This window comes from Chromobacterium sp. LK1, assembly GCF_001043555.1.
Taxonomy (GTDB): Bacteria; Pseudomonadota; Gammaproteobacteria; order Burkholderiales; family Chromobacteriaceae; genus Chromobacterium; species Chromobacterium aquaticum.
Window position 1 is genome coordinate 1 of sequence record NZ_LDUI01000034.1, and the last position, 57523, is coordinate 57523.

Below are 57523 nucleotides of genomic sequence, written 5' to 3' on the forward strand. Positions count from 1 at the left end.
GGCCGCTTGGCTGAAATGCCGGGATCGCTCCCGGCAAATCTTACCCTCTAGGCTCAGAAGATCAAGCGTTGCAACAGCTTATCGTCGTGCTGTTCCAGCATCTTGTCGAAATCGTCCACCATGATCACGTCGCGCTTGAGCTTGCGCGCGCGGCTGACGGCGTCGAATTCGGCCTGGCTCAACACGCCGCCCTGCAAGGCTTCCGCCAGACGCTCGCGCGCGGTCACGGTCTTGAATTGGCCGTCGCGCGCCAGTTTGCGCAACTTCTGCTCCAGCGGCTCGGTCGCCAACACCGCTTCCAACGCGTGCGCCAGCACGCCCACCGCATCGGTTTCTTCCTTGGGCAGATACATGCCGCGGGTCAGCCGCTCGCGGGTGGCGCCGGGCTCCATCATCGCGCGGGCGATCTTGGTGCCTACACGGTCGGACGCCGGCTTCAGCGTCAGGCCCCACGGGAAGATCAGCTTGCGCAGCACTGCCGCCAGCATGCGGCTGGGCAGGTTGGCCAGGAAGCCGTCCATCGCCTGCTGCACATCGTACAAGGCGTTTTCCACCGACCATTGCAGCAGCGCCAGGTCTTCCTTGGGCGCGCCGTCGCGCTCGAAGCGCTTCAGGCAAGCCGAGGCGATATAGAGGCCGGACAGCATGTCGCCCAGACGCGCGGACAGCTTCTCGCGGAATTTGAGGCTGCCGCCCAGGCTGAACATCGCCATATCGGACAGCAAGGCGAAGGCGCTGGAGAAACGGGTCAGCCGGCGATAGTAGACACCCACCTCGCCGCCGCGCGGCGCGCCGACGAAACGAGCACCGCTCAGGCCCAGCCACAGCGAACGCACCACATTGCTGATCACGAAGTTGATGTGGCCGGTGATGGCGGCGTCGAATTCCTTGCCGTCATTGGCCATCGCCGCCTTCATCTCGCGCAGCACGAAGGGATGGCAGCGGATCGCGCCCTGACCGTAGATGATCATCGAACGGGTCAGGATGTTGGCGCCTTCCACGGTGATGCCGATCGGAATCGCCTGATAGGCGCGCGCCAGATAGTTGCGCGGACCCAGCACCACCGCCTTGCCGCCATGGATGTCCATCGCGTCGTTGATGGCTTTGCGCATGCGCTCGGTATTGTGGTACTTGAGGATGGCGGACAGCACCGACGGTTTTTCACCATTGTCGAGACCGGTCAGCGCCAGGTCTTGCGACGCTTCCATCTGATAGGTGTAGCCGCCGATGCGCGCCATCGCCTCGTCCACGCCCTCGAACTTGCCGATGGGCAGGCCAAACTGATCGCGGATGCGCGCATAGGCGCCGGTGACGAAGGAGCTCATCTTGCCGGAAGCCACCGACATCGCCGGCAGGGAGATGCAACGGCCCACCGACAGGCATTCGACCAACATGCGCCAGCCCTGGCCGGCGAATTCGCGGCCGCCGATGATCCAGTCCAGCGGAATGAACACGTCCTTGCCCCAGGTCGGGCCGTTCATGAAGGCGGCGCCGCCCGGGAAATGGCGACGGCCGATGGCCACGCCTTCGTGCTCGGTGGGCACCAGCGCGCAGGTGATGCCCAGGTCCTCTTTATCCCCCAGCAGATGCTCGGGGTCGTACATCTTGAACGCCAGGCCCAGGATGGTGGCCACCGGGGCCAGCGTGATCCAGCGCTTTTCCCAGCTGACGCGCAGGCCGAGCACGTCGTCGAAACGCTCGCCGGTGCGCGGATGGGTGTAGGAACCGCGGCAGACGATGCCGTAGTCGGGAATGCTGCCGGCGTCCGAGCCCGCGTAGGGGCTGGTCAGCGCGAAGCACGGGATCTCCTGACCCTTGGCCAGGCGCGGCAGATAATAATCCTTCTGCGCCTCGGTGCCGTAGTGCTGCAGCAATTCGCCCGGGCCCAGGGAGTTGGGCACCATCACCGATACCGCGGCGGTGCCGCCGCGGGTGGCGATCTTGGTCACCACCTTGGCGTGAGCATAGTTGGAGAATTCCAGGCCGCCGTACTGCTTCTTGACGATCATGCCCAGGAAGCCGTTGTCCTTGATGAACTGCCACACTTCCGGCGGCAGATCCTTCAGCTCGTGGGTGATCTTCCAATCGTCAATCATCGCGCACAGCTGCTCGGTGGGGCCGTCGATGAAGGCCTGCTCCTCCGGCGTCAGCTTGGGATCGGGAAAGGACAGCAGGCGGTTCCAGTCCGGTTTGCCGGAGAACAGGTCGCGATCCCACCATACCGTGCCGGCGTTGATGGCCTCCTGCTCGGTCTGGGACATCGCCGGCGTGATTTTCTTGAACACGCCGAATACCGGGCCGGTGAACACGGCGCGGCGCAGCGGCGGAAGATTGAGAACAGCGGCGATCACCGCAAAAACAACCCAAGCAGCCGGCGGCAGCGGGCAATGGAAGACGAACTGGAGCGCGGCTAGCCAGGCGGCCAGCCCCACGGTCCAGGCCAGAACAGGCGCGCGGAAATACGCCAGCGCGCCCAGCAGCACGACCAGAACAACGGCAGATATCATTTTGTTTTACCCTCGTGTTGACCCTTCCGTTCCGGCGGCAACAGCAAGGGACGCGGCGATGATTGCCCCGCCCTGCCCTGCGCTCCGGAATCAGCCTTCCATGGGCGCGACCAAGCCAGCCATCACAAAGGGCACGAGGTATTTGACTATCATGTCCGGATCGCGCGCGCTGACGATCTGACTGCGCGTGAAAATCTTCAGCACATCATTGCCGGCGAAGGCGTTGAACATGACGCTGAATGCAAGATGCATTCTCCAGGCCAGTTGCTCCGTGTCCAGCATAGGCAAGGCGCGCTGAAACGCGCGGCTATACCGCTGGACGAACACGCTGTACTGCTGGGAGATGGTTTCGCGCAACAGGCGGTGGTTTTCCACCAGTGTGCGCGACAACAGGCGCACGAACATCGCCCCGCCGCGCGACGGGTCCTTGGACAGTGACAGACAGGGCCGTATGAACGACAGCACCAGGCCTTCCACTGCTAGTTTCTCCTCCGAGGCCTCCGCCTCCAGCTTGTCCAGTTCCGCCAGGCAGTCCGCAATCAGCGGTGCCAGCCTGCGCATGAACACGGACTCGAACAACGCGTCCTTGGAGCCGAAGTGATAATTCACCGCGGCCAGGTTTACCTCGGCTTGCTGGGTGATCATGCGCAGCGAGGTCGCTTCGAAACCGTGCTCCACAAACAAGCGTTCTGCAACGTCAAGAATGCGGGTGGAGGTATCGGGGCGGCTTGCTTCCATGTTCTCCAGTGCCTTTTTTGTATTTGCTGGTTTTATGGTCTTGCTCATTTCAGCTTTCGAACAAGCGTTTCAAACTTACGTTTTAATTTGACGAATGTCAAGACATGTCTCGACGGCGCTCGGGCCAAACTCTCAGGGCGGCAACAAAAGCGGCAGTCCGTATTTTAGACTGCCGTTTGAATGAAACACATGTTGAAAGCTTTTAGTCAAGGCCGCGCGCCAAATCCCGCTTCAGATCCTCGACATGCTCCAGGCCCACCGCCACCCGCAACAGGCCTTCGACGATGCCAGCCTTGGACCTGGCTTCCGGCGTGATGCGGGCGTGGGTGGTGGACGCGGGATGCGTAATGGTGGACTTGACGTCGCCCAGGTTGGCGGTGCGCGAAATCAGCTGCACCCGATCCACCACGCGCCAAGCCTCGGCCCTGCCCCCCTTGACCACGAAGGACACCACCGCGCCGCCGCCGCTTTGCTGGCGCAGCGCCAGCTCATGCTGCGGATGACTGGCCAGCCCCGGGTAGAACACCCGCTCCACCGCCGGCTGCGCCTCCAACCAGCGCGCCAACTCCAGCGCGTTGGCGCTGTGCTTTTCCATCCGCAGATGCAGGGTTTCCATGCCGGAGAGCAGGGTCCAGGCATTGAACGGCGCCAGCGTCGGCCCGGCGGTGCGCACATGCAAATAGATCTGTTCGATCAGCGCGTCGCTGCCCACCACCGCGCCGCCCATCACCCGGCCGTGGCCGTCCAGGTATTTGGTGGCCGAATGCATCACCAGATCGGCGCCCAGGCGCAGCGGCCGCTGCAAGGCCGGGGAACAGAAGCTGTTGTCCACCACCAGCAAGGCGCCGTGTTGATGGGCAATGTCGGCAATGGCGGCGATGTCCGCGATTTCGGTCAGCGGATTGGACGGTGTCTCCAGGAACAACAGCCGGGTACTCGGCCGCAACGCATCGCGCCAGGCTTGCAGATCGGTGGCGTCGACAAAGGTGGTTTCCACCCCGAACTTGGCCAACAGGCCGGCGAATAGATTGGTGGTGGAACCGAACAGGCTTTGCGAGGACAGGATGTGATCGCCGGCCTTGAGCAAGCTCATCATGATGGCTTGTATCGCCGCCATGCCGGTGGCGGTGGCGATCGCGCGCTCGCCGTCCTCCATCAGCGCCAGCCGCTGCTGAAAGGCGGCAACGGTGGGATTGGTGAAACGGGAATAGGTGTAACCGTCAAGTTCGCCCAGGAACATGGCGGCGGCCTGTTCCGCCGAATCATAAGTGAAGCTGGAAGTCAGATGCAGGCTTTGGCTGTGTTCGCGATATTCGCTGATTTCACGGCCGCCGCGGATTGCCTGGGTTTCCGGGTGCCAACAGGCTTGTTCGGTATTGTCGGATGCCATTGATGTTTCTCTGCGGGTGCTTCGAAGAACCTGTTCACGATCTGCTGCGCGTCGGCGATACGGCGTTGAAGCCGTCCTCGAAATGCTCATGTACCATGTGTACACTCCGCTTTCTCAGCCGCATGGCCTTGTCTCGCCTTAGCTCGCGAGATCGTGAACAGGCGCTAAGGATAAGGCCAACGGCCATATTGCCTGAAAATTCGCGGTTTGCTAAATGCCTGCCGGGTATAAAGCCGCCAGCGCGGCGGCATTAGCGCGGATCCGTCTACTCGATCAGCAGCATATGGGCGCGCACCCAGTTGCGCTCCGCCGCCTCGAAATGCCACCACTCGGTGGCGATGCCGTAAAAGCCGGCCTCCAGCATGCAGCCCCGCAGCAGCAGGCGATTGTCCAGCTGCGCCGCGCTCAGCCGCCCGGTCCGCGTCAGCTCCGGCTCGCGCTGCGGCTGGGCCAGTTCGGTGAAGTCGTCGAACCCGGTGCCCATGTCCAGCTCGCGCCCCTCCGCGTCCTCCACGCTCAGGTCCACCGCCATGCCGAAGCTGTGAATCGAGCCGCGCGCCGGATCGGCCACATAAATGCGCTGCGGCGTGTCCTTGACAATATCCCACAGCACCCGCTGCACCCGCCCCGGGCGTAGCGCGTCGAATACCCGCAGCCGGTACCCCGGCCGCTGCAGGCTCAGCGCCCGCGCCGCCTGGGACAGTTGCTCGGCGGCGCGACGGTGCAGCAAGGCCGGCGCCGCGTCGCCGTACAGATTGCGCCCAACGAAATTGTTGGCGCAGGCATAGCGCAAATCCAGCCGCACGCCGTCGATATCGGCTATCGACAGATACTCCGGATGCGCCGCCAACTCCTCCATGCGGATTACCGCGCTCATCATCACTCTCCTCCGCCTTCTCTCGCCGCCATGGCCTGGGCCAGTTGTTCAGCGCTGCCCAGCGCCAGCGTAAAACCCAGTGCGCCGTGACCCAGGTTCAGCCAAAGATTGGCCGGACCGCCGCGTGCACGGCCAATCAAGGGCAGGCCGTCCGGCGTTGCCGGCCGCAGCCCCGCCCACTCCTCCGCCTGTTCCAGTCTCCCCGCTTGCGGCCAATCGCGCGCCAACTGCCGCCGCAAGCCAGCCAAGCGCACCGGGTCCGGACGCTCCTCGTAGCCAACCAAGTCCGCGATGGCAGCCACCCGCAAGCGTCCGCCTATCGGCGCGTACAGTGTCTTGCGCTCGAAATCGGTGACGCTGAGACGGGGCAGCGCCGCGCCCGCCGGCATGTCCAAGCTATAGCCCTTCAATGGATACAGCGGCAGCCGCAGACCCAGTTTGCGCGCCAGCCCCGCGCCGCCGATACCGGCGGCCAACACCAGATGCCGGCAAGACAACGCCTCGCCGGGCAATAAAACCCGGCTTATCCGCCCCTGGGCCAGTTCGAAGCCGCAGACCTCCTGGCCAAAGCGAAACTCTACATCCAAGCCCTCCTCGCGTATCCGCCGCTGCATGGCCTGGCAAAACAGGCGGCAATCCGCCACTTCCTCATCCGGTGTATGCACGCCGCCGGCCAGCGCGCCGTCGAAGCCGGCCAAGGCGGGCTCCAGCGCCAGGCAGGCGTGCGCATCCAGCAACCGCTGGCGCGCGCCCAAGGCGCGCAGACGCTCCACGCCACTGCGCGCGCGCTCCAACGCCGCGGCGCTGCGAAACAACACCAGCTTGCCATTGCGCCGCCAGGCGAAGCCATCCAGCCCATCGGCGCGCAGCGCGTCCAGCGCCAGGTGACTTGCTTGCGCCAAGCGCCATAGGCTAGCGGTGCCGGCGCGGTTGGCGCGGTCGCTGCAAGCCAGCAGGAAGCGCCACAGCCACAGCCATTGCGCCGGATCGCAACGCAGGCGCAAACGCATCGGCGCGTCCCGACCCCATAGCCAGGCCAAGGCCTTGGCCGGCACCCCGGCGTCGGCCAGCGGCGCGACATAGCTATAGCTCAGTTGACCGCCGTTGGCGTGGCTGGCCCCGGCCGCCACCTGATCATGGCGCTCCAGCAAGGTCACTGGCCAGCCGGCGCGCGCCAGCCGCCACGCGCCGCACAAGCCGATCACACCGCCGCCTATGATCAGCACTCTATCCCCGTTCATGCCCCATCCTCTCGCGCCGCCACCGGTCGTCGCGTCTCGCGCAAACCGGCCAGGCGGCCTAGCCCATGGACCGGCAAGCGCAACTGACGGACAATTCACTCGCCGCGAACAAGAACTCAGGATAGCGTAAATGACAAGTTCAAGCCTCCCCCTCTCCCTGTTGTTGGCCTTAGCCTTGCCCGCCGCCGCGCAGGCGGCCAAGCCACTGGTGTTCTGCGCCGAGGCGGCGCCGGAAGGCTTCGACCCGGCTATGTGGGATACCGCGTCCACTTACAATATCGCCAAGCCCATCTTCCAGGGCCTGACCGAATTCAAGCGCGGCGGCGTGGCGTTGCGGCCGGGGCTGGCGGAAAGCTGGAGCGTTTCCGCCGACGGATTGGAGTACACCTTCAAGCTGCGCCGCGGCGTCAAATTCCATAGCACCGATTACTTCAAGCCCAGCCGCGACTTCTCCGCCGATGACGTGGTCTTCACCGTAGAGCGCTGGATCCGCCCCGACGCGCCGTTCAACCAGGCCTTCAAGACGCCGCTGACCGGGCCGGACGGCTATGGCCTGAGCAAATTGATCGTCTCGGTGCAAAAACTGGACGCGCATGGCGTCAAGATCCGGCTCAAGGAGCGCAACGCCACCTTCCTGACCTTCTTCGCGATGGGTTTCGCCGGCATGCAATCGGCGGAATACGCCCAGCAACTGCTCAACTCTGGCAAGCCGCAGCAGATCAATCTGCTGCCCATCGGCACCGGCCCCTACCGCTTCAAGAGCTACGCCAAGGACTCGACCGTGCGCTACGAAGCCAACCCTCAGTACTGGGGCGCGTCGCAGAAAACCCGCAGCCTGATTTTCGCCATCGTCACCGATCCGCAAGTGCGCATCCAGAAATTGAAAGCCAATGAGTGCCAAGTGGCCGCGGCGGTGCGCGAGGCCGATCTGGACAGCTTGAGCGCCGACAAGAACATCCGGATCGCCTCCACCGGCGCCAGCAATATCTCTTACCTGGCCTACAACCTGAAACGGCCGCAATTCGCCAAGCGCGAAGTGAGGGTGGCGCTGGACATCGCCATCAACCGCGACGCGCTGTTCAAGGCGCTATTCCCCAAGGGCGGCGCCACCCAGGCGGTCAACCCCTATCCGCCGTCCACCTGGAGCTGGAACCCCAAGACCCGCAACGAATACAACCCGACCAAGGCCAAGGCGCTGCTGGCCCAGGCCGGCTACCCCCAAGGCTTCACCGTCAATCTGTGGGCGCTGCCGGTGCAGCGCCCGACCAATCCCAACGGCAAGCTGATGGCGCAGATGATCCAGCAGGATTGGGCCAGGATAGGCGTCAAGGCGAATATCCAGAGCTATGAATGGGGCGAATACCTGAAACGCGCCGCCGCCGGCGAACACGATGTTTATATGTCCGGTCTGACCAGCAATTCCGGCGATCCCGACGATTTCCTGTGGAACACGCTGTCCTGCAGCGTCAGCAAGGGCGGCCAGCGTTTCTGCAATCCGGAATTCGACAAGCTGCTGCAGCTTGGCCGCCAAACCAGCGAACAGAGCCGGCGCGCGCAGTATTATCTGCAGGCGCAGGAAATCTTCAAGCGCGAACGACCATGGATCACCATGGCGCATTCGCGCATCTACATCCCGCTGCGCAATAATGTGCAAGGTTTCGTGATGAATCCCAACGGCTCTTTCGACTTCGAGAACGTATGGCTGAAATAGACCCTAGCTGGCCACAATGCTTCGCCAGCCACCGCTATCAGGCGCCGCGCCCCGGCCCGCGCCTGATCGTCACCGGCGCAGTGCACGGCAATGAGCACTGCGGCACGCTGGCAATCCGCCGCGTGATGGCAGAGCTGGAACAAGGCGCGCTGGCCTTGCGCTCCGGCCGACTGACCCTGGTCCCGGTGAGCAACCCGCTGGCTTTCCGGCTGAAGCAGCGCGGCGGCGAGCGCAATCTGAACCGCAAGCTCGCGCCCCGCGCCAAGCCTGCCGATTTCGAGGACCATGTCGCCAACTGGCTATGCCCCTTGCTGTCCGAGCATGAGGTGCTGCTGGATCTACACTCTTTCCAGTCCCAGGGCCATCCCTTCGTATTTCTCGGCCCGCGCGACAATGCCGGCGAGTTGGAACCGTTCGCGCACTCGGCAGAGGAAGAGGCGCTGGCGCAGCGGTTGGGCGTGGGCCGCGCAGTGGACGGCTGGCTGTCCACTTACGCGCTGGGCGTGGAGCGGCGCCGCCGGCGCCCGGCCGGCGACGCGCGGCAGCCGGTGCCGGACGACGACCCCCGCTACGGCGTGGGCACCACCGAATACATGCGTCAGCAAGGTGGCTGGGCGCTGACGCTGGAATGCGGCCAGCACGACGACCCGGCCGCGCCGCTCGTCGCCTACCAGGCCATCGTCAACACCCTGGCCCATCTGGGCATGCTGGACGCGCCGCCGCCCGCGGCCGGGCCTCTGGAGGCGCTCAGCCTGTACGAGGTGGTGGACAAGCTGGACGAGGCCGACCGCTTCGCCCGCGACTGGGCCAGCTTCGACGCGGTGAGCAAGGACGAACAGATAGGCTGGCGCGCCGATGGCAGCCCGGTGACGGCGCTGGACGACGGACGCATCGTGTTCCCCAATCCCAAGGCGCCGGCCGGCCAGGAGTGGTTTTATCTGGCCAGGGCCTCCTCCCGCTTCTGAGAGCATGTTTACGCTCCGCCGCGTGTCGTGAGGCGCGGCATGGTAATGCGCCACTTCAGAATGCCCATGCTGCGCATGGGCATTTCGCTTTTCAAGCCCGGCTCCCAACACCATTCAGCCCGGCTCAGCATTTCCACTTAAGTATTTGTTTTTCATAAAAACCACCATTTAGGCCAGCACACCCCCGCTCCCAACTGCTACACCGATAAGCACTGCCGCGCCGCCGGTAGCCGCTGCCGCGGATGGCCTCCCCTGGCCGCCCGCCCTCCCCAACCACTCAGCGCAAGGAAGTGAACACCATGAGCCATCTTCCCACGCATCAAACGCTGCCCTATGGCGTGGCCATCCATCAAGCGATCGCCGAAGGCAATCTGGCGCAGATGAAAACCTTGCTGGAGCAAGGCGAGCAGCATTTGCACCAATACGGCGATCTGCACGCCGCAGTCGAACAACTGAAGCTGGAAATCACTCGTCTGGAACGGCGCTGAGCGCCGCGCCGCCCGAGGCATCCCTCATTCTTGTCTTGGAGGTCTTATGTCAGGCAATACGCAGACTGAAATCGGATTGTTCCCCGTCAGCTACCTCATCGGCACCAATCTGGAAGGTGCTCCGACGCTGCTCTTGAACCTGCTGGTGGCGCCGCCCAAGCACTCGGTGACCGGCAGCGCCCACATCGTCAATCACAGCACTCATCCAGCGCTGAACGTGCACTCCCACGTCCACGGCGATTACACCTATCTGACCGTGATGCCGCCCAGCGAGGGCCGCATCCTGATCACCGCCCAAGGGCACAGCGGCAATACACCCAACTTCAAGCTGCACCTGGTGCTGAACCACGACTGGAAGCAAGGCATCGCCAATTACAGCTATTTCAACGGCTCCGCGTGGGTGGAGGTGGACAATGTGCCCGCCAAACTCAATCCAGAACTGAAATCGCGCTATTTCCCGCTGCCGCTGGAGCCCGGCCCGGTGATCCTGCCCAACCCACCCATCATGGCCTTGTATGGCGTGCCCATCCAAAGCGCCATCGCCAGCGGCGATCTGGCCCACATGAAAACGCTGGCCGCTTACGCCAGACAGCAACTGGACGCCCAGCCGCAACTGCGCAAGGAGCTGGATGCGCTGAAGGCGGAAATCGCCAAGCTGGACCGCAAATAAGCAGGCGCGCGCGCCGATTCGTTTCCATTCGTCAAGGAGTGCTCCATGTCGGCAACAGGATTGTTCCATGTCCGTTACATCGTTTCCCAACCGGTGCTGGGTGCGCCGGTCCTGACCCTGGATTTGCTGGTCGACACGCCGCAGAAAAAGGTCAGCGGCCACGCCAGCATCACCCAGAGCGTCAGCCCGCCCTTGCAGTTCCAGGCCAATGTCTGGGGCCATTACAGCCAGGCCAAGCTGGACCCGTCCGCCGAGCATCACATCGTGCTGTCGCTGGACGGCAGCCCCAGCTCGCCCAATAGCCAGATCGCGGAAACCTTCCATCTGCAAGGCATACTCGATCAGGACTGGCAAGACGGCAACGCCAGCTATCGCTTCTTCTATCAGGATGCCTGGCACACCGTCGCTCACGCCATCGTGACCGAGGCGCCAGCCGTGCATCCGGAGCCGCGTTCCGGCAGCAAGCCCTACCCCCATCCCATCCCGCTATACGCCGCCGCGCTGCAGCAGTCGCGCAGCAGCGACAATCTGGCGCAGATGAAGTCGCTGGCCGGCCAGGCGGAAGAGCAGTTGAAGCAGCACGACAATATCGAAGCCGCGCTGAAACAGCTGCATGCCGAAATCGCCCGCCTCGAAGGCCGGCATTGAACGGCGTCGCACGCTAAGTCCAGGGGCGTCCAGCGGACGCTCCTCGCCCTTTCTCAAGGACCCGCTCATGCTAGACGACAGCCCCGCCGTCCGCCCGGCCCGCTATCTGGACGACGAAGACTTCAAGCGCTATGTCCCGGTGCACGTGGTTTGGGAAATCACGCTGGCCTGTGACCTGAAATGCCTGCATTGCGGCTCGCGCGCCGGCCACCGCCGCCCCAATGAGCTGTCCACCGCCGAATGCCTGCAGGTGATAGACGCGCTGGCGGCGCTGGGCACCCGCGAGATCACCCTGATCGGCGGTGAAGCCTATCTGCGCAAGGACTGGACCCAGTTGATCCGCGCCATCCGCGGCCACGGCATGTATTGCGCGATCCAGACCGGAGGCCGCAACCTGAACCCTGCCCGGCTGCAGCAGGCGATAGACGCCGGCCTCAACGGCGTAGGCGTGTCGCTGGACGGGCTAGCGCCCTTGCACGACAAGGTGCGCAATGTGCCGGGCGCCTTCGACAAGGCGGTGGACGCCTTGCGCCGCGCCAAGGCCGCCGGCCTCGCCGTCAGCGTCAACACCCAGATCGGCGCGGCTACCATGCCGGACCTGCCGGCGCTGATGGATCAGATCATAGAGCTGGGCGCCACCCATTGGCAGATCCAGCTGACGGTGGCGATGGGCAATGCGGTGGATCACGATGAATTGCTGCTGCAGCCCTACCAATTGCTCGAGCTGATGCCCTTGCTGGCGCGGCTGTACCGCGAAGGCGTGGATCGCGGCCTGCTGATGAATGTGGGCAATAATATCGGCTACTATGGCCCGTACGAGCGGCTGTGGCGCGGCTTCGGCGACGAGCGCGTGCACTGGAGCGGCTGCGCCGCCGGCCAGACCGTGCTGGCGCTGGAGGCCGACGGCACCGTCAAGGGCTGTCCGTCGCTGGCCACCGTCGGCTTTGCCGGCGGCAATGTGCGCGACATGAGCCTGGACGATATCTGGCATCACAGCGAGGGCATCCACTTTGGCCGGCTGCGCTCGGTGGACGATTTGTGGGGCTATTGCCGCGGCTGCTATTACAACGATATCTGCCGCGGCGGCTGCACCTGGACCTCGCATTCGCTGCTGGGCAAGCCCGGCAACAACCCCTACTGCCACTACCGCGCGCTGGAATTGGAAAAACAGGGCTTGCGCGAGCGCATCGTCAAGCTGCAGGACGCGGCGCCGGCCTCCTTCGCCGTCGGCCGCTTCGACCTGATCACCGAGGACATCGCCAGCGGCCAGGAAATCAGCCGGATCAGCCGCAGCGGCCAGGTCATTGCGCTGACCTGGAAAAACAAGGGCAAGACCGCGCCGCGCGAGGGCCGGCCGCCGGCCAAGCTGGCGCTGTGCCGACAGTGCCAACAATACATCCACCCGGACGAGACCTGTTGTCCGCACTGCGCGGCCGATATCGCCGCCGCCGAGCGCGACTACCAGCAGGAGCACGCCAGACGCCTGCAAGTGATGGACAATCTGCGTCGGCTGCTGGGCCTTGCCGCCGATTAAGCGCGGCCAAGTCAGGCATGAATGGCGGGCGACGACGCGGGCGCTCGCCGTTTTATGCCAAAAAACTGGATTGTGTCGCTATTCCCATCCTCTGGCCATAGCTGTCTCGGCGAAAATCGGTCTACAATCGCGGATTGCCTTGCAACGCCGCCACAGGAGCCGATGCCAGCATGAACCGTTTGATCCCGCCCCCGGAAACCACCGGCCCGCGCCATGAGCGATAAGCCGCGCCGCCCGTCGTTGCAGGACATAGCCGACAAGGTCGGCACCTCCAAGATGACGGTCAGCCGCTATCTGCGCGACGCCAATCAAGTCTCCGACGCCACCGGCCAGCGCATCGCCCACGCGATGGAGCAATTGGGCTACATCCCCAACCGGGTGCCCGATCTGCTGGCCCGCGCCAAGAGCCGCGCCATTGGCGTGCTGCTGCCATCCATGTCCAACCAGGTGTTTTCCAGCCTGGTCCACGGCATAGAAGCGGTGACGCGCGACGCCGACTACCACACCCTGTACGGGCATTACTGCTACGACATCGAGCAGGAAACCCGACAGGTGGAGCAACTGCTGTCCTTCCAGGTGGACGGGCTGATCCTGTGCGAGACCCTCCATTCGGAACGCACCTTGCGCATGCTGCAAGTGGCCGCGATCCCGGTGGTGGAGGTGATGGAATTGCCGGCAACGCCGGTGGACCTGGCGGTGGGCCTGGACCACCAGGCCGCGGCGGAGGACATGACGCGGCTGATGATAGAGCGCGGCAAGCGACGCATCGCCTATCTTGCCGCCCGCCTGGACCGCCGCACCCGCTTGCGCGCGGCTGGCTATCGCGCGGCGATGGAGCAGGCTGGCCTGGAGCCGCTGGAGATCCAGACCGAGCAGCATTCCAGCTTCCAGTTGGGCGGCGAGATGCTGCGCCAGGCGCTGGAACAGGCACCGGACCTGGATGGCGTGTTCTGCACCAATGACGACATCGCCGCCGGCGCGCTGCTGGCGGCCCAGGCGATGCAGCTGGCCGTGCCGCAACGGCTGGCGGTGGCCGGCTTCAACGCGCTGGACATCGGCGACGCGCTGCACCCCGTGCTCGCCAGCGTGGTCACCCCGCGCGAAGCCATAGGCCGGCTGGCCGCGCAGCGCCTGCTCGGCCGCATCCACGGCCAGCGTTACGCCGATGCGGTAGTGGACCTGGGCTACACGCTGCGCCAGGGCGGCAGCATCTAGGCGCGGGCCGGAATGCAACAGCCGCGCCGGCCAAAACCGTCCACTCCATCAATGACTTAAAACGACAGCCCGGCGCTGGATCAAGGCCGGGCATCAAAACGCTTGCCCGCCGCAGCGAAAGCCTACATATTGTCAGCACGCTAGATGTTACCGGTAACAAATAGATAATCCTCAACACAGCAACAAACCTGGAGCGGCGTCATGAGTTCCATTCCACATCGTGTTTATGTTTTGATGGGCGTTTCCGGCTGCGGCAAGTCCGCGCTGGCCGCGCGGCTGGCGCATTGCCTGCCATGCGCCGTGCTGGACGGCGATTTCCTGCACCCGCGCGCCAATATCGACAAGATGGCCGCCGGCGTGCCGCTGGATGACGCCGACCGCCATCCCTGGCTGGCCGCGCTCAGCGACGCCGCCTACGCCATGCAGCGCAGCAACCCGCTGTCCATCATCGTCTGCTCCGCGCTGAAGCGGCAGTACCGCGACCAGCTGCGCGCCGGCAATCCGCAGCTGTCCTTTCTGTATCTGAAAGGCGATTTCGAACTGATTCTGCAAAGACTGCGGACGCGGCAAGGACATTTCCAGAAAGCCGACATGCTGGCGTCCCAGTTCGCCGCGCTGGAAGAACCCGGCTCAGACGAAGGCGATGTCCATGCGCTGGACATCAGCCGGCCGCTGGACGAGGTGGCCGCCAGCGCCGTCCAATGGATCCAATCTCGACAGGACAACTGATATGCAGACCTTGCTGCTGGTATTGACCGCGCTAGGCTCGGTCTGCTTACTGCTGTTGCTGGTGATGAAGGCGCGCATGCATGCCTTCGTCGCGCTGATGCTGGTGTCGATAGGCGCCGGCCTGGCCTCCGGCATGCCGGTGGAGAAAATCGCCGACACCATGCAAAAGGGCATGGCCGGCACGCTGGGCTTTCTCGCCGTGGTGGTGGCGCTGGGCGCGATGTTCGGCAAGATCCTGCATGAAACCGGCGCGCTGGACCAGATCGCCGACCGGCTGCTGAACCGCTTCGGCGAACGGCGCGCGCATTACGCGCTGGGCGTGGCCGGCCTGATCTGCGCGCTGCCGCTGTTCTTCGACGTCGCCATCGTGCTGCTGATCGGCGTGGTGTTCGCGGTGGCGCGCCGCACCGGCGACAATGTGGTCAAGCTGGCCGTGCCCTTGTTCGCCGGCGTGGCGGCGGCGGCGGCCTTCCTGCTGCCGGGACCCACCCCTATGCTGCTGGCTTCGCAAATGCAGGCGGATTTCGGCTGGATGATCCTCATAGGGCTGGCGGCGGCGATTCCCGGCATGCTGCTGGCCGGCCCGCTGTTCGGCGGCTTCATCAGCCGCCACGTGTCGCTGACCCTGCCGGAGGAAATCAGCCGCCCGACGCTGGACCCGGCGCGCATGCCCTCCTTCGGCTTCAGCCTGGCGCTGGTGCTGTTTCCGCTGGCCATGGTCGCCTGCAAGACCCTGGGCAGCCACCTGGCGGCGCCCGGCTCCGCCGCCCAGCACTGGCTGCAATTCATCGGCCACCCCTTTAGCGCCATCCTCGCCGCCTGCCTGATCGCGATCTACGGACTGGCGCTGCCGCGCGGCATGAGCAAGGACCAGATCATGCAGATCTGCAACGCAGCCCTGCAGCCGGCCGGCATCATCCTATTGGTGACCGGCGCCGGCGGCGTGTTCAAGCAGGTGCTGGTGGATTCCGGCGTGGGGCCGGCGCTGGGCGGCGCGCTGATCGGCGCCGGCCTGCCCATCGCCGGCGCCTGCTTCGCGCTGGCGGCCGCGGTGCGGGTGATACAGGGCTCGGCCACCGTCGCCTGCCTGACCACGGTGGGCCTGGTGCTGCCGGCCATCGAGACCATGGGCCTGTCCGGCGCGCAATTGGCGGCGCTATCCATCTGCATCGCCGGCGGCTCCATCGTGCTCAGCCACGTCAACGATTCCGGCTTCTGGCTGTTTGGCAAATTCACCGGCGCCAACGAGGCTCAGACACTGAAAACCTGGTCATTGATGGAAACCATACTCGGCACCACCGGCGCGCTGGTCGGCATCGCGGCCTTCGCCCTGCTGTGAGAAGCCTCCACGCGTCGGCGACGCGGCGTTGAAAACGGCGGCCGAGCTTGGCAAGCGCGGCCGCCGGATACGATACTGACAAGAAACTCGGCGGAATCGGCCAGCGCCATGACGGACGACATCTTTCCTTCCATGCTTGCCTTATTGCACGACAGCGCGACCCTGGTCGCGCTGTTCGACCAGCATGATGTACTGCGCTACGCCAACCCGGCCTTCCGCCATGCCTTCGACCTTACACCGACGGAAAGCCTGAGCTGGAGCGAACTGATGCGGCGCAACCACCTGCGCGGGCAAGGCGCGCGCATTGAAACCGACGATATCGAAACCTGGCTGCGCTCCGCTTGTTCACGCCGCGGCAAGCTGCCCTATCGCGCTTTCGAAGCCGATTTGCGCGATGGCCGCTGGATGTGGATGAGTGAAACCATGAGCGCGAACGGCTGGATGCTGTGCCAGGCCAGCGAGATCACCGAATTGCGCGCCGACCGGCGCGCGCTGCGCCAGGAGCGTGATGTCGCGCTGCGCGCCGCCCAGACCGACCCGATGACGGGCATCAGCAACCGCACCCATCTGATGCAATTGCTGGAACTGCTGCTGCAACGCCAGCGCGGCCAGCACGCGCCGGCCTGCCTCGCCATCCTGGACCTGGACCACTTCAAGCGCATCAACGATCAGGAAGGCCACCCGGCCGGCGATCAGGTCATCCGCAGCTTCGTCCACACCGTGCGCGGCCTGCTGCGTCAGCGTGACGGTTTCGGCCGGCTGGGCGGCGAGGAATTCATGATTCTGCTGCCGCACACCATGCTGGCCGACGCCGAGGCGCGCTGCGGCCGAGTGCTGGCCGCGGTACGCGCCGACCGGCCGCTGGCCGCCAAGCCGGAGCTGGGCTACAGCTGTTCCATCGGTCTCACCACGCTGCGCCGGGACGACGATATCGCCGCCTGCTACGCGCGGGCGGACGAAGCCCTCTATCATGCCAAGGGCAGCGGGCGCGATTGCCTGAGCAGCACGGTTTAAGCGGCAGGCGGCTCAGGCGATCGCGTCCAGCCGCTCCGCCTCGCGCCAGCGCTCAAAGCGCTGCTGCGCCGCCACCACGCTGCTTGCCGTCAGCACCAGGCCGCCGCAGGCCGGATGCCAAGCGTCGGCGCCGCCCGCCGTCTCGTCCAGCACCAGCAGATGCGGCGCTTCGTCCCCCTCCATGCCCGGCGCCAGCAGCAAGGCGCCATCCGGATTGCCCGCGCTTTCCACCAAGCCCACCCGCCCGTCGCCGAGCAACATGGGGAAGCGATGGCTGGCGGCCACCGCCTGGCGCGCATCGCGCCCGATCTGGCGCTTGTCGCCGCCCAACTCCAACAGCACCGGGCACGGCAGCGCCGAGGCCAACTCACGATGGATCTGGCTCTCTATCACCGTCGGCGGCAAGCACGCGGCGCTGACCAGATCGCCCAGATAAGCCATCGCATTGGGCTGCACCAATTCATGCGCCACCGGCACGCCCGCCGCCAGGCAGTGCAGATAGGCGCGCCGCCGCTCCAGCAAGGCCTGCCGACCCCAGGCCGGCGCCGGCTCGGCCCAGGCTTGCGCCAGCACGCCCCAGCCGCTTTCCCGCGCCAACCAGGCGCCCAGCCGCTGCGCCTGCTCCAGCAGAACGCCCAAAGGCAGGCGCAGCAGCAGCAAACGCTGTCCGCTCGCGCCACTCACCGCCGTCTGCGCCAGCCGGCGGCCGCGCGCCACCACACCGCGCGCCTCCTGGTCCGGCGCCGCGTCGGCCATCAATTCCCGCGGCGAGGGCAAACGCCGCAAACCAGCCGGCTCCACCGCCTGCGTACCATTGGGTGCATCGTCCATACTGCCGCTGCTTTCCGAATACATCGTCATTCTCCGTCCCGACCCGCCATGCGAGCGCTTCAATTTGCGGTTACGATATTTTTATTGAGAATGATTGTCAATTGCATTTTAATGAAAACACCCAAACCGCTCCGCATAATGAGCCCGCCCCCAGCCTCGCGCGCCAAGGCGAAACCAGCACCTGCAGAGCAGGTCGGCGGCTGAACATTCTGAGCCGGTTCTCCGCACGCGCTGCCGGCTTTGAGCCACTGCCAAGCAGCCCGTCGCCAGCGGGCGGCGCGTCGTTTCAGGCCAAAAATGTGGAATCAATATCATCTGAATGCAATATCACCGTATTGCAATAGATAACGATTATCATTTATATTCGGCCTCGACGCTCAAACCGAGCCCCTCCCACCGACACAGTGGACCCAGGAATAGCGATGAACCAAACCTCACTCGACCCCGCCTATCGCGGCGAACACAATCTGTTGGCCGCCTACCAGGCCGATTCCGCCTTCTTCTTCGCCTCGCCATGCCACACCCTGCTGGCCGAGGGCATCCAGCAAGTGATCACCGACACCGACCCCAGCGCCGCCATCGCCGCCGCGCTGGCCGCCCAGCCGGACCCGGCCCAGGCCGTGGTGGTCGGCGCCATCCCCTTCATGCCGGAGCAGCAGCCGTGGCTGTTCGTGCCGCGGCAAGTGCGCCGCGCCGACGCGCTGCGTCAGGAACAGCGCAGCGCGCTGCGCCAGCCCTTGCAAGCCGATTGCCAATTGACGCCGCAGCCGGCGCCGGCCGCCTACTGCCAGGGCGTCAGCGACGCGCTGGCCCGCATCGGCAGCGGCGCGCTGGATAAAGTGGTGCTGTCGCGCACCTTAGAGCTTTCCGCCGAGCAGGCCATAGACCAGCGTCAATTGCTGCTCAATCTGGCCAGCCAGAACCAGCACGGCTACACCTTCGCCGTACAGCTGAGCGCGGATGGCGCGCCGCGCCGCGCGCTGATGGGCGCCAGCCCGGAACTACTGCTGGCGCGCTACGGCCGGCAAGTGATCACCAATCCCTTGGCCGGCTCCGCCGCGCGCAGCCCGGACCCGGTGGAAGACCGCCGCCGCGCCGACGCGCTGCTGGAATCCGGCAAGGACTTGTTCGAGCACAAGCTGGTGATCGACGCCGTGGTCGAGGCGCTGGCGCCGTACTGCCGCAATCTGCAAGTGCCGGCCGGTCCGTCCCTGGTGTCCACCGCCACCATGTGGCATCTGTCCACCCGCATCAGCGGCGAACTGATCGACCCGGCGGTGGGCTCCTTCGAACTGGCTCGCGCGCTGCACCCCACTCCGGCGGTGTGCGGTTTCCCGGCGGACCCCGCTCGCAGCCTGATCCGCGAGATCGAACCCTTCGACCGCGGCTTCTTCACCGGCATGGTGGGCTGGTGCGACGGCAACGGTGACGGCGAATGGGCGGTCACCATCCGCTGCGCCGAAATCGCCGAACGTAAGCTGCGCCTGTTCGCCGGCGCCGGCATCGTCACCGGCTCGCTGCCGGAAAGCGAGCTGGCCGAAACCGCGGCCAAATTCCGCACCATGCTGCGCGCGATGGGCCTGGCCGACCTGGCGGAGGCGGCATGAGCGAGCAACGACTGGACTGGACGCCGTGGCCTGAAGACTTCGCCCGCCGCTACCGCGAGGCCGGCTATTGGCAAGGCCAGACCCTGTTTTCCATGCTGGCGGCCCAGGCCGAGCAGCAGCCGGAAAAGCTGGCGCTGGTGGCCGGCAAGCAGCGGCTGAACTACCGCGAACTCAAGCTCTACGCCGAACGCCTGGCCGCCGGCCTGTACGCGCGCGGCCTGCGCCCCGGCCAGCGCGCCGTGGTGCAGCTGCCCAATTGCGCCGAGTTCTTTATCGTCGCCTTCGCGCTGTTCCGCCTCGGCATGCTGCCGGTGTTCGCTTTGCCGGCGCACCGCCGCGCCGAAGTGTCCTACTTCTGCCAGCACACCGATGCCGCGGTCTATATCTGCGCCGATCAGCACGCCGGCTTCGACTACCGAACGCTGGCGGCCGAACTGCTGCCGCTGGCCCCCTCGCTGCAGCAGGTGATCGTCGCCGGCGACGCCGGCGACCACACCCCGCTCAACAGCCTCTATCTGATGGACCAGCCCTTGCCGGCGGAGCCGGACCCCAACGGCCTGGCCTTCTTCCAGCTCTCCGGCGGCAGCACCGGCGTGCCCAAACTGATTCCGCGCACCCATGACGACTATCTGTACAGCTTCGCCGCCAGCGCCGAGATCTGCGGCCTGAGCCGCGACAGCGTCTATCTGTGCGTGCTGCCGGCCGGCCACAACTTCCCGATGAGCTCGCCCGGCAGCTTCGGCGTGTTCCACGCCGGCGGCACCGTGGTGCTGGCCTCCGGCCCCAGCGTCGACGAATCATTTGCCCTGATCGAGGCCGAGGCCGTCACCATCGCCGCGCTGGTGCCGCCGCTGGTGCCGCTGTGGCTGGACGCCGCCGCCAAGCAGCCGGGCAAGCTGGCCAGCCTGCGCCTGCTGCAAGTGGGCGGCGCCAAGTTCGGCCCCGAGCTCGCCGCCCGCGTCGAACCCGCGCTCGGCTGCAAGCTGCAGCAGGTGTTCGGCATGGCCGAAGGCCTGGTCAACTACACCCGGCTGGACGACGGCCCGGAACGGGTGCTGCACACCCAGGGCCGGCCGATCAGCGCCGACGACGAAGTGCGCATCGTCGACGACGAGGACCAGCCGGTGGCGCCGGGCGAAGTCGGCCATCTGCTGACGCGCGGCCCTTACACCATCCGCGGCTACTGGCGCGCCGCCGACCACAATCAGCGCGCCTTCACCGCCGACGGCTTCTACCGCACCGGCGACCTGGTGAGCATGAACGCCGACGGCTATCTGACGGTGGAAGGCCGCGCCAAGGACCAGATCAACCGCGGCGGCGAGAAAATCTCGGCCGAGGAAGTGGAAAACCATCTGCTCGCCCACCCGCTGGTGCGCGACGTCGCCATCGTGGCGATGAGCGACTCCTATCTGGGCGAACGCTCCTGCGCCTTCATCATCCCGCGCGAGCAGCAAGCGATCCACCTGCCCCAAGTGGCCGCCTTCCTGCGCGAGCGCGGTCTGGCCGCCTACAAGATTCCGGACCGGCTGGAGCTGGTCGACACCCTGCCGCAAACCAGCGTCGGCAAGGTCAGCAAGAAAACCCTGCGCCAGATGCTGGAACAGAAACTGGCCGCACAGCCCACCCAAAGGTCACAAGCATGAGCATTCCCCGCATCGCCCCCTACGCCATCCCGTCACAACTGCCGGACAACCGCGTCAACTGGACGGTGGCGCCGCAGCGCGCCGCGCTGCTGATCCACGACATGCAGGAATACTTCCTGGATTTCTATGACCGCGACGCCGAGCCGGTGGCCACCGCGCTGCGCAATATCGCCGCCATCCGCGCGCGCTGCCGCGAGCTGAACATCCCGGTGTTCTACACCGCCCAGCCGGCGGAACAGGCCGACAGCGACCGCGGCCTGCTCAACGATATGTGGGGCCCCGGCCTGCCGGCGCGTCCGGAACGCCACCCCATCGTCGCCAGCCTGAGCCCGGCCGCCGACGACACCGTGCTGACCAAGTGGCGCTACAGCGCCTTCCAGCGCTCGCCCTTCCTCAACCTGCTGCGCCAGCAAGGCCGTGACCAGCTGATCATCTGCGGCATCTACGCCCACATCGGCTGCATGAGCACCGCGCTGGACGCCTTCATGTACGACATCCAGCCCTTCTTCGTCGCCGACGGCCTGGCCGACTTCTCCGCCGATCGCCACGCGATGGCGCTGGAATACGTGGCCCAGCGCTGCGGCGTGACCCTGGACAGCCAGCGCCTGCTGGGCCAATTGGCCGCCCCCGCCAGCGCCGCGCCCAGCGCGGAAGCGCTGCGCGCCGCCATCGCCGAACTGCTGCAGCAGCCGGCCAGCGACATCGGCCTGGACGACAATCTGCTGGACTGGGGCCTGGACTCCATCCGCCTGATGAGCTTGCTGGAACAATGGCGCGCGCTGGGCGCGGAAATCGACTTCATCGAACTGGCGCAACAACCCACCGTCAACGCCTGGCAGGCGCTGCTGGCGCGCCAGCTGGACGGAGCCGCGGCATGAGCGCCAGCTACCCGGAATTCCACGGCCGGCTAGCCGTGGTCAGCGGCGCGGCCCAGGGCATAGGCGCGGCGCTGGCGCGCTCGCTGGCGGACCAGGGCTGCCGCGTGGCGGCGCTGGACCTGCGCGCCGACGGCCTGCAGCAGCTGGCGCTGCACACGCCGGCACACGCCGACGGCCGCATCATCCCGCTGCCGCTGGACATCCGCGACGGTGCGGCGGTGGAGCAAGCGGTGGCGCGCATCGAAGACGAGATCGGCGCCATCGACATGCTGGCCAATGTCGCCGGCGTGCTGCGCCTGGGCACGGTGGAACAGCTCAGCAACGAGGACTGGCTGCAGAGTTTCGCCGTCAACACCCACGGCGTGTTCTTCCTCAGCCGCGCGGTGGCGCGGCGCATGCAGGCGCGCCGCCAGGGCGGCATCGTCACCGTCGGCTCCAACGCCGCCGAAGTGCCGCGCACCCAGATGGCGGCCTACGCCGCGTCCAAGGCCGCCACCACCCAGTTCAGCAAGTGCCTGGGCCTGGAGCTGGCCGAATTCGGCGTGCGTTGCAACATCGTGTCGCCCGGCTCCACCGACACCGCGATGCAGCGCCAGCTGTGGAGCGACGACGCCATCCCGCCGGCCATCCTGCAAGGCTCGCTGGAGCAGTACCGCACCGGCATCCCGCTGCAACGCATCGCCGCGCCGCAGGATGTGGCCAATGCAGCGCTGTTCCTGCTGTCGGATCAGGCGCGTCACATCACGCTGCATAATCTGTACGTGGACGGCGGCGCGACGCTGGGGATCTGAGCACCGATTCACGATCCGCAAACAAAAACGGGCAAGACTATTGGTCTTGCCCGTTGTCACGTCACGGCATCAAGCGCGGCGTCGGCGGATCAGTTCACCGGGCAGCGATTGGCGGCGCGGTAATCCACCACCTTGATCTTGCCGCTGACGATGTCCTTGCGCGCCTGCAGGATCTTCTTCTCCATCTCAGGCGTGATCAGCGAACGGTTGTGCTGGTCCAGCGCCCAATCCACGCCGTTTTCCTTCAGGCCCATCAGCTTGACGTCCGGCTTCCACGCGCCGTTCTTGGCGTCGCGCATGGTTTCGTACACCGCGTTGTCCACGCGCTTGACCATGGAGGTCAGCACCACGCCCGGCTGCAGATAGTTCTGATTGCTGTCCACGCCGATGTAGAACTTCTTGGCGCCCTTGGCCGACTGGATCACGCCCATATTCGACAGCGCCGCCGCGGCGAACACCACGTCCACGCCGCGATCGAACTGGCTCTTGGCCAATTCGCCGCCGCGCGCCGGGTCGTTGAAGGCGGCGTGGGTGGTGCCTATCATGTTCTGCATCACCACCGCCTTGGGATTGGCGTACTTGGCGCCCTGGGCGTAACCGCAGCCGAAGGCGCGGATCAGCGGCACGTCCATGCCACCCAGATAGCCCACCTTGCCGCTCTTGGACTTGAGCGCGGCGGCCATGCCCACCAGGAAGGAGCCTTCCTGTTCCTTGAAGGCGATGCTCTGCACATTCGGACCCTTGGCCACCGAATCCACCAGGGTGAACTTCACCTTGGGGAATTCCTTGGCCACGGTCTCGATGGACTGGGTGTAGGCGAAGCCCACCGCCACCACCAGGTCGGCGCCCTTGCGCGCCATATTGCGCAGCATCTGCTCTTTCTGAGCGTCGTTGCTGACCTGGCCTTCGCGGTAGTTGATGTGGAATTCTTTCTTGAAACGTTCGGCGCCGTTGAATGCCGCTTCATTGAAGCTCTTGTCGAACTTGCCGGCCTGATCGTAGATCACGGCGACAGTGAAATCCTTGGCTGCAACCGGGCCTGCCAGCAAGATGGCAGCGGTTGCGCCTGCGATGTGTTTCAGCGCAAACGTCATGTTTTATCTTTTCTATGTGGATTACAGGCGATGCGACAGCGCCGCGGACGGCGTTGCCGGCGCTTCAAGCGAAAGACGGAGGGGGAAACCGAGTGGACCGCGGCTGCCGAGGCAGACGGGACGAAACAGAACCACGCCGCTGCGAACCGCAGCGGATACAACGCGCCAATTGAAGCTGCCGGATTGTAGGCAGCCCGCCGCCGGCTGTAAACCGGCGTGGCCGAATCCTGCAACAACAGGTCGAAAAACAGACAGCCCGCCGTAAGAACCTGTTTACGATCTGCTGCGCGTCGTGAAACGTGACACGGTGAGTACCGCTTCGAAATGCTCATGTACCTTATGTACATTCCGCTCTCTCAGCCGCGGCACCTTGTCCCGCTCTGGCTCGCCAGACTTTGAACAGGCTCTGAAAATCAGGACCACGAGCCATCGGCAACGCTCAACCCCCGCTCAGCGCGGGAACAGCTGGCCGATGTCCTTGGCCTCCCAGTGCGGGAAGTATTTGCGCACCAACGCGTTCAACTCCAGTTCGAAGGCGCGCAAGCGCTGCAATTCGTCCTGCGGCGCGGCCGCCTGCTCCGTCCTGGCCGCCGTGATCATGCCGGCGCCGGCGGTGGCATTGCTCAGCCGGTCTATCACGATGAAGCTGCCGGTGCCGCGACAGGCGGCGTAAGCGTCTATCACCGCCGGCGCGTTCAGGCTGATGCGGCACAGCGCGATCTCGTTCAGGTGCAGCGCTTCCGCCGGCTTCTGCTCCAGCGTGTTGACATCCACCTGGTGCAGGATGGCCTCCACCCGGCCGGTGACGAATTTGCCGGCCAGCTTGAAGCCGTATTCCTTGCCGGCGCGCAAGGGCGCGTCCTGCATCCACACCAGGTGCGCGTCCAGGCTGGACGCCACCGCCGGCGGCGGCTGGTCGGCGCGCACCAGCATATCGCCGCGCGACACATCGATCTCGTCCTCCAGCGTCAGCGTGATCGCCTCGCCGGCGCCGGCCGCGGCCAGTTCGCCCTCGTAAGCCACCACGGCCTTCACCTTGCTGTGGCGGCCGGACGGCAGCGCCAGCACCTCGTCGCCGGGGCGGATCTCGCCGGCGGCGATGGTGCCGCAGAAGCCGCGGAAGTCCAGATTGGGCCGGTTCACGTACTGCACCGGCAGACGGAAGCCTTCCAGCGCCGCGTCGCTGCGCACTTCCACCGTTTCCAGCAGCTGCATCAGCGTCGGCCCCTGATACCAGGGCGCGCCCTCGCCGCGGCTGACCACATTGTCGCCGCGCAGCGCGGAGATCGGCACGAAGCGGATGTCCGGAATCGCCAGGCCCTCGGCGAAGGCCAGGTACTCGTCGCGGATGCGCTCGAACACCGCCGGGTCGTAATCCACCAGGTCCATCTTGTTCACCGCCACGATCACGTGGCGGATGCCCAGCAGGCTGACGATGAAGCTGTGGCGGCGGGTCTGGGTCTGCACCCCGCGCCGCGCATCGATCAGGATGATGGCCAGATTGCTGGTGGACGCGCCGGTGGCCATATTGCGGGTGTACTGCTCATGGCCCGGGCAATCGGCGATGATGAACTTGCGCTTGTCGGTGCTGAAATAGCGGTAGGCGACATCGATGGTGATGCCCTGCTCGCGCTCCGCCTGCAAACCGTCCACCAGCAAGGCCAGGTCTATCTCCTGATCGGTGGTGTTGTACTTCTTGGAGTCGCGCTCTATCGCCGCCAGTTGATCCTCGAAGATCAGCTTGGAATCGTGCAGCAGCCGGCCGATCAAGGTGGACTTGCCATCGTCGACATTGCCACAGGTGATGAAGCGCAACAGATCCTTGTTTTCGTGCTGGCGCAGGTATTCCAGGATGTCGCCGGCGATCAGATCGGATTGGTGGGTCATCAGAAATATCCTTCCATCTTTTTCTTTTCCATCGAACCGGCGCTGTCGTGATCTATCACCCGGCCCTGGCGCTCGGAGGTGCGGGTCAGCAGCATCTCCTGGATGATGTCCGGCAGCGTGGCTGCCTGTGACTCCACCGCGCCGGTCAGCGGATAACAGCCCAGGGTGCGGAAGCGGACGCGACGGGTTTCAATGCTCGCCTTCTCCGCCGGGCTCAGATAATCCAGTATCCGCTCGTCGTCTATCATGATCAGCGTGCCGTCGCGCGCTATCACCGGCCGTTCGGCGGCGAAGTACAGCGGCACGATCTCGATGTTTTCCAGGAAGATGTATTGCCAGATGTCCAGCTCGGTCCAATTGGACAGCGGGAACACCCGTATGCTCTCGCCCTTGTCTATCTTGCTGTTGTAGATGTTCCAGAGCTCGGGCCGCTGGTTCTTCGGGTCCCAGCGGTGGTTGCGGTCGCGGAAGGAATACACCCGCTCCTTGGCGCGGCTTTTTTCCTCGTCGCGGCGCGCGCCGCCAAAGGCGGCGTCGAAACCATATTTGTTCAAGGCCTGCTTCAGACCCTCGGTCTTCATCACGTCGGTGTGCTTGGCGCTGCCGGCGGTGAACGGGTTGATGCCGGCGTCCACGCCCTCCTGGTTGACGTGAACGATCAGGTCCCAGCCGTATTCGCGCGCCTGCTTGTCGCGCAGCGCGATCATTTCCTTGAACTTCCAGGTGGTGTCCACATGCATCAAGGGAAACGGCGGCTTGCCCGGCGCGAACGCCTTCTTGGCCAGGTGCAGCATCACCGCCGAATCCTTGCCTATCGAATACAGCATCACCGGGTTTTCGAATTCCGCGGCCACTTCGCGAATGATGTGGATAGACTCCGCTTCCAATTGCTTGAGGTGAGTCAGCCTCTCTTGACCGATGTCCATGCTTCCTGCCCATCCTGTAGATGCGCTCAAATCTACCGAAAGCCCATCGGCGCATCAAAACCGATGGGTTATATCAATATGCTCTTAGCAAATCAACAATTAGTCCAAAGGGCAATAAGAACGCCAAAGCGAACACCGCGGAATCTTCGGCCCATGCCGCAATAACTGTCTACATTAGTACAAATACGCAAGCCGCACGGAGACAGCGATGAGCCCCGCCGCAGAGCCGGAATACCAAATCGTCGCCACGCTGCGCTGCCCGGACGGCCTGTCGGTGCTGCTGGCCAGCCGCGACGGCGCGGCGCTGGCGCTGGTGGAGTCCGCGTCCGAGCTGCCGGACACGCCGCCGCGGCCGGCCTTCCGCCACCCCCTGCTGCAAGCCTGGCAAGGCCAGGCCCGCCTGGACGGCAAACACTATGCCGTCTACCGGCAGGATACGCTGCAGCCCTTGCGTCTGAAGGCGCTGCCCGCGCTGCCACTGGCCGAGCGGATAGGCCTGGCCTGCGACATTCTCGAAGCGCTGGTTCATCTGCACGCCAGCGGCAAATGCCTGGGCCGGCTCTATCCCGAAACCGTGTTGGCCGACATCCACCAACGCGTCGCGCTGCTGGGAGAACACGCCTGCCAGGCGCTGAGCCCGGAGCGGCTGCGCCAAGAACTGTCGCAGGCCGAACAACTGCTGCGCTGGCTGATCAGCGCCGGCGCAAGCAACCGCGACGGCGAACCGGAATTGGAACAATGGCTGGACGCGCTGCGCGATCCGGCGGCCGACGCCGGCGCCTGCCGCCGCGCGCTGGCCGGCCTGCAAGACTGGCTGGCCCGGCATCAGCGCTTCAACCGCCAGGAAGGCGGCCGCGCCGCGCTGGACCACCTGCTGCAACGCATGCGCCACGCGCCGGACTTCCCGGCGCTGTCCCAGGCCATAGCCGCCATCAACAAGAGCAACAACGCCGACAGCGAACGGCTGCAAGCGCTGTCCAGCGCCATTCTCAAGGATGTGTCGCTGACCAATAAGCTGCTGAAGGTGGTGAATTCCGCCAATTTCAGCCAATACGGCGGCGCGGTCAGCACCATCTCGCGCGCCATCGTGATCCTCGGCTTCGACACCATACGCAATCTGGCGCTCAGCCTGCTGCTGTTCGAGCACCTGCACAACCGCGCCCACGCCGACGAGATCCGCGACGTGGCGATCAAGACCCTGCTCACCGGCCTGCTGGCGCGCTCGCTGGCGCCGGCCTGCGGCGTGCGCGAGGCGGAAGAAGCCTTGATCTGCGGCATGCTGCAAAACCTGGGCGAACTATTGTGCGTCAACTATTTCCGCGACGAATACCGGCAGATCCAGGCGCTGATCGCCGCCGGCGCCGGCGTCGACCAGGCCGCGCACCAGACGCTGGGCACTTACTACGCCGACCTCGGCGCCGCCACCGCCGCGCTGTGGCGCTTCCCGGAACGGATTCTGACCGGCATGGAGCCGATGCCGGCCGGCGCGGTGCGCCAGCCGCAAACCGGCGAGATGCGGATGAAGGCACTAAGCTCGCTGTGCCGCGAACTGGTCTGCCAGCTGACCCAGAGCGGCATCGACCAGGCCGACGCCAGCCGCAAGCTGCTGCAACGCTACAGCCGGGCGCTGGCGCTGGAGTGGGCGCCGTTGGAGCGGGAACTGGCACAGGCGCAAACCCTGCTCGCCGCCTACCTGACGGAACTGGGGCCAGAAGCCGGCCAAGGACCGCGCTCACAGGCCTTGCGCCTGGCCAGGCTGAACAAGAGCGCGCCACCGCCCAGCCCCGCCGCGCCGCCACCGCCAGCGCCGGACCCCACCCGGCTGCAAGCCACCGCGGGCTCCGCCGGCCGGATCGCCGTGCTGTCCGCCGGCGTGCAGGACATCACCAACACCCTATTGGGCGATTACAAGCTCAACGACTTGCTGCGCATCATTCTGGAAACCATGTACCGCGGCCTGGGCTTCGACCACGCGCTGATCTGCGCGCGCAGCGGGGCCGATCTGCCGCTGCAGGCGCGCTTCGGTTTCGGCGAAAAAGTGGAGTTGCTGCTGCCGGCGCTACGCGCCGACATCGACAGCGGCGACAGTCTGTTCCGCAAGGCGCTGGAACGCAACGCCGACATGCTGATAGACGATATCGACGCGCCGGCCATCGCCCAGCACATCCCGGCCTGGTATCGCCAGATGAGCGTCGCCCATACCTTTGTGCTGCTGCCGCTGTCCTTGGACAAGCGCAAACTGGGCATACTCTACGGCGACCGCCGCCTGGCGGGCTCGCTGGCGATCGCGCCAGAACAGCTCAGCTTGCTGAAGACCTTGCGCAATCAGGCCTTGCTGGCCATACGCCAGCAGCCCGCGAGATCGTGAGCCGGCGCTAAACGACCTCGCCGGCGAAGCCGTCCAGCGCCGCCAACAGGCGATCGACATCGGCGAACTCGGTCTCTGGACATAGCAGCAACATATTGTGGAAGGGGGTGATCAGGAAGCCGCGGTTAAGCAGATACAGGTGGATGATGCGCTCCAACTCCTCATCCTGCATCGCGCCGGCCTCGCCGCCGTTGCGCGGCGGGCGCGGGGAAAACTGGAACTCGCAGCGCGCGCCGACGCGGCTCACGCACCACGGCAGCCGCCAGCGCCCTATCCAGTCCAGCAAGCCGTCCGCCAGATGCTGGGCCAGCGCGAACATCCGCTGATACGCGGCATCGCTCATCACCTCGGCCAGGTTGGCGCGCATCGCCGCCGACGCCAGCATATTGCCGCTCAAGGTGGTGCCGATGCCGGAATGCCCGGGCGCGGCCGCACGCTTGGCGCGCTGCGCCCGCTCCGCCAGTTCGGCGCTGAAGCCGTACACCGCGCACGGCAGGCCGCCGCCCAGCGGCTTGCCCAGCACCAGCGCGTCCGGCTTCAAGCCGTAAGCCGCGCCATAGCCGCCTGGGCCGCTGCTGATGGTGTGGGTTTCATCCAGCAGCAGATAGCTGCCGTAGCGACGGATCAAATCCTGCGCCGCGCGCCAGAAACCGGGCTCAGGCATCACCATGCCGATATTGGTCATCACCGGCTCGGCCAGCACGCAAGCCACCTGCTCGTCGCGCAAGGCGAGTTCCAGCGCCTCCAGATCGTTGAACTCCACCACCCGGGTATGCGCGGCCAGATCATGCACCTGGCCCAGCAGGCTGGCGCGGCGCCGCGGCTGGCCATCGATCAGATCGACAAACACATCGTCCACCGTGCCGTGGTAACAGCCGTTGAACACGACGATCTGGCCGCGGCCGCTGGCGGCGCGCAGCCAGCGCAGCGCGAAGCGATTGGCGTCGCTGGCGCTGATGGCGAACTGCCAGTGCGACAGGCCGAAGCGCCGCGCCAGTTCCTCGGCCACCCACACCGCGTCCGGCGACGGCAGCATGGCGGTCAGGCCGCGCGTCGCCTGCTCGGCTATCGCGCGCGCCACCGGCGCCGGCGAATGGCCGAACATCGCGCCGGTGTCGCCCAGGCAAAAGTCCAGGTATTCATGGCCGTCCACGTCGCGCAGCCGCGCGCCCCGGGCTTCTTCCACGTAGAGATTGAACGGGGTGGACCAGTCCGCCATCCAGTGCAGCGGCGCGCCAAACAGCAAATGCTCGCCGCCAGCGGCGGACAGCTGCCGCGAACGCGGTCGCCGCTCGGAAAACAAGGCCAGTTCCTGTTGGTGCAAGGCTTGTGCCTTGCCGAAATCGATGCCGTGACGCAAAGCCATGAAGCGCTCCTTAGGAAAGGAAGACTGCGCGTCAGTATATCCAGATGTCGTCGCTAGCGGCAGCGTCGCCGATGCGCCCCGGCACAAGGGATGGCTCGAATGCGACGAAGCCCGGCCAAGGACCGGGCTTCGTCGCTGCCGCGATGGCGGCCTTACAAGGGCAGATGAGCTGCCAGCGCGTTGATTTTTTGCAGCGCGCGGCGGAAGCGGCTGTGCGCGCGCGACACCGTGGATTCGCTGATATCCATCTGCTGCGCGGCGAAATAGCCGGTCATGCCCTCCACTTCCATCAGCCATACCGCTTCGCGCGAACGTTTTTTCAGGCCGATCAGATCGGCCACCTGGTTGAAATCGTCAAGCTTCATAGCGCTGTTCTCCTCAGGCCTTCGCCTTGGCATCACGACTGTCTATGCAGTGGGCGGCTTTTCGATAACGACTCTCCGCGTCCTTAACCGGCGCGGCCTTTTCAGTATAGAGGCTTGCAAAAAAAATGCAGGCAAGGACGGGCGAAAACGTCGCCGCTCCACCCGCCGATTGCGGCTTTTTCGCACACTCGCGCCTCAACGCCCGTTCACGGCCTCATCATCCTGGGCAAGCCCGGGTATTGAGGTTGAGAAAGCGGAATAGACAAAGAGACATCGGCGTTTCGACGCGGGTTTCAATACCCTTGTCCAAACAGGTCCGCCGAAACGCGCAAGCCTTGAACCGGATCCACGAGCCAATAGCCGTCGCCGGCGCTCAGCGCCGCCCCATCCAGCGCAACACGCCGCCGGCGGCGGCGCGCCCAGTGGAGAAGCAGGCAGTCAGCAGATAGCCGCCGGTGGGCGCCTCCCAATCCAGCATCTCGCCGGCGCAGAACACCCCGGGCATCGCCTGCAGCATCAGATTGTCGTCCAGCGAGCCGAAGGTCACGCCGCCGGCGGTGCTGATCGCCTCGTCCAGCGGCCGCGGCGCCAGCAGCCGCAACGGCAAGGCCTTGATGCCCTCGGCCAACTTGACCGGATCATTGAACGCGTCCTTGTCCAGGCATTCGCGCAGCAGGCCCATGCGCACACCCTTCAGGCCCAGCCGGCTTTGCAAATGGCTGGACAGCGAGCGCGAGCCGCGCGGCCGCGCCACTTCGCCCAGAATGCGCTGCGCGCTCCAGTCCGGCATCAGGTCCAAATGACACAGCGCCGCGCCGCTGCGCGCGATTTCATCGCGGATGGCGCCGGAGCAGGCATAGATCAGATTGCCCTCCACCCCGCCCGAGGTGATGACGAATTCGCCACGACGGCTGAACGGATGGCCGGCGGCCGGGTGGAACTGCAAGGTCACCGACTTCAGCGGCGCGCCGGCGAACTTGTCGGCGAAGTGCTCGCTCCAGCCGGCGTCGAAACCGCAGTTGGACGGCTGCAGCCGGGTCACTTCCACGCCGCGGTCGCGCAGCATCGCCGCCCAGCTGCCGTCCGAACCCAGCTTGCGCCAGCTGCCGCCACCCATGGCCAGCACCACCGCGTCGGCTTCGGCGACACGCTCGCCGTCCGGCGCCGACAAGCGCAGCCGGCCGCGCTCGTCCCAGCCCAGGAAGCGGTGACGCACATGGAAGCTCACCCCGGCCTCGCGCAGCCGCGCCAGCCAGCAGCGCAGCAGCGGCGCCGCCTTCATCTCCTTGGGGAACACCTTGCCGGAACTGCCGATGAAGGTTTCTATGCCCAGGCCATGCACCCAGGCGCGCACATGCTCGCCGTTGAACACATCCAGCATCGGCCGCAGCTCCGCGCTGCGCGCGCCGTAGCGCTGCACGAAGCTGGCATGCGGTTCGGAATGAGTGATGTTCATGCCGCCGACGCCGGCCAGCAGGAACTTGCGGCCCACCGAGGGCATCGCGTCGTAGACATCCACCCGCAGGCCCGCCGCCGCCAGTTGCTCGGCGGCCGCCAGGCCGGCCGGTCCGCCGCCGATGATGGCCACGCGGCGTCCGCTGTTGTCACTCATATACTGCGCTCCTTGAAATTCACGGTGATGAAGACGCCGGCTTGCGGCGAGGGCGCGATTCTCACAGAAAACCGCCGCAAACCCAAGCCTAATCGTTTTAACTATAAGTTTGATTTAAACCAACATTCCTACGTCATCAAATCACTACCATCGCGCTGCGGCTCATTCCAATAAAACCTATAGCGGCAAACGCGCGATTCTACAAACACACCAAGGAGAACGGACCCACCGTCCGCACACGCATGCGCAAATTTTCCGATTGGCCGATCTGGCTGAAACTGACCATGGCGGTATGGTGCTGCCTGGTATTGGCCTGGAGCGGGCTGATCGCCTGGGAAACCAGCGTCAGCCGCGATATCGCGGTGGAACAGGCGCAAGACCTGGCCCACAGCATGAACGAAATGACCATGGCCGGACTCACCGGCATGATGATCACCGGCACCGTCGGCCAACGCGACGTATTTCTGGACCAGATCAAGGAATTGTCCGCGGTGCGCGATCTGCGCGTGATCCGCGGCCCGGCGGTCAGCAAGCAGTTTGGCCCCGGCAACGCCGGCGACAAGAATCTAAGCGGCGACGCGGTGGAGCAACAGGCGTTGCGGGACGGCAAACCCCATATCCAGATCGAATCCACGCCGGCGCTGGGCGAGCACCTGCGCGTGGTCTACCCGGCGCTGGCCGCGCGCAACTACCTGGGCAAGAACTGCATGAGCTGCCATCAGGTGGCGGACAAGACGCCGCTGGGCGTGGTCAGCATGCGCATCTCGCTGGAAAAGCCCTATGCCTCGGTCAGCCGCTTCCGCGACCAGAGCATCCTGTTCGCCATCCTGGCCTCGCTGCCCTTGATGGCGGTGGTGTTCCTGCTGGCGCGCCGCTTCGTCACCCGGCCGCTGCAGGCGATGTCCGCCGGCCTGGCCGAGCTGGCCCAGGGCGAAGGCGATCTGACGCGGCGGCTGCCAGTGCGCAGCCGCGACGAAATCGGCGACACCGCCTTGCGCTTCAACCAGATGCTGGCCACCATCGCCGAGCTGGTGCGCAACGTCGGCGCCTCCGCCAGCGCGGTGTCGCAATCCTCGCGCCAGCTGGCCGGCGGCGCCGCGCAGTTGGCGGAAAGCTCGCACAAGCAGAACCGTCAATCCCAGTCCGCCGCCAGCGCGGTGGAGCAATTGGCCAGCCATATCGGCGAGATCGCCGGCAAGGCCGAGGATGTCAGCGCCGAGGCCGATCAGAGCCTGCAGCGCTCCGAGGCCGGCCGCGCCAGCCTCAGCCAGCTGCAGCACGAAGTCAGCCAGGTGGAACAGGCGGTGCGGCTGATGGCGCAGGCGGAGACCGAGCTGGCCCACTCCACCTCCAGCATCACCAATATGACCAAGGAAGTGCGCGAAATCGCCGAACAGACCAATCTGCTGGCGCTGAACGCCGCCATCGAGGCGGCGCGCGCCGGCGAGCAGGGCCGCGGCTTCGCCGTGGTGGCCGACGAGGTGCGCAAGCTGGCCGAGAAATCGGCCCGCTCCGCCAGCGAAATCGATACCGTGACCGGCGCGCTCAACCAGAAAACCGACGCGGTGCGCGCCGCGGTCAATGCCGGCCTGTCCTCGCTGGCCGCCAGCCGCCAATCCGCCGACAGCGTGGCCAGCGTGCTGGGCGCCGCCAATCAATCGGTGGCCGAAGTGCGCCAGGGCCTGCGCCAGATCGTCGCCGTCACCGAGCAGCAGCGCGCCGCCAGCCAGGCGGTCACCGGCAATATCGACGCCATCGCCGAGATGGCGCAGACCAATGACCAGGAAATCGGCCAGACCGTGCATGCCGCCGAGCAATTGGAAGGCCTGGCGCAGCGGCTGACGGAATCGGTATCGCGTTTCACGGTGTGAATCCCGCCGCCGGCGGACATCCGATTTGGCCGTTGGCCGCCGGCCTGTTACACTCGCAGCCCGATACCGTAATACGCCAAGTCATTGTGAAAAAAGCCGCTTTCTCCACCCTGCCCCTGCCCGCCGCCCTCTTGTCCAATCTGGACAGCCTGGGCTACCACAGCATGACCGCCATCCAGGCGGCCAGCCTGCCGGCCATCCTGGACGGCCAGGACCTGATCGCCCAGGCCAAGACCGGCAGCGGCAAGACAGCGGCTTTCGGACTCGGCATCCTGGCGCGGCTGAATCCGCGCTGGTTCGGCGTGCAGGCGCTGGTGCTCTGCCCCACCCGCGAACTGGCCGACCAAGTGGCGCAGGAAATCCGCCGCCTGGCGCGCAGCATAGACAATGTCAAAGTGGTCACCCTGACCGGCGGCAGCCCGATGGGCCCGCAGATCGGCTCGCTGGAACACGGCGCCCACATCGTGGTGGGCACGCCCGGCCGGCTGCAGGACCATCTGTTCCGCGGCTCGCTGAACCTGTCCGGCGTCGGCACCCTGGTGCTGGACGAGGCCGACCGCATGGTGGACATGGGCTTCATCGAGGAAATCGTCGGCATCGTGCGCGCCTGCCCGCGCCAGCGCCAGACGCTGATGTTCTCCGCCACCTATCCGGAAAACATCCGCAAGATCAGCGCCCAGTTCATGCGCCGTCCGCAGGAAATCCAGGTGGAGTCGCTGCACGGCGGCGAACGCATCGAACAATGGTTCTACAAGATCAAGCCGGAACAGCGGCTGGAAACCGTCACCACCATACTGCAACACCTGCGCCCCACCTCGGCGCTGGCCTTCTGCAATACCAAGGAGCGTTGCAAGGAACTGGTGCGCGACCTGCAGGCGCGCGGCTTCAGCGCGCTGGCGCTGTACGGCGACCTGGAACAGCGCGAGCGCGACCAGATCCTGCTGCGCTTCGCCAACAAGAGCGCCACCGTGCTGGTGGCCACCGATGTCGCCGCGCGCGGCCTGGACATCAAGGAGCTGGACCTGGTGATCAACGTCGACGTCACCCATGATCCTGAAATCCACATCCACCGCATCGGCCGCACCGGCCGCGGCGAGGCGATGGGCCTGGCGCTGACCCTGACCGCCGACAACGACGACAAGCGGCTGGCGCTGATCGAGGACTATCAGCAGGCGCCGCTGACCTGGGCCAAGCTGGAGCAACTGACCCCGGCCCCCGGCGGCCCGCTGCTGCCACCGATGGTCACGCTGGAAATCGCCGGCGGCAAGCGCGAAAAACTGCGCCCCGGCGACATCCTCGGCGCGCTGACCGGCGACGCCGGCTTTACCGGCGCCCAGATCGGCAAGATCAACATCTTCGAATTCGCCAGCTTCGTGGCGCTGGACCGCGCCATCGCCGAGCAGGCGCTGCAGCGTCTGTCCGCCGGCAAGATCAAGGGCAAGCAGTTCAAGATGCGCCTGATTTGAACGCCAACGCGCCCCTGGAACCGACAAGCACTGCCGGGCCGGGGGCGTTTTTGCTAGAATACGTCTCATTAGCCGCAGACACGCACATCTCCAGAATCCCATGAGCATCCAACTGAAAACCGCCCAAGACATCGAAAAGATGCGGATCGCCGGCCGCCTGGCGTCGGAAGTCCTCGACTACATCACCCCCTTCATCAAGCCTGGCGTCACCACCGAGGCCATCGACAAGCTGTGCCATGACTACATCGTCAATGAGCAGGGCGCGATCCCGGCGCCGCTGAACTACGCGCCGGACGGCCATAATCCGTACCCGAAGTCGGTGTGCACCTCGGTCAACCACGTGATCTGCCATGGCATCCCCAATGACAAGCCCTTGAAGAGCGGCGACATCATGAATCTGGATGTCACCGTGATCAAGGACGGCTACCACGGCGATACCAGCCGCATGTACCACGTCGGCAATATCAGCGAACACGCCCGCCGCCTGTCCCGCGTCACTTACGAATGCATGTGGCGCGGCATCGACAAGGTCAAGCCGGGCGCCACGCTGGGCGATATCGGCTACGCCATCCAGCAGCACGCGGAGAACTCCGGTTACAGCGTGGTGCAGGAATTCTGCGGCCACGGCATCGGCACCAAATTCCACGAAGAGCCGCAAGTGCTGCACTACGGCCGCCCCGGCACCGGGCTGGAACTGCAGGCCGGCATGATCTTCACCATCGAGCCGATGATCAACCAGGGCAAGCGCCACCTGCGCATGCTGGGCGACGGCTGGACCGTGGTCACCAAGGACCGCAGCCTGTCCGCGCAGTGGGAGCACACCGTGCTGGTCACCGACAGCGGCTACGAAATCCTGACCCAGTCCGCCGGCACCCCGCCCAAGCCCGGCAAGTAAACCAGCAACACCCTGATCAGCCCGGCGCCGCCGGGCTTTTTCACGCCCATGCCCGCGCCATCGTGCGCGGCGCGACTTTATCCAAAACCCGGCTTGCCCTGCACCATCCGCTTTCTTAAACTGAAGAAGTGAAACCACATCCAGCGGGAGCCGGCCATGGCACTGACCATCAATAGCAATCTCAGCGCGCTGCAAGGACAGAACCAGCTTAGCCAGACCCAAAAGACCAAGGAAAAGCTGCTGGCCCAACTCTCCGCCGGCAAGACCACCGACAACGCCGCCAACAACCCGGCCAACGCCGCCATTTCCGAAGCGCTGCTGGCCCAGATCAACGGCAGCAATCAGGCGATCAACAACGCCAACGACGGCGTTTCTCTGGCCCAGACCGCCGATGGCGCGCTCAACCAGATCCAGGACAATACCCAACAGATCCAGGAACTGGCGATCCAGGCCGGCAACGGCGCGCTCAGCGCCAGCAACCGCCAGGCACTGCAACAGCAAGTGGACCAGTTGACCCAGGCCAATTCCGCCATCGTGCAAAGCACCGAATTCAACGGCACGCCGCTGTTGAATAGCAACAATCCCACCACCTTCCAGGTGGGCCCCAATGGCAGCGCCGACAACCAGGTCAATGTGCCCGGCATCAATCTCGCCGCGGCGCCGGCCAGCGGCGGGCTGAACAGCTACAACGCCAATCTGAACGCCACCGGCACCATAGACATCAGCACCCAGGCCGGCGCGCTGGCGGCGCAGCAGAGCACCGCGGCCGATCTCAACACCCTGGCCAGCACCCGCAGCACGCTGGGCGCGGTCAGCAACCGCTTCGAGGCCAGCATCAACGATCTGCAAACCGCCTCCCTTAACGCCTCCGCCGCCAATAGCCGCATCAGCGACACTGATTTCGCCTCCGCCTCCGCGCAATTGGCCGCCAACCAGATTCTGGGCCAGGCCGGCCTGGCCACCCAGGCGCAGGCCAATATCAGCGCGCGTTCGGCGCTGTCGCTGCTGGGCTGAGACCGGCCAGGCCCAAAGCCCAGTTTCCGCGCGCTTTAGCCGGCCAAGCCTTGTTACACGCGGTTACAAGCGATATCATTGGCACACACGCTTTTCGCGCACTAAATCATCGGGCACCCTGCGGTGCCCTTTGTCTATCTGAAGGAGTTGCATATGTCGACAAGCCCGGCCATCACGGTGTCCTCTCTGGACTATGAGCGCCTTGCCGCGCTGCTGGAGGATTGCGAGAGTGGCCACCCCACGGCGGCCGCGCTGGAGGCGGAACTGGAGCGGGCCGATGTGGTGGAACCCAGCGCCATGCCCGCCGGCATCATCACCATGAACAGCTGCGCGCGGGTTAAGCTGGACGATGCCCAGGAGAAAACCCTGACCCTGGTCTACCCGCGCGAAGCGGATAGCGAGCAAGGCAAGATCTCAGTGCTGGCGCCCATAGGCGCGGCGCTGCTGGGCCTGTCCGTGGGCCAGAGCATCGATTGGCCGACACCGGCCGGCAGCATCCGGCTGTCGGTGCTGGAAGTCACCTACCAGCCAGAAGCGGCGGGCGAACTGCACCGCTGATAAAAAAACCGGCCATCACATGGATGACCGGTTTTTTTGTGTAGCGCCTGCGGCAAAACCTTACCAGCAGCGCTGAATCGTCTGCGCCAGCTGCACCAGCCGGCCATGAAAGAAATGGCCGGCACCGGGAAAAACCACCACCGGCAAGCCTTGCGGCCGAGCCCAATCCATCACCGCGGATAGCGGAATCACCTCATCCTCCTCGCCGTGAATCACCAAGGCATCGGCCGGTACCTCAGGCGTGGGAGTCTCGTACTTGCCCACCGCCACGCCCATCAGCAGCAGTTTGTCCGACGCTATGCGCGCGCGGGTGCGCGCCGCGACGAAGCCGCCGAAGGAGAAGCCGGCCAGCGCCAGCGGCAGCTCGCCCTGCTCGCCGCGCGCGTGCTCCACCACCGCGATCACGTCGTCCACCTCGCCATTGCCGTAATCGTGCTGGCCTTCGCTGTCGCCGACGCCGCGCAGATTCGGGCAGTAGCAGACATAGCCCAGCTGCGACAGCGCCTTGGCCGCGGTCTGCACCACCTTATTGGTATTGGTGCCGCCCTGCAGCGGATTGGGGTGGCAGATCACCGCGATGCCGCGCGCCTCGCCCTGCGCCGCCACCACGATGGTTTCCAGGCCGCCGGCCGGGCCGGCCACCACTTGCTTGTTCATCGCCTTCAACATCAGATCTTCAACCTTTCCACCACGCGCCCGCCCACCATGTGTTCGGCGACGATCTCGTCGATGTCTTCCTTGTCGACGAAGGTGTACCAGGTTTCCTCCGGGTACACCACCATCACCGGGCCGTCGTCGCAGCGCCCAAGACAGCCGGCCTTATTGACGCGGATCTTGCCCTCGCCGGCCAGGCCCAGCGCCTTGACCTTGTCCTTCATATAGCCCAGCAATTCGCTGGAGCCATGATTGTTGCAGCAATCCTCGCAGCCGGCGCGCTGATTGCAGCAGATGAATACATGCTTGTCGAAAAAGCTCATGGAATGCCTCGTATGCTCACAGAACCATCTTAGAACCTGTTTACGATCTGCTGCGCGTCGGCGATACGGCGTTGAAAACAGCTTCGAAATGCTCATGTACCACACGTACATTCCGCTTTCTCAGCTGTTTTCGCCTTGTCTCGCTCTAGCTCGCGAGATCGTAAACAGGTTCTTAGGAGTCGCTATCCGCCCAGCCGCTGACGCCCAGCGTGGCGGCATTGTCGAACTTGGCGTACTTGCCGACGAAGGCCAGCCGCACCGCGCCGGTGGGACCGTTACGGTGCTTGCCGATGATGGCCTCGGCCAGACCCTTCACTTCCTGATTCTCCGGGTTGTAATACTCTTCCCGGTACATGAAGACGATCAAGTCGGCATCCTGCTCGATGGCGCCGGATTCCCGCAAGTCCGACATCATCGGCCGCTTATTGGGACGCTGCTCCACCGCCCGCGACAGCTGGGACAGCGCGATCACCGGCACTTGCAGCTCCTTGGCCAGGCCTTTCAGGCCGCGCGAAATTTCGCCCAGCTCGGCGGTGCGGTTGTCGCCGCGGCCGGAACCCGACATCAGCTGCAAGTAATCGATGACGATCAGGCCCAGCTTGCCGCCGTGCTGGCGCGCCAGCCGGCGCGCGCGCGCGCGCACTTCCAGCGCGGTCAGCGCGGCGGTCTCGTCGATATACATCGGCGCCTCGGACAGCTTGCCTATCGCATAGGTCAGCTTCTGCCAGTCGTCGTCGCCCAGCTTGCCGGTGCGCAGCGTATGCTGATCCAGCCGCCCCACCGAACCCAGCATACGCATCACCAGCTGCGCGCCGCCCATTTCCATGGAGAACACCGCCACCGGCAGATGCTGCTCCACCGCCACGTGCTCGGCGATATTCATCGAAAACGCGGTCTTACCCATGGACGGACGGCCGGCGACGATGATCAGGTCGCCCGCCTGCAGGCCGGAAGTCTTGGCGTCCAGATCGACGAAGCCGGTGGGCACGCCGGTCACTTCGTCCGGGTTCTCGCGGCTGTAGAGCATGTCGATGCGCTCCACCACTTCCTTCAGCAAGCCCGGCATTTCCAGGAAGCCCTGCTTGGACTTGGCGGTGGATTCGGCGATCTGGAACACCTTGCCCTCGGCCTCGTCCAGCAATTGCGAGGCGTCGCGCCCCATCGGCGCGTAAGCGGCCTCGACGATCTCGGTGCCCACCAGCGCCAACTGGCGCATGATGGAGCGTTCGCGCACGATTTCGGCGTAGCGGCGGATATTGGCGGCCGACGGCGTGTTCTGCGCCAGCGTCGCCAGATAGGACAAGCCGCCGACATTGCCCAGTTCGCCATTCTTGTCCAGGCTTTCCGATACCGTCACCACGTCGGCCGGGCGCGCCAGCTCCACCAGCCTGGCCACGTGCTTGTAGATCAGCCGGTGGTCATGGCGGTAGAAATCAGCCTCGGACACCACATCGGCGATCTTGTCCCAGGCGCTGTTGTCCAGCAGCAGGCCGCCCAGTACCGACTGTTCGGCCTCAATCGAATGAGGCGGCGTGCGGATCGCCGCCATCTCGCTGTCAAAATTCTCGTACGATTCAGTCATGTAGACTCAAAGTGATAGCGCGGCCAAGCCGCGCGAATGAAGCAAACCGGGTTGAAGCGATCTTGGATTTTAACCCGAAACCGTCACCCGCTGAGCATGCTTGGCCGCGGGAGGAATCAGCAATTCATCCCGGCCACATAGCCGGACGACCACGCCCACTGGAAATTGTAGCCGCCCAGCCAGCCGGTGACGTCCACCACTTCGCCGATGAAGAACAGACCGGGCACCTCGTTGGCCATCATGGTCTTGGACGATAGCGACTTGGTCGACACGCCGCCCAGCGTCACCTCGGCCTTTTTATAGCCCTGGGTGCCATTGGGCTTGACGCGCCAGCCATGCAGGCGCTCGGCCAGTTGTTGACGCTGCTTGGGCGACAAATCCTTCAGCCGCAGATTGAAGCCCTCGCGCGTCAGCCAGGCCTCGGCGAAGCGCTTGGGCCAGCCGAACTCCGCCAGCGCGTTGGCGATTAATTGCTCGCTGCCGGCCTTTTGCTCCAGCCAGACCGCGGCGTCCGCGTCCGGCAGTAAGTCCAGCTCCAGTTCCATGCCCGGCTGCCAATAGGAAGACACTTGCAGAATCGCCGGCCCGGACACACCCTTGTGCGTGAACAACACGTTCTCGCGAAAGCGGCCCTTGCCGGCGCGCGCCTCCACCTCCAGCGACACCCCGGCCAGCGGCGCGAACGCCTCCGCGTCCTCCACATGGAAAGTCAGCGGCACCAGCGCCGGCGTCAACGCCGTCAACTCCAGGCCGAACTGCTCGGCCAACCGGTAGCCGAACGGCGTCGCGCCGATCTGTGGAATCGACAAGCCGCCAGAGGCCACCACCAGCGACGCCGCGCGAAACGCGCCTGCGCTGGTCTCCAGCGTGAAGCCGTCCGCCGTCCGGCTCACTTGCTGGATGGATACCTCCATGCGCCGCTCCACCGCGCCCAGCCGGCACTCCTCGTCCAACATCGCGATGATGCGCTCGCTGCCCTCGTCGCAGAACAGCTGGCCCAGTTTTTTCTCGTGGTAGCCGATACCGTGGCGCTCGACCATGGCGATGAAATCCTGCGGCGTGTACTGCGCCAGCGCCGAGCGGCAGAAATGGGGATTGGCCGACAGATAGCAGTCAAAACGCGCGTGCAGATTGGTGAAATTACAGCGGCCGCCGCCGGAAATGCGGATTTTCTCCGCCAGCTTGCGCGCATGGTCCAGCAACAGGACGCGGCGGCCGCGCTGACCTGCGGTAGCCGCGCACATCAGGCCGGCCGCGCCGGCGCCGATGACAATAACATCGTACTGCAATGGAGTTCATCCTTACTTTACTTTTTTAGTCAACTATTGGCGAGCAGCGGTTTAATCCAGTAAACTTGCGGCTAAAGCATCCGCTTATGCGGCGTACTTTCTCAACAAGGAGAGCATAATGGAACACAAACTGCCGGAACTGCCGTACGCGCTGGACGCGCTCGCCCCGCACATTTCCAAGGAAACCCTGGAATTCCACTACGGCAAGCACCATCAGACCTACATCACCAATCTGAACAACCTGATCAAGGGCACCGAGTTCGAAAACGCCTCCCTGGAAGAGATCGTGAAGAAATCCTCCGGCGGCATCTTCAACAACGCGGCCCAAGTCTGGAACCACACCTTCTACTGGCTGGGCTTCGCCCCCAACGCCGGCGAAGAGCGCAAGCCCAGCGGCGCGCTGGCCGACGCCATCAACGCCAAATGGGGTTCCTACGACGAATTCAAGAAAGCCTTCACCCAAACCGCCATCGGCACCTTCGGTTCCGGCTGGGCCTGGCTGGTGAAGAACAACGATGGCTCGCTGGACCTGGTATCCACCAGCAACGCCGCCACCCCGCTGACCACCGACAAGAAGCCGCTGCTGACCTGTGATGTATGGGAGCACGCGTATTATATCGATTACCGCAACAGCCGCCCGAACTATCTGGACAGCTTCTGGAAACTGGTGAACTGGGACTTCGTCGCCAAGAACTTCGCCTGATTTCCCGCTGCGCCGCAGCATCACGCCAAAAGGGACCTCGCGGTCCCTTTTTTGTTGCCCCCACATCGTAAAACAGCGTCTCAGGCTTGCGTGCCTTGCATTCGCTGCCGCAGCGCCGCCACCGCGCGCAGCGCGAAAGCGTAGATGGACAGCTGCGGGTTAGCGCCGACGCTAGTGGGAAACACCGAACCGTCCACCACGGTCAGGTTGCCCAGCTGCCAATGCCGCCCCCTCTCATCCACCACCCCGCCATCGGCGTCACCCGACATCGCCAAGCCTCCCATCACATGAGCGCTGACCACCTTGGCCAGCAGGGGCTTGAGCGCCAGTCCCCTTATCATGCTGCGGGCCTCGCCCCAGCTGCGCGCCAGGCCGGCCTGCTCATGCACCGTCAGCACCTGCTTGGCGCCGGCCGCGAACTGGATCTCGGCCATGCTCAGCCAGGCGCGGCGCGCGCCCTCCCAAAACACCTCGTTCAGGGGATAATCCAGCACCGGCGAACCATCGTCGCGCAAGCGCACCTCGCCGCCGCGGCTGTCAGGGTGGAAGCCGTCGCGCAGCAAGGCCAGCGTCGCGTGCAGATAGGGCAGCCGGCGCATCAGCGCCGCCTGACCGGCCCCGAGCCCGGGGAAAGTGATGCCGGCCAGCAGCGGGTGAATGGGCGGCACTTCCAGCTTATAGCCCAGCGGCCCATCCAGCGCGTGCGCATGCATGAAGTGGTCGCTGTACACCGTCTGCGGCGCGCCGTTGAACGGCTCCACCGCTTCCGGCATCAGCGCCGCCGACAACAGCACCGGGTGCAGGAAAGTCCGCGTTCCGGTATGGCCGCCCGGATCGATCAGGCCGCTGCGCAGCAGGATGGCCGGCGAACCGATGGCGCCGGCGGCCAATATCACCTGCCCCGCCGTCACCTTGAAACGGCGCCCGGTTTCGCCAACTCCATCCGCCGCCAGGAAATGCCCTTCCACGCCTTCCACCCGGTTCCGCGCCGCATTGGCGCGCAGCCGGTCCACCCGCGCGCGGCTGATCAGCCTGGCGCCATGCTCCAGCGCGGCTGGAATGGTGGTCACCAGCATCGACTGCTTGGCATTGGTGGGACAGCCCATGCCGCAATAACCCAGATTCCAGCAGCCGCGCACATTGCGGCGGATGCGCGCGTGAGCAATGCCCAAGGCCTCGCAGCCGCGCGCCAACACCGCATTATTAGGATTCGGGTCCGGCTGCCAATCGGCGATGCCCAGCCGCGCCTCGGCCTGCACGAACCACGGCCGCATCGCCTGCTCGCTCAAGCCGCCTAGGCGATGACGCTCGCGCCACCAGTTCAAGGTGTCCGGCGGCGTGCGAAAGGAACTGGTCCAATTGACCACGGTGCTCCCGCCCACTGCCCGGCCCTGCAGGATGGAAATCCCCTTGTCCGCCGTTTTGCGACAGGCGGACTCCTGATACAGCTCCGGGTAGGCCTTGGCTTCCAACAGACGAAAATCGCGCGAGCTGTACAGCCCCCCCTCCTCCAACAGCAGCACGTCCAGCCCGGCCGCGGCCAATTGCTCGGCGGCCATGCCGCCGCCCGCGCCGCTGCCTATGATCACCACATCGGCGCTCAGCTCCAGATCCGGCTGCATCGCGCCGTCCAAAGCCTTCCAGCCGGCGGCGACGCCGGTCGCCACTGGATCCGGTATCGTCGCGCGGCTCATGGCAGCATCTCCATCACCGCCGCCGGCTGACGGTAGCCCAGTGCCGGCCAACTGGCCGGATTGCCGTACCAGGCGGCATTCAGCAATTGATGCAAAGCCTGGTAGCCGCTGCGCAACAAGGGGAAGCTACTGCCGCGCCAGCGCCGCAGAAAGGCTGAGATATCGTCCGCCGACGCCTGCCGCCACGGCGTGGACACCCCGGCGATCCAGCGCCGCCCCCAGGGATTGCCCAGCAGATCCAGCAATTGACGCAGTTCGGCCCGCGTCGCTGGCGGCAAGCCGGCCACCGCGCGGTCAACGCCGCGCACCACATCCTCGGGCGGCGCGACGCCCGCCCCCAGAACGGCCGGGGCGATCGCCGCCAGCAGCTGGGCGTCCCGCGGCGTCAAGGCCCGCAGTTTCAAGGGCTTGACCCAGTCCTCGGCCGGACCCTCCGGCTGCGGCGAGGCCAGCAGCGTGGCCAGCGCCAGCGCCGCGGCGCCGCCCAGGCCGGTTTGCAGCAGTTGGCGGCGCGTCAGCATTTCAGCGCCCCAGCATCCATTTCAGCAGCCGCTCGACGCCGGCGCCATAAGGCGCGCGCGTCAACGTGGTGCCGGCCCAGCGGCTTTGCCGGAACACCGGCTTGAGCTTGGAGAAGGCCAGGAAGCCTTCCTTGGCATGGCAATGCCCCATGCCGGAAGGACCGACGCCGCCGAAGGGCAGATCGTCCTGCACCACTTGCAAAGCGATGTCGTTGATCGCCACCCCGCCCGAAATCGTCTCGCGCAAGGTCTTCTCGATGCGCAGCGCGTCGTTGTCGAACAAATACAAGGCCAGCGGCCGCGGCCGCGCATTGACATAGGCCAGCGCCTCGTCGAATTTGTCATAGCTCAACACCGGCAGGATAGGCCCGAAAATCTCCTCCCTCAGCAGCAGCGCGTCATCCGGGCAAGCCTGCACCAGGGTCAATGGGAATTTGCGCTTGGGACGCCAGTCTTCCGCCGCCGGATTGATCTGCTCCACTTCGGCGCCGGCCGCGCGCGCCTCCTCCAGCCATTGCAGCAGACGCTGGCAATGGCGTTCATTGATGATGGAGCTGTAATCGGGATTGTCCGCCAGCGTCGGATAGGCGCGCCGCGCCGCGCCGCGCAACTCGTTCAACAAGGCTTCTTTATCCTTGTCATTGACCAGCACATAGTCCGGCGCCACGCAGGTCTGACCGGCGTTCAGCATCTTGCCGGCGACGATGGCCTCCGCCGCCTGGCGCAGATCGGCGCCCCTGGCGACGATGACCGGGGATTTACCGCCCAGTTCCAGCGTCACCGGCGTCAGGTTTTCCGCCGCCGCGCGCATCACATGACGGCCCACTGCGGTGGAGCCGGTGAAGAATAGATGGTCGAAGGGTAGCCGGGTGAAGTCCTGCGCCAGATCGGCATCGCCGTTGGCCACCGCGATCACCTCCGGGCCCAGATAGCGCTCGGCCAGGCGCTGCAGCAGCGCCCCGGTTTCCGGCGTGAATTCCGACATCTTCACCATCACCCGGTTACCGGCCGCCAAGGCCGACACCAAGGGCCCCAGCGCCAGGAACAGCGGATAGTTCCACGGCACCAGCACGCCGATGACACCCAAGGGCTGCGGCATCACGCTATTGCCCGCCGGCTGGAACCACATTGACACGCCGCGCCGTTCCGGTCGCATCCAGCGCCGTAGGCGGCGCCGCGCATAGCGTATCGCCTGCAAGGACGGAAACAGCTCGGCCAGCCGGGTTTCCACCCCGCTGCGGTGGCCGAAGTCGCGGCTGATCGCGTCGACAAACTCCTGGCGATGCTGCTGCAACATGCTTTCCAGGCGCTTGAGCCACTCCAGCCGCTGCTGCAGCGGCGGAAATGGCGACTCGCGGCTGATGCGGTGCAGGCGGGCGAATTCCGCGTGCAGAAGATCATGCTGGCCAGTGGGCATGGTGACGGCATTCATTGTATTATCCTCGGATTGCTGTAGCCGAACGATTGTTTAGAGTTCAGACTCTAAAGCAAGATTATCATCGCCCACCCTCGCTGTCACCTGCTAGCCGCGCCATGTTGATCGATTTTTTCTACGCCCTGCGCAACGCCGGCCTGCCGGTGACGCTAAAAGAATTCCTCACTCTGCTCGAGGCCTTGCAAAAACGCGTCGCCTTCGGCGACCCGGACGCCTTCTACTATCTGGCGCGCACCACGCTGATCAAGGACGAAAAGCATTTCGATCGTTTCGACCAAGTGTTCGGCAGCCACTTCAACGGCCTGTCGCAATCGCTGGACGAGCAAAAGACCGAAATCCCCGAAGACTGGCTGCGCAAACAGGTGGAAAAATACTTGTCCGAGGAAGAAAAACGCCAGTTGCAGGCGCTGGGCTGGGATCAGCTGATGGAGACCCTGCGCCAGCGGCTGCAAGAACAACACGAGCGCCACCAGGGCGGCAATAAATGGATAGGCACCGGCGGCACCAGCCCCTTCGGCGCCTACGGCTACAACCCGGCCGGCATCCGCATCGGCCAGCGCGAATCGCGTCACCGCCGCGCGGTCAAGGTATGGGACCAGCGCGAATTCCGCAATTTCGACGACTCGGTGGAACTGGGCACCCGCAACCTCAAGATCGCGCTGCGCCGGCTGCGCGAATTCGCCCGCGACGGCGCCGAGGAAGTGCTGGACCTGGACGCCACCATCGCCGCCACCGCCGGCAAGGCCGGCATGCTGGATCTGCGCATGCAGCGCGAGCTGCGCAACGCGGTCAAGGTATTGGTGCTGTTCGACGTCGGCGGCTCTATGGACGACCACGTCAAGGCCTGCGAAGAGCTGTTTTCCGCGGTGAAGTCCGAATTCAAGCACCTGGAGTATTTCTACTTCCACAACTGCGTCTACGAAGCGGTGTGGAAGGACAATGCCCGCCGCCATACCCGCACCCTGCCCACCTGGGACCTGATCCACACCTTCGGCAGCGATTACAAGCTGATCATCGTCGGCGACGCCAGCATGAGCCCCTACGAGATCAGTTATCCGGGCGGCAGCGTCGAGCATATGAACCAGGAGGCAGGCGAAGTCTGGCTGCGCCGTCTGCTCGGCCATTTCAAGCACGCGGCCTGGCTCAATCCGGTGCCGGAGGCGCACTGGGACTACACCCAATCGCTGCACATGCTGCGCCAACTGATGTCCGGCCGCATGTACGGGCTGACGCTGCAAGGCATAGATCAGGCGATGCGCGCATTAAAGCGCAGCGCGTCTTGAATTTTAACTTTCCGACACAAATTATTACTTGAGCTTGCGGCGGCTTGTGTTCCAGAATGAAATCAAAGGGGGCCGCCATAGACGACTTTGCTTCCAGGCCTGTTCGCCGGCTGTCGTCTCCAACCAATAAGTTCGTACTCAAGCCTCGGGGAACCATGCCATGGAAATTTTGCTTTTATTCGCCCTCATCGCCGCTGTGGTCGTCGTTGCCAAGATGCTGAGCGGCCCGGTGGAAGACCAGGACAAGCTGGCCCCGATCCGCATTCGCAACGATCAGGAGCGGCGCCGTCGCTGACCCCGTCCACGCATAAGAAAAGAAAAAGCGCGCCGCTGGCGCGCTTTTTCATTGCAATGGCACTTGGCTCACAGCTCGCGCTGTGGCACCAGCACCGTCCGGTTGCCATTGCTCTCCATCGGGCTGACGATGCCGGCGGCCTCCATTTCCTCGATCAGCCGCGCGGCGCGGTTATAGCCTATGCGCAGATGGCGCTGCACCGATGAAATAGACGGCTTGCGGGTGCGCATCACGATTTCCACCGCCTCGTCGTAGAGCGGGTCGCTCTCGCTGGCCGCCTGCGCCTTGGCGGTGGCCGCGGCCGACTCCTCCTCCGCCTCGCTCTCGCCGGTCAGCAGCCCTTCGACATAGTCAGGCTCCCCGAACTGCTTCAGATGCTCGACGATGGCGTGCACTTCGTCGTCGGTGACGAAGGCGCCATGCACCCGCTGCGGATAGCCGGTGCCCGGCGGCAGGAACAACATGTCACCCTGGCCCAGCAGGCTTTCCGCGCCCATCTGATCCAGAATGGTGCGGCTGTCCACCTTGCTGGACACCTGGAAGGCGATGCGCGTCGGGATGTTGGCCTTGATCAGGCCGGTGATCACGTCCACCGATGGCCGCTGCGTGGCCAGGATCAGATGGATGCCGGCGGCGCGCGCCTTCTGCGCCAGCCGCGCGATCAGTTCTTCGATCTTCTTGCCGGCCACCATCATCAGGTCGGCGAATTCGTCCACCACCACCACGATGAAGGGCAGCGGCTCCAAGGGCTCCGGCGTTTCCGGCGTCAGGCTGAACGGGTTGCCGATGCGCTGCCCCATGGCCTCGGCCTCGCGCACCTTGTCGTTGTAGCCGGCCAGATTGCGCACCCCCAACGCGCTCATCAGCCGGTAGCGGCGCTCCATCTCGCCCACGCACCAGTTCAGCGCGTTGGCCGCCAGCTTCATATCGGTGACCACCGGCGCGAGCAAGTGCGGGATGTCGTTGTATACCGACAGTTCCAGCATCTTGGGATCTATCATGATGAAGCGCACTTCGTCCGGCCGCGCCTTGTACAACATCGACAGAATCATCGCGTTGACGCCCACCGATTTGCCGGAACCGGTGGTGCCGGCCACCAGCAGGTGCGGCGCCTTGGCCAGGTCCATCGCCACCGGCTGGCCGGTGATGTCCTTGCCCAAGGCCAGCGTCAGCCGCGAACTGGGCAGCTGGAAGGCCTCGGAGGAGAATATCTCCGACAGCCGGATCATCTGTCGCTTGGGATTGGGTAGCTCCAGACCCATGCAGGTCTTGCCGGGAATGGTTTCCACCACCCGGATCGCGGCCAGGCCCAGCGCGCGCGACAAATCCTTCATCAGGTTGACCACCTGGTTGCCGCGCACGCCCACCGCCGGTTCCACTTCGTAGCGGGTGATCACCGGCCCGGCATAGGCATCCACCACGCTGACCTTGACCTTGAACTCGGCCAACTTTTCCTCGATGACGATGCCGCGTTCCAGCAGCTCCTCTTCCGAGCAGCTCACCGTCGCCTCATCGGCTGGACGCAGCAAATCCAGGCCCGGCAAGCCATAATCGTCGTACACCGGCCTGGGCTTGGGAGGCGTCGGCTCGGCCGCGCGTTCCACCTCGGCCTGCGCCTGCAGCGCCCAATCGCCGGACTGCGGCGCGGCATCCCAAGGCAGGCTGGTTTCCTCCGGCGCTTCCGCCGTCGTCTCGGCGGCGACAGGGGCGTCGATCAAGACCCAGGGCAGCGGCTTGGCGGCCAGCTGCTGCGCCGCCGCGGCCACGGTGGGCGGCTCCGCCGGCACGCTCTCGCGTTGCACCACGGCGGGTTTCTCCTCTTCCTGCACCAGCACCGAGCGGGTCTGCGGCCAGCGCCATGGCGCTGGTTCGGCGGCGCGCGGCGCTTCCGGTTCGTCGATGACCGCGACCGGCAGCGGCGCCGGCGACGCGGACGGCGGCCTCTCCGTCATGGAAACCGGCGACGCGTCGGCGAAGACCTGCGGCGTGAAAACCGCGGACTGCCGCTCGATCGGTGTCGCCATCGGCGGCGCAGTGACCGCCTCAGGCTCGGCCGGCGCCTCGATGGCCCAGCCAGGCGCTATCGCATAGTCCACGATTTCCGGCTCAGGGAAGCTTGCGGCAAACACAGCGGGCTCGGCGGCGTCGGGCTCGGCTTCGGGCGGCGTCGGCAGTGGGTCAGGGGAATCGACTAGCCCGGCATAGGCGACAAGCTCGGGCTCCGCGGGCGGCGCGGGCGGCCGCGCAGGCGCTAGCCAGCCATGCTGCGCCGGTCGCGCGCTGGCCGGCAGCTCATGCCGCACCACCGGCGGCGGCACGATTTGCGGCTCCGCCACCGGCTCTTGCGACTTGGCGACCAGCGGCCGCAACATGGGCGCGGACGGCGCGGCCATGGTTTTACCGCGCTTGGAATGGATATGACGCAATTGCTCGCGCACTTCGCTGGGATCGATCAGCGGCAACGCCGCGCCGTCCTGTTCCTTGACGCTTTGCGACAGCGCACGGCCAGCCTGGCGGCGACGATAGTCGGACTGCAGATTGCTCTGCAGCTCGTGCAGGCCTATCACCGGCAAATCCTTGGCTTGCGGCTCCGCCGCCGGCTGGCGCTGCCGCTTGCGGTATTCACGCGACAACTCCAGCGTCGGCAGTTCCGGCGCGGGCTGCGGCGGGGCCGCTTGTCGCTTGGGCAATACTATGGTTTCGCGCTCCATCGGCGCGGAGCGCTCAACCGGGCTTTCCTCGACGACGCGGCGCGGCGGCTCGGCGCGCGGCGCGGCGGCCTCGGGTTCCGCCGGCGGGGTCCAGGCTGACGCGGCGGACCGCTCGACAGCGGGCTCTTCGGCGAAGTAATCCGGCTCATGCCGCTCCGTCGGCGGCACGCCCAGCAGACTATCCAGCTTTCGGGTCCACTCGGACACGGACACACGTCCGGTATACGTCAGCCAAGCCAGCACGCCCAGCAGCAACAGCAGCAAACACAGCACGAACCACACAGTTCACAACCTCTGACGATGTCGAAAATTAACGGACAGCCCAGACCTACGGCGGGCCGACAGCGGCGATTGTACCGTTTTTTATAGCGCTCGCGGCAGACACACATCGGCGCGCCCCCTGGCCGCGGGCAAAAAAATAAGCCGCGGCGCAAGGCGGCGGCTTAATTTATCGCTGCGGAACGACCCGTCTAGGCGGCCTGCTGCAGATAACCCTGCAATTGGCCGTTGGCCAACAGACGGCGCAAATGGCTGCCGGGCGTGGGACCGGCATAGGCGACGCCGGCCTGCTTGCAGCGCAGCACCTGGCCGGTGGCCAGGGTCACCAGCTCCATCTCCAGCACCCAGGCCTGGACATCGTCCACGCCTTCGACTTCCGGTTCCAGCGTCGCGGTCAGACGGTAGCGGCCATCGCCGGAATTCACGTCCAACAGCCCCATCAGCCCCAGATTGTTGCGCACATCGGCATCGTCCGCGTCAAACGCGCCGGTCGCCAATGCGGCGGCAGGCAGCTTGTCTTTAACAGTGTTTGCAACCATGACAGTTAATCCCCTTTGATGTTGTTATCGTCCGCCGCCTAACGGGAGCGCTGCACCGCTTCCGCCGAGCTAATTCGCCGCCAAGACAGCAAACGCCGCAACATCATGCTGCATTTCATTGCCACACTGCAATCCCTTGCCAGAGGCCGCCGCGCCGTGAGATAGGCAAACTGTCCTTTTTGCCACTTCTTTACATTGCGGGACGATTACAGCAAACGCGGATTTAGCGTATAGCGCCCGCTCAGGCTGGCCGACGCCAACACATGGCCGGACAGCGCCGCCAGCACATTGGCCGGCGTCAGCGCGCCGGATACCGGCAGCTTGGCCACATCCAGCGCGTACAGGGTGAAAACGTAGCGATGTTCCAGGCTGTCGTTCCACGGCGGGCAGGGGCCATCGTAACCGTAGTAATCGCCAGCCATTGCCGTATCGCCGGCAAACCAGCCGGTGTAGTCGTTGATGCCATGGCGCAGGCCCTGCGGCGCCTCCGGCCCACTTTTGCCGCGCGCGCTGACGCCAACGCTGTGGCCGCCCTCGGCGATTTCGGACTGCTCGGCGGGAATATCCAAGAGCAGCCAATGATAGAAGTCCACGCGCGGCAGTTCCGCCGGCACTTCCCTGCCCTCCTGGTTGACATCGTCGCCGCGCGACGGCACATCCGGGTCATGGCACAGCAACGCGAACGAGAGCGTGCCCTCCGGCGCGCCGCTCCAGGCCAGGTGTGGATTGAGGTTGTCGGACAAGGCGACATGGCTGCCCGCGTCCGGCACGCAGAAGGCCAGGCGGCCTGGAATGCGCTCCCCTTGCTGAAAACTGCGGCTATGCAGTTGCATGATGTGCTCCTCGACTATGGCCGATGGCCGGCCGGTTGAAAAAAAGCCCCGACCTGCGGGGCTTGGCAATGCTTGGACGCAAAACCGGCCAGGTTCAGTCCGCCTTCACCACTTGAGCAATGGCGGAGGCGACATAGCCCAGGTTCTTGCTGTTCAACGCCGCCAGGCAGATGCGGCCGGTGGACACCGCGTAGATGCCGAATTCGGCGCGCAGGCGCTCGACCTGGGCCGCGCTCAGCCCGGTGTAGGAGAACATGCCGCGCTGCTTGGCGACGAAGGAGAAGTCCTGGGCCACGCCTTCGGCCTTGATCGCCTCCACCAGGCCGGTGCGCATCGCGCGGATACGGTCGCGCATGCCGGCCAGTTCGTCTTCCCACATTTGGCGCAGTTCCGGATTGGACAGCACCGCTGCCACCACCGCGCCGCCATGAATCGGCGGGTTGGAGTAGTTGGTGCGGATAACGCGCTTGAGCTGCGACAACACCCGCGCGGATTCTTCCTTGCCGGCGGTGACGATGGACAAGGCGCCGACGCGCTCGCCGTACAGCGAGAAGCTCTTGGAGAAGGAGCTGGACACGAAGAACTGCAGGCCGGAGGCCGAGAACAGGCGCACGGCGACGGCATCGGCGTCGATGCCGTCGGCAAAGCCCTGGTAGGCCATGTCCAGGAAGGGCACCAGGCCGCGCTCGCGGCAGACCTGCACCACCTCGGCCCATTGCGCGTCGGACAGGTCGGCGCCGGTGGGGTTGTGGCAGCAGGCGTGCAGCACGATGATGGAGCCGGCCGGCAGCTGCGCCAGGAAGGCGCGCATGCCGTCGAAATCGACGCCGCGAGTGGCCGCGTCGTAATACGGGTAGTTCTCCACCTCGAAGCCGGCGGATTCAAACAGCGCGCGGTGGTTTTCCCAGCTCGGGTTGCTGATATAAACCTTGGCAACCGGATTCAGGCGCTTCAAGAAATCCGCGCCGATTTTCAGCGCGCCGGTGCCGCCCAGCGCTTGAGCGGTCACCACCTGCCCCGCCTTGATCAACTCGCTGTCCGCGCCGAACAACAGGTTCTGCACCGCGCTATCGTAAGCCTGCGCGCCTTCGATGGGCTGGTAGCCGCGCGGCGGCATCGCTTCCAGACGCGCCTTCTCCGCGGCCTTCACCGCCGCCAGCAGCGGAATCTTGCCGTTGTCGTCGGAATAAACGCCCACGCCCAGATTCACCTTGGTGGTGCGGGTATCGGCGTTGAATGCTTCATTCAGGCCCAGGATAGGGTCGCGCGGCGCCAGTTCTACGGCGGAGAAGATCGAAGAGGTCATGCGGGGCTCCATTACTTAACGCAACGACCGGACCCAGCGGCAAGCTGGCCGGCCGGACAAGAAAAACCGGATAAGCACAGTCTAACATGGAGAACCACGTCACGGGCCGCTGTCCGGCGCGGCGGCGTTTTGACAGCGCGCCGTCCGGCCATTACCCTGACATCAGCCACCCACTTGCCTCCAAGCACGGCAGCCACAGGAGCATGACTCATGAAAAAAGGCATCTTGCTGTTCTGGCCCTCCTTCATCATCGCCATACTAGCGACAGGGGTGTTCTTCTCCATCTTCGACCCGGCCGAGCTCAGCCTACACGGCAAAACGCTGTTCAACGACAAGCTGTCGGCCTATTCGGTATTCTTCCTGATCAGCTGGACCTTCGGCGCCCTCAACACCAGCATTGTGCTGCTGTTGGAAAAAAACGCCCGGGAACTGAACGGTTTCACCGCGCCGCCGGTGGTGATTCCGGAAGACGACGCCAGCCAGCCCTGAGCCGGCGACAAGCCGCATGAAAAAAGGAGCCTCTCGGCTCCTTTTTCTACTGAACAACCTGGCCTCAAATCGCGCCCAGGCCCTTCAGCATCACCACCAGGATCAACAAAGGCGACACATAGCGCAGCACGAAGAACAGCGCCTTGAGCAAACCCTCGTTGCGCAGCGCGCCCTGATTGCTCAAGGCCTGCTTCAGACGCTCGAAGCCCCATACCCAGCCGACGAACAGGCACAGGAAGATGCCACCCATGGGCATCAGCAGATTAGAGGTCACGAAGTCGAACAGATCGAACAAGGTCATGCCGAACAGCTTGAAGCCGGACAGCGTGCTGTTGGACAGCGCGCAGCCGGCGCCCACCAGCGCCAGCAGCAGCAGATTGATCAGCGTGGCTTTGACGCGGCTGATGCCGAAACGCTCGCTGAACACCGACACCGGCACCTCCAGAATCGACAGCATCGCGCCGGTGGCGGCGATCGCGGCCAGCACGAAGAAGGCCACCATGAACACATTGCCCAAGGGCATGCTGGCGAACACCGCCGGGATGGTGATGAATAGCAGCGACGGACCGGCCGCCGGCTCGAAGCCGAAGGCGAACACCGCCGGGAAGATGGCGATGCCGGCCAGAATGGATACGAACAGGTCGGCGCACATCACCCGGAAGGTGGTGACGGGAATGTTCTGGTCATCGCGGAAATAGCTGCCATAGGTAATCATGGTGCCCATGCCTATGGACAGCTTGAAGAAGGCCAGGCCCACCGCGGTCAGCACCACCGCGCCGCTGATCTTGGAGAAATCCGGGGTGAACAGGAAGTCCAGGCCCTTGGCCGCGCCAGGCAGCATCAGGCTGCGCGCGCCTATCACCAGCAGCAGCAAGAACAGCAGCGGCATCAGCTTCTTGGTCACCGCCTCGATGCCCTTGGACACTCCCATCAGCAGGATGCCGCCGATCAACAGCAGCACCAGCCATTGCCACAGCAAGGACTGCAGCGGATCGGAAATCAAGGCGTTGAACGCTTGAGAAGTCACCTTGGGATCGCTGGACAACAGGCCGCCGCCCAGCGATTTGAACACATAGGCGAACACCCAGGCCGCCACTTCGGAATAGAAGGCCATGATCAGGAAGGCCGCCAGCACGCCGAAGGCGCTGATCAGCCACCAGGGCTGCCCGGCCGGTGCCAGCGTCTTCAGCGCGCTCACCGCGTCGCTCTTGGCCTTACGGCCCAACATGATCTCGGCGATCATCACCGGCAGGCCCACCAGCAAGGTGGCCAGCACGTACACCACCAAGAAACCGGCGCCGCCATTGGTGCCGGTCAAGTAAGGAAATTTCCAGATATTGCCGAGGCCCACGGCGGAACCGAGGGTCGCCGCCAATACGCCAAAGCTGGAGGTGAAGCCGTCTCGCGACTTGGCCACGCCTCCCTGCCGTACAGATCCCACGTTCTGACTCATTTATTTTTTCTTTCTGACTGCCGCGACGCCAGTGCCGGCCAAGCCCGGCGGGCATTGCGCCGCTTCTCACGCCACCATAAAACAAGCCCGCCTAAGGGATCCCCCTGGCGGGCAACTTGAGTGTTTGGCTTGTCGCCGGCAGCGATTTTGCGGCCATTCGGCCATCAGCGCAAAAAAATCTTCACGGTTCTTGCGTCAGCTCATCCCCTAAGCGCCGCAACCAGGCCAAACACTGCCGCAATTGCTCTATTTCAATGTATTCATCGGGTCGATGCGCCTGCTCGATGTTGCCCGGACCCAACACCACGCAGGCGATGCCGGCCTCGCTGAACAGCCCGGCCTCGGTGGTGTAGGCGACGCCCTTGCCGCCGTCGCAGCCGCACAAGCGCGCCACGATACGACGTACCGCGCTGTCTTCCGACGATTCGAAAGCCGGGCTGTACACCACAGGCTGGATCTGGATGTCCGCCTCCGGCGCCACTTCGCGCATTTCCAGCAGCAAGGTGGCGGCGTAATCCTTGACCGAATCGACAAAGCGCTCCGGGCTGTCGCCGGGCAGCCAGCGGCACTCGAACATGAATTCGCAATCCTTGGGCACGATATTGCAAGCGGTGCCACCGCTGATGGTCCCAGTCTGCAGGGTAGTGAACGGCACATCATATAAGGACTGGCGATGCCCGAACGAAGCCTCGGCGTCCGCCAGCTTGCGGATATGGGTGATCAGCCGCGCGGCGAATTCGATCGCGTTGACACCCTGCGGCGTCAGCGAAGAGTGCGCGGCGCGGCCGCTCACCTTGCACAGATAATGCGCGATGCCCTTGTGCGCGATCACCGGCTGCATGCTGGTGGGTTCGCCAACGATGCAGCCGGACACCTGCACGCCATCGGCCACCAGCCGGTCTATCATCCGCCCCACGCCCAGGCAACCCACCTCCTCGTCATAGGACAGCGCGATGCCGATCGCCTGGCGCAGCTTCCCGCCCTGTGCCAACTCGACAAACCACGGCGCCAAGGACAGCACGCAGGCGATAAAGCCCTTCATATCGGCGGAGCCGCGGCCATACAACCGGCCATCGCCCTTGTCGGTCAGCGCGAAAGGATCGCTGTCCCAGACCTGCCCATCCACCGGCACCACGTCGGAATGCCCGGACAGCAACACCACCGGCAACTCCGGCGCGCCGATGCGGGCGAACAGATTGGCCTTGCCGCCATCGTCGTTGAAGGTCAGCGTGGCCTCCACGCCCAGCCGCAGCAGATAATCGCGCGCCCATTCGATCAATTGCAGATTGGAATACCGGCTGGTGGTATCGAAGCGGACCAGTTCCGCCAACAGTTCTTGCGCCGATTGAGACATCTCGCCCTCCCAAGCCTTGCCATGGTGTTTGAAGAGACCGCCAACTCCGACGCCGCGCGGCTTGCGCCGGCCGCACACGGGGGTCTTGCCGGACTCTCGTTATAGGATGCAGCCAAGTCTGCCTTGCCGCCGCCGCTTCGGCAACCGCCGCGCCGGCAATAAAAACGCACGCCGCGCTTGGCAAAGCCGCCGCTTATCGCTAGAATGCGTCTTCTCTTGAGGCGGGTCTCCCCGCATTGCGCGATAGCGAACCTGGTCAGGTCCGGAAGGAAGCAGCCACAGTTATTTAGCGCAAGTGCCGGGGGTCAGGCTCGCCGCCCCTCCCCTTTATTTTCTGTCTCAGATGCCGAAACGCTTTACAAAAAAGCGACCACGCAGTATCTTTTCGCGTCTCGCCCTGCAAATCCCATTGTCCTTGACAATAAGAAGCCACTAACATTGCAAAAAACGAAGTTCGTGCTTAACGGAACTTCATGAACTTTTTTGCATCAGAATTATTCCTGATGGATTTTTTTTGCTATTTTTAGGGTGCAGGGCACGAA

General features: G+C 64.9%; 49 protein-coding genes and 1 other RNA gene. 25 read left to right on the plus strand and 25 right to left on the minus strand.

Going from position 1 to position 57523, the window contains the following annotated elements; translation table 11 throughout:
• Positions 1–53: 53 nt before the first annotated feature.
• The 5 genes from VI26_RS15280 to VI26_RS15300 all read right to left on the minus strand — a co-directional run bounded on the left by VI26_RS15280 (position 54) and on the right by VI26_RS15300 (position 6753).
• The gene (locus tag VI26_RS15280; protein WP_048410615.1) at positions 54–2507 is read right to left on the minus strand and encodes an acyl-CoA dehydrogenase; all 2454 of its coding nucleotides are present in this window, start codon (positions 2505–2507) and stop codon (positions 54–56) included.
• A 90-nt stretch (positions 2508–2597) separates the two neighbouring features.
• Positions 2598–3245, minus strand: coding sequence for a TetR/AcrR family transcriptional regulator (locus VI26_RS15285; RefSeq protein ID WP_048410616.1), 648 nt, complete (start codon positions 3243–3245; stop codon positions 2598–2600).
• A 202-nt stretch (positions 3246–3447) separates the two neighbouring features.
• A complete protein-coding gene (locus VI26_RS15290; RefSeq protein ID WP_048410617.1) occupies positions 3448–4635 on the minus strand; it encodes an O-succinylhomoserine sulfhydrylase in 1188 nt (395 codons plus the stop codon).
• A 265-nt stretch (positions 4636–4900) separates the two neighbouring features.
• A complete protein-coding gene (locus VI26_RS15295; protein ID WP_048410618.1) occupies positions 4901–5512 on the minus strand; it encodes a M15 family metallopeptidase in 612 nt (203 codons plus the stop codon).
• Between the two features lie 2 nt (positions 5513–5514).
• Complete coding sequence (locus tag VI26_RS15300) at positions 5515–6753, minus strand: D-amino acid dehydrogenase (RefSeq protein WP_048410619.1); 1239 nt, start codon at positions 6751–6753, stop codon at positions 5515–5517.
• Positions 6754–6883: 130 nt separating this feature from the next.
• Between VI26_RS15300 and VI26_RS15305 the strand changes: the two genes are divergently transcribed.
• The 10 genes from VI26_RS15305 to VI26_RS15350 all read left to right on the plus strand — a co-directional run bounded on the left by VI26_RS15305 (position 6884) and on the right by VI26_RS15350 (position 17066).
• Positions 6884–8464, plus strand: a complete 1581-nt coding sequence (locus VI26_RS15305) for an ABC transporter substrate-binding protein (RefSeq protein WP_048410620.1) — start codon at positions 6884–6886, stop codon at positions 8462–8464.
• A complete protein-coding gene (locus VI26_RS15310) occupies positions 8452–9429 on the plus strand; it encodes a succinylglutamate desuccinylase/aspartoacylase family protein (RefSeq protein ID WP_082151098.1) in 978 nt (325 codons plus the stop codon). Before VI26_RS15305 ends, VI26_RS15310 begins: the two co-directional genes overlap by 13 nt.
• 299 nt (positions 9430–9728) lie before the next feature.
• A complete protein-coding gene (locus VI26_RS15315) occupies positions 9729–9917 on the plus strand; it encodes a DUF1843 domain-containing protein (RefSeq protein ID WP_048410621.1) in 189 nt (62 codons plus the stop codon).
• A 46-nt stretch (positions 9918–9963) separates the two neighbouring features.
• Positions 9964–10587 carry a DUF1842 domain-containing protein gene (locus VI26_RS15320; protein WP_048410622.1) on the plus strand — a complete coding sequence of 208 codons (624 nt, stop codon included), beginning with the start codon at positions 9964–9966 and terminating at the stop codon, positions 10585–10587.
• A 45-nt stretch (positions 10588–10632) separates the two neighbouring features.
• Entirely contained in the window at positions 10633–11235 is a 603-nt protein-coding gene (locus tag VI26_RS15325) for a DUF1842 domain-containing protein (RefSeq protein ID WP_048410623.1), read from the plus strand.
• 67 nt (positions 11236–11302) lie between these two features.
• Complete coding sequence (locus VI26_RS15330) at positions 11303–12769, plus strand: GDL motif peptide-associated radical SAM/SPASM maturase (RefSeq protein WP_048410624.1); 1467 nt, start codon at positions 11303–11305, stop codon at positions 12767–12769.
• 213 nt (positions 12770–12982) lie between these two features.
• Positions 12983–13984 (plus strand): substrate-binding domain-containing protein, encoded by a 1002-nt coding sequence (locus VI26_RS15335; RefSeq protein ID WP_048410625.1) that lies wholly within the window; start codon positions 12983–12985, stop codon positions 13982–13984.
• A gap of 201 nt (positions 13985–14185) precedes the next feature.
• Complete coding sequence (gntK, locus tag VI26_RS15340; RefSeq protein WP_048410626.1) at positions 14186–14713, plus strand: gluconokinase; 528 nt, start codon at positions 14186–14188, stop codon at positions 14711–14713.
• A gap of 1 nt (position 14714) precedes the next feature.
• Positions 14715–16052, plus strand: coding sequence for a gluconate transporter (gene gntU, locus VI26_RS15345; protein WP_048410627.1), 1338 nt, complete (start codon positions 14715–14717; stop codon positions 16050–16052).
• A 108-nt stretch (positions 16053–16160) separates the two neighbouring features.
• Positions 16161–17066: a GGDEF domain-containing protein gene (locus VI26_RS15350; protein ID WP_082151099.1), complete on the plus strand. Its 906-nt coding sequence runs from the start codon at positions 16161–16163 to the stop codon at positions 17064–17066.
• A gap of 12 nt (positions 17067–17078) precedes the next feature.
• Here the strand turns inward: VI26_RS15350 and VI26_RS15355 are convergent, their stop codons facing one another.
• The gene (locus VI26_RS15355; protein ID WP_197081490.1) at positions 17079–17897 is read right to left on the minus strand and encodes a hypothetical protein; all 819 of its coding nucleotides are present in this window, start codon (positions 17895–17897) and stop codon (positions 17079–17081) included.
• A 422-nt stretch (positions 17898–18319) separates the two neighbouring features.
• On the opposite strand from VI26_RS15355, the gene dhbC reads away from it, so the two are divergent.
• From dhbC to VI26_RS15375, 4 genes are read left to right on the plus strand one after another with little or no spacing between them, the layout of a single operon-like run.
• Complete coding sequence (gene dhbC, locus VI26_RS15360; RefSeq protein ID WP_048410629.1) at positions 18320–19504, plus strand: isochorismate synthase DhbC; 1185 nt, start codon at positions 18320–18322, stop codon at positions 19502–19504.
• Entirely contained in the window at positions 19501–21147 is a 1647-nt protein-coding gene (locus VI26_RS15365) for a (2,3-dihydroxybenzoyl)adenylate synthase (RefSeq protein ID WP_048410630.1), read from the plus strand. Before dhbC ends, VI26_RS15365 begins: the two co-directional genes overlap by 4 nt.
• Positions 21144–22025 (plus strand): isochorismatase family protein, encoded by an 882-nt coding sequence (locus tag VI26_RS15370; RefSeq protein WP_048410631.1) that lies wholly within the window; start codon positions 21144–21146, stop codon positions 22023–22025. The genes VI26_RS15365 and VI26_RS15370 overlap by 4 nt, the downstream gene beginning before the upstream one ends.
• Positions 22022–22816 carry a 2,3-dihydro-2,3-dihydroxybenzoate dehydrogenase gene (locus VI26_RS15375; RefSeq protein WP_048410632.1) on the plus strand — a complete coding sequence of 265 codons (795 nt, stop codon included), beginning with the start codon at positions 22022–22024 and terminating at the stop codon, positions 22814–22816. Before VI26_RS15370 ends, VI26_RS15375 begins: the two co-directional genes overlap by 4 nt.
• Positions 22817–22905: 89 nt before the next feature.
• Here VI26_RS15375 and VI26_RS15380 read toward each other — a convergent pair whose 3' ends face one another.
• The 3 genes from VI26_RS15380 to cysD all read right to left on the minus strand — a co-directional run bounded on the left by VI26_RS15380 (position 22906) and on the right by cysD (position 26723).
• A complete protein-coding gene (locus VI26_RS15380; RefSeq protein WP_048410633.1) occupies positions 22906–23910 on the minus strand; it encodes a BMP family protein in 1005 nt (334 codons plus the stop codon).
• Between the two features lie 450 nt (positions 23911–24360).
• Positions 24361–25797, minus strand: a complete 1437-nt coding sequence (gene cysN / locus VI26_RS15385; RefSeq protein ID WP_048410634.1) for a sulfate adenylyltransferase subunit CysN — start codon at positions 25795–25797, stop codon at positions 24361–24363.
• Entirely contained in the window at positions 25797–26723 is a 927-nt protein-coding gene (cysD, locus tag VI26_RS15390) for a sulfate adenylyltransferase subunit CysD (RefSeq protein ID WP_048410635.1), read from the minus strand. The genes cysN and cysD overlap by 1 nt, the downstream gene beginning before the upstream one ends.
• A 208-nt stretch (positions 26724–26931) precedes the next feature.
• Between cysD and VI26_RS15395 the strand changes: the two genes are divergently transcribed.
• The gene (locus VI26_RS15395; RefSeq protein WP_053074450.1) at positions 26932–29091 is read left to right on the plus strand and encodes an HDOD domain-containing protein; all 2160 of its coding nucleotides are present in this window, start codon (positions 26932–26934) and stop codon (positions 29089–29091) included.
• Positions 29092–29098: 7 nt separating this feature from the next.
• On the opposite strand, the gene VI26_RS15400 is transcribed toward VI26_RS15395, so the two are convergent.
• The 3 genes from VI26_RS15400 to VI26_RS15410 all read right to left on the minus strand — a co-directional run bounded on the left by VI26_RS15400 (position 29099) and on the right by VI26_RS15410 (position 32434).
• The gene (locus tag VI26_RS15400) at positions 29099–30457 is read right to left on the minus strand and encodes an aspartate aminotransferase family protein (RefSeq protein WP_048410636.1); all 1359 of its coding nucleotides are present in this window, start codon (positions 30455–30457) and stop codon (positions 29099–29101) included.
• Between the two features lie 152 nt (positions 30458–30609).
• Positions 30610–30822, minus strand: a complete 213-nt coding sequence (locus tag VI26_RS15405) for a sigma factor-like helix-turn-helix DNA-binding protein (protein WP_048410637.1) — start codon at positions 30820–30822, stop codon at positions 30610–30612.
• Positions 30823–31195: 373 nt separating this feature from the next.
• Positions 31196–32434, minus strand: a complete 1239-nt coding sequence (locus VI26_RS15410) for a TIGR03862 family flavoprotein (protein WP_048410638.1) — start codon at positions 32432–32434, stop codon at positions 31196–31198.
• A gap of 242 nt (positions 32435–32676) precedes the next feature.
• Between VI26_RS15410 and VI26_RS15415 the strand changes: the two genes are divergently transcribed.
• The 5 genes from VI26_RS15415 to rnk all read left to right on the plus strand — a co-directional run bounded on the left by VI26_RS15415 (position 32677) and on the right by rnk (position 38238).
• Positions 32677–34305, plus strand: coding sequence for a methyl-accepting chemotaxis protein (locus tag VI26_RS15415; RefSeq protein ID WP_048410639.1), 1629 nt, complete (start codon positions 32677–32679; stop codon positions 34303–34305).
• Positions 34306–34391: 86 nt separating this feature from the next.
• Entirely contained in the window at positions 34392–35771 is a 1380-nt protein-coding gene (gene dbpA, locus VI26_RS15420) for an ATP-dependent RNA helicase DbpA (protein WP_048410679.1), read from the plus strand.
• A 100-nt stretch (positions 35772–35871) separates the two neighbouring features.
• The gene (gene map, locus VI26_RS15425) at positions 35872–36666 is read left to right on the plus strand and encodes a type I methionyl aminopeptidase (RefSeq protein ID WP_048410640.1); all 795 of its coding nucleotides are present in this window, start codon (positions 35872–35874) and stop codon (positions 36664–36666) included.
• Positions 36667–36822: 156 nt separating this feature from the next.
• Complete coding sequence (locus tag VI26_RS15430) at positions 36823–37680, plus strand: flagellin (RefSeq protein ID WP_048410641.1); 858 nt, start codon at positions 36823–36825, stop codon at positions 37678–37680.
• A 153-nt stretch (positions 37681–37833) separates the two neighbouring features.
• Complete coding sequence (rnk, locus tag VI26_RS15435; RefSeq protein ID WP_048410642.1) at positions 37834–38238, plus strand: nucleoside diphosphate kinase regulator; 405 nt, start codon at positions 37834–37836, stop codon at positions 38236–38238.
• A 60-nt stretch (positions 38239–38298) separates the two neighbouring features.
• Here rnk and VI26_RS15440 read toward each other — a convergent pair whose 3' ends face one another.
• The 4 genes from VI26_RS15440 to VI26_RS15455 form a co-directional block, all read right to left on the minus strand.
• On the minus strand, positions 38299–38907 hold the full coding sequence (locus VI26_RS15440; RefSeq protein WP_048410643.1) for an alpha/beta hydrolase: 609 nt from the start codon (positions 38905–38907) through the stop codon (positions 38299–38301).
• Positions 38907–39215 (minus strand): ferredoxin, encoded by a 309-nt coding sequence (locus tag VI26_RS15445; RefSeq protein WP_043590538.1) that lies wholly within the window; start codon positions 39213–39215, stop codon positions 38907–38909. The genes VI26_RS15440 and VI26_RS15445 overlap by 1 nt, the downstream gene beginning before the upstream one ends.
• A gap of 172 nt (positions 39216–39387) precedes the next feature.
• On the minus strand, positions 39388–40797 hold the full coding sequence (gene dnaB / locus VI26_RS15450) for a replicative DNA helicase (RefSeq protein ID WP_048410644.1): 1410 nt from the start codon (positions 40795–40797) through the stop codon (positions 39388–39390).
• A 116-nt stretch (positions 40798–40913) separates the two neighbouring features.
• Positions 40914–42086: an NAD(P)/FAD-dependent oxidoreductase gene (locus tag VI26_RS15455; protein ID WP_082151100.1), complete on the minus strand. Its 1173-nt coding sequence runs from the start codon at positions 42084–42086 to the stop codon at positions 40914–40916.
• A gap of 118 nt (positions 42087–42204) precedes the next feature.
• Here VI26_RS15455 and VI26_RS15460 point away from each other — a divergent pair, with 118 nt between their 5' ends.
• Positions 42205–42789 carry a superoxide dismutase gene (locus VI26_RS15460; protein WP_048410645.1) on the plus strand — a complete coding sequence of 195 codons (585 nt, stop codon included), beginning with the start codon at positions 42205–42207 and terminating at the stop codon, positions 42787–42789.
• Between the two features lie 80 nt (positions 42790–42869).
• Here VI26_RS15460 and VI26_RS15465 read toward each other — a convergent pair whose 3' ends face one another.
• The 3 genes from VI26_RS15465 to VI26_RS15475 are packed head-to-tail and all read right to left on the minus strand — an operon-like array spanning position 42870 to position 46436.
• Entirely contained in the window at positions 42870–44483 is a 1614-nt protein-coding gene (locus VI26_RS15465) for a GMC family oxidoreductase (protein WP_048410646.1), read from the minus strand.
• Positions 44480–45004 (minus strand): hypothetical protein, encoded by a 525-nt coding sequence (locus VI26_RS15470; RefSeq protein WP_048410647.1) that lies wholly within the window; start codon positions 45002–45004, stop codon positions 44480–44482. Before VI26_RS15470 ends, VI26_RS15465 begins: the two co-directional genes overlap by 4 nt.
• A 1-nt stretch (position 45005) precedes the next feature.
• Entirely contained in the window at positions 45006–46436 is a 1431-nt protein-coding gene (locus tag VI26_RS15475; protein WP_053074451.1) for a coniferyl aldehyde dehydrogenase, read from the minus strand.
• A gap of 101 nt (positions 46437–46537) precedes the next feature.
• Between VI26_RS15475 and VI26_RS15480 the strand changes: the two genes are divergently transcribed.
• Both VI26_RS15480 and VI26_RS25165 read left to right on the plus strand, forming a co-directional pair.
• Positions 46538–47722: a VWA domain-containing protein gene (locus VI26_RS15480; RefSeq protein ID WP_048410648.1), complete on the plus strand. Its 1185-nt coding sequence runs from the start codon at positions 46538–46540 to the stop codon at positions 47720–47722.
• Positions 47723–47882: 160 nt separating this feature from the next.
• A complete protein-coding gene (locus tag VI26_RS25165; protein WP_255360815.1) occupies positions 47883–48017 on the plus strand; it encodes a hypothetical protein in 135 nt (44 codons plus the stop codon).
• Between the two features lie 68 nt (positions 48018–48085).
• Here the strand turns inward: VI26_RS25165 and VI26_RS15485 are convergent, their stop codons facing one another.
• The 4 genes from VI26_RS15485 to VI26_RS15500 form a co-directional block, all read right to left on the minus strand.
• Positions 48086–51010 carry a DNA translocase FtsK gene (locus tag VI26_RS15485; protein WP_048410649.1) on the minus strand — a complete coding sequence of 975 codons (2925 nt, stop codon included), beginning with the start codon at positions 51008–51010 and terminating at the stop codon, positions 48086–48088.
• A gap of 188 nt (positions 51011–51198) precedes the next feature.
• Positions 51199–51546, minus strand: a complete 348-nt coding sequence (locus VI26_RS15490) for a hypothetical protein (protein WP_156183901.1) — start codon at positions 51544–51546, stop codon at positions 51199–51201.
• A 206-nt stretch (positions 51547–51752) separates the two neighbouring features.
• Positions 51753–52379, minus strand: coding sequence for a YbhB/YbcL family Raf kinase inhibitor-like protein (locus VI26_RS15495; protein WP_048410651.1), 627 nt, complete (start codon positions 52377–52379; stop codon positions 51753–51755).
• A gap of 94 nt (positions 52380–52473) precedes the next feature.
• Positions 52474–53673 carry an amino acid aminotransferase gene (locus tag VI26_RS15500; RefSeq protein ID WP_304413464.1) on the minus strand — a complete coding sequence of 400 codons (1200 nt, stop codon included), beginning with the start codon at positions 53671–53673 and terminating at the stop codon, positions 52474–52476.
• Between the two features lie 222 nt (positions 53674–53895).
• Between VI26_RS15500 and VI26_RS15505 the strand changes: the two genes are divergently transcribed.
• On the plus strand, positions 53896–54174 hold the full coding sequence (locus VI26_RS15505) for a hypothetical protein (protein WP_048410653.1): 279 nt from the start codon (positions 53896–53898) through the stop codon (positions 54172–54174).
• A 64-nt stretch (positions 54175–54238) separates the two neighbouring features.
• On the opposite strand, the gene VI26_RS15510 is transcribed toward VI26_RS15505, so the two are convergent.
• Positions 54239–55627, minus strand: coding sequence for a sodium-dependent transporter (locus tag VI26_RS15510; RefSeq protein ID WP_048410654.1), 1389 nt, complete (start codon positions 55625–55627; stop codon positions 54239–54241).
• 181 nt (positions 55628–55808) lie between these two features.
• Complete coding sequence (gene argE / locus VI26_RS15515) at positions 55809–56981, minus strand: acetylornithine deacetylase (RefSeq protein ID WP_048410682.1); 1173 nt, start codon at positions 56979–56981, stop codon at positions 55809–55811.
• Between the two features lie 220 nt (positions 56982–57201).
• On the opposite strand from argE, the gene ffs reads away from it, so the two are divergent.
• An RNA gene (gene ffs / locus VI26_RS23935) (signal recognition particle sRNA small type) lies at positions 57202–57300 on the plus strand.
• The last annotated feature ends 223 nt before the right edge of the window (positions 57301–57523 follow it).

Bases quoted from the DNA above. Each gene is read 5' to 3' on its own strand.
- VI26_RS15280 (WP_048410615.1), bottom strand. From the start codon at position 2,507: ATGATATCTGCCGTTGTTCTGGTCGTGCTGCTGGGCGCGCTGGCGTAT.
- VI26_RS15285 (WP_048410616.1), bottom strand. From the start codon at position 3,245: ATGGAAGCAAGCCGCCCCGATACCTCCACCCGCATTCTTGACGTTGCA.
- VI26_RS15290 (WP_048410617.1), bottom strand. From the start codon at position 4,635: ATGGCATCCGACAATACCGAACAAGCCTGTTGGCACCCGGAAACCCAG.
- VI26_RS15295 (WP_048410618.1), bottom strand. From the start codon at position 5,512: ATGAGCGCGGTAATCCGCATGGAGGAGTTGGCGGCGCATCCGGAGTAT.
- VI26_RS15300 (WP_048410619.1), bottom strand. From the start codon at position 6,753: ATGAACGGGGATAGAGTGCTGATCATAGGCGGCGGTGTGATCGGCTTG.
- VI26_RS15305 (WP_048410620.1), top strand. From the start codon at position 6,884: ATGACAAGTTCAAGCCTCCCCCTCTCCCTGTTGTTGGCCTTAGCCTTG.
- VI26_RS15310 (WP_082151098.1), top strand. From the start codon at position 8,452: ATGGCTGAAATAGACCCTAGCTGGCCACAATGCTTCGCCAGCCACCGC.
- VI26_RS15315 (WP_048410621.1), top strand. From the start codon at position 9,729: ATGAGCCATCTTCCCACGCATCAAACGCTGCCCTATGGCGTGGCCATC.
- VI26_RS15320 (WP_048410622.1), top strand. From the start codon at position 9,964: ATGTCAGGCAATACGCAGACTGAAATCGGATTGTTCCCCGTCAGCTAC.
- VI26_RS15325 (WP_048410623.1), top strand. From the start codon at position 10,633: ATGTCGGCAACAGGATTGTTCCATGTCCGTTACATCGTTTCCCAACCG.
- VI26_RS15330 (WP_048410624.1), top strand. From the start codon at position 11,303: ATGCTAGACGACAGCCCCGCCGTCCGCCCGGCCCGCTATCTGGACGAC.
- VI26_RS15335 (WP_048410625.1), top strand. From the start codon at position 12,983: ATGAGCGATAAGCCGCGCCGCCCGTCGTTGCAGGACATAGCCGACAAG.
- gntK (WP_048410626.1), top strand. From the start codon at position 14,186: ATGAGTTCCATTCCACATCGTGTTTATGTTTTGATGGGCGTTTCCGGC.
- gntU (WP_048410627.1), top strand. From the start codon at position 14,715: ATGCAGACCTTGCTGCTGGTATTGACCGCGCTAGGCTCGGTCTGCTTA.
- VI26_RS15350 (WP_082151099.1), top strand. From the start codon at position 16,161: ATGACGGACGACATCTTTCCTTCCATGCTTGCCTTATTGCACGACAGC.
- VI26_RS15355 (WP_197081490.1), bottom strand. From the start codon at position 17,897: ATGGACGATGCACCCAATGGTACGCAGGCGGTGGAGCCGGCTGGTTTG.
- dhbC (WP_048410629.1), top strand. From the start codon at position 18,320: ATGAACCAAACCTCACTCGACCCCGCCTATCGCGGCGAACACAATCTG.
- VI26_RS15365 (WP_048410630.1), top strand. From the start codon at position 19,501: ATGAGCGAGCAACGACTGGACTGGACGCCGTGGCCTGAAGACTTCGCC.
- VI26_RS15370 (WP_048410631.1), top strand. From the start codon at position 21,144: ATGAGCATTCCCCGCATCGCCCCCTACGCCATCCCGTCACAACTGCCG.
- VI26_RS15375 (WP_048410632.1), top strand. From the start codon at position 22,022: ATGAGCGCCAGCTACCCGGAATTCCACGGCCGGCTAGCCGTGGTCAGC.
- VI26_RS15380 (WP_048410633.1), bottom strand. From the start codon at position 23,910: ATGACGTTTGCGCTGAAACACATCGCAGGCGCAACCGCTGCCATCTTG.
- cysN (WP_048410634.1), bottom strand. From the start codon at position 25,797: ATGACCCACCAATCCGATCTGATCGCCGGCGACATCCTGGAATACCTG.
- cysD (WP_048410635.1), bottom strand. From the start codon at position 26,723: ATGGACATCGGTCAAGAGAGGCTGACTCACCTCAAGCAATTGGAAGCG.
- VI26_RS15395 (WP_053074450.1), top strand. From the start codon at position 26,932: ATGAGCCCCGCCGCAGAGCCGGAATACCAAATCGTCGCCACGCTGCGC.
- VI26_RS15400 (WP_048410636.1), bottom strand. From the start codon at position 30,457: ATGGCTTTGCGTCACGGCATCGATTTCGGCAAGGCACAAGCCTTGCAC.
- VI26_RS15405 (WP_048410637.1), bottom strand. From the start codon at position 30,822: ATGAAGCTTGACGATTTCAACCAGGTGGCCGATCTGATCGGCCTGAAA.
- VI26_RS15410 (WP_048410638.1), bottom strand. From the start codon at position 32,434: ATGAGTGACAACAGCGGACGCCGCGTGGCCATCATCGGCGGCGGACCG.
- VI26_RS15415 (WP_048410639.1), top strand. From the start codon at position 32,677: ATGCGCAAATTTTCCGATTGGCCGATCTGGCTGAAACTGACCATGGCG.
- map (WP_048410640.1), top strand. From the start codon at position 35,872: ATGAGCATCCAACTGAAAACCGCCCAAGACATCGAAAAGATGCGGATC.
- VI26_RS15430 (WP_048410641.1), top strand. From the start codon at position 36,823: ATGGCACTGACCATCAATAGCAATCTCAGCGCGCTGCAAGGACAGAAC.
- rnk (WP_048410642.1), top strand. From the start codon at position 37,834: ATGTCGACAAGCCCGGCCATCACGGTGTCCTCTCTGGACTATGAGCGC.
- VI26_RS15440 (WP_048410643.1), bottom strand. From the start codon at position 38,907: ATGTTGAAGGCGATGAACAAGCAAGTGGTGGCCGGCCCGGCCGGCGGC.
- VI26_RS15445 (WP_043590538.1), bottom strand. From the start codon at position 39,215: ATGAGCTTTTTCGACAAGCATGTATTCATCTGCTGCAATCAGCGCGCC.
- dnaB (WP_048410644.1), bottom strand. From the start codon at position 40,797: ATGACTGAATCGTACGAGAATTTTGACAGCGAGATGGCGGCGATCCGC.
- VI26_RS15460 (WP_048410645.1), top strand. From the start codon at position 42,205: ATGGAACACAAACTGCCGGAACTGCCGTACGCGCTGGACGCGCTCGCC.
- VI26_RS15465 (WP_048410646.1), bottom strand. From the start codon at position 44,483: ATGAGCCGCGCGACGATACCGGATCCAGTGGCGACCGGCGTCGCCGCC.
- VI26_RS15470 (WP_048410647.1), bottom strand. From the start codon at position 45,004: ATGCTGACGCGCCGCCAACTGCTGCAAACCGGCCTGGGCGGCGCCGCG.
- VI26_RS15475 (WP_053074451.1), bottom strand. From the start codon at position 46,436: ATGAATGCCGTCACCATGCCCACTGGCCAGCATGATCTTCTGCACGCG.
- VI26_RS15480 (WP_048410648.1), top strand. From the start codon at position 46,538: ATGTTGATCGATTTTTTCTACGCCCTGCGCAACGCCGGCCTGCCGGTG.
- VI26_RS25165 (WP_255360815.1), top strand. From the start codon at position 47,883: ATGGAAATTTTGCTTTTATTCGCCCTCATCGCCGCTGTGGTCGTCGTT.
- VI26_RS15490 (WP_156183901.1), bottom strand. From the start codon at position 51,546: ATGGTTGCAAACACTGTTAAAGACAAGCTGCCTGCCGCCGCATTGGCG.
- VI26_RS15495 (WP_048410651.1), bottom strand. From the start codon at position 52,379: ATGCAACTGCATAGCCGCAGTTTTCAGCAAGGGGAGCGCATTCCAGGC.
- VI26_RS15505 (WP_048410653.1), top strand. From the start codon at position 53,896: ATGAAAAAAGGCATCTTGCTGTTCTGGCCCTCCTTCATCATCGCCATA.
- VI26_RS15510 (WP_048410654.1), bottom strand. From the start codon at position 55,627: ATGAGTCAGAACGTGGGATCTGTACGGCAGGGAGGCGTGGCCAAGTCG.
- argE (WP_048410682.1), bottom strand. From the start codon at position 56,981: ATGTCTCAATCGGCGCAAGAACTGTTGGCGGAACTGGTCCGCTTCGAT.